The organism is Gracilimonas sp. B-17, assembly GCF_056857935.1.
Genome location: NZ_JBSXOA010000009.1, coordinates 1 through 57,671 on the forward strand (window position 1 = coordinate 1; position 57,671 = coordinate 57,671).

A 57,671-nucleotide genomic window follows, 5' to 3' on the forward strand; every position below is an offset into this window, starting at 1 on the left:
CTTCGCTACGCCACCGTACGTCTTCGCCATTACTGTCGTAATCGCTGCCGTCAATGTCGTTTTTCCGTGATCTACGTGGCCAATCGTGCCTACGTTTACGTGGGGCTTATTCCGTTGAAAGGTCTCTTTTGCCATGATTAATTAATTTATACTTAGTGTTATTAATTTCTTTATGATTGTTTCTCAATGATTTCCTGAGCCAATGTCTCCGGAACTTCAATGTAGTCGTGGAACTCCATAGAGTACACTGCACGACCCTGTGTCAATGATCTAAGATCCGTAGAATAACCGAACATTTCGGAAAGAGGCACATGAGCCTTAACTACAGATCCTTCTTTGTTAGAATCCATACTTTGCATGATTCCCCTTCTACTGTTAAGGTCACCGATCACATCACCCATATATTCTTCCGGAGTGATGATCTCAACCTTCATAACAGGCTCAAGGATTTTAGGTGCAGCTTTTCTAGCTGCATTTCTGAAGCCAAGTTTTGCACATAATTCGAAACTCAACTGGTCAGAGTCAACATCGTGATATGATCCATCTTTTAGTCTGAATCCAACATTTTCAACTGAATAATTTGCCTGAATACCACTATTTGTGGCCTCCTGGAAACCTTTCATGACTGATGGAATGAATTCTCTTGGAATATTACCACCCACGATCTCATTGATAAAGATGAATCCTTCCTCTCGGGTAATTCGGTCTTCATTACCATCGTAATTTTCAAATTCCTCGATCGGACCCATCTCAAAAGTTATATCAGCAAACTTACCACGACCACCGGTTTGCTTCTTATAAATTTCTCTGTGCTCAACTGTCTTGGAAATGGTTTCACGATAAGAAACCTGAGGAGCACCAACGTTTGCCTCAACCTTGAATTCTCTTTTCAGGCGATCAACAATGATCTCAAGGTGAAGCTCACCCATTCCGGCAATAGTGGTCTGACCTGTTTCATGGTCAGTTCTAACCTGGAATGTAGGATCTTCTTCAGCTAGTTTTTGCAGACCTGTAGAAAGTTTCTCACCATCAGCTTTTGTTTTAGGCTCAACGGCAAGTTTAATTACAGGTTCAGGAAAAGTGATCTGCTCAAGTATTACTGGGTGATCTTCTGCACAGAGAGTATCACCTGTATGAACTTCTTTAATTCCAATAATAGCAGCAATATCACCTGCTTGTATGTAATCAAGATCTTTCTTGTCATTAGCGTGCATCTCTAAAAGACGCCCAACTCGCTCTCTGTTACCTGTAGAAGCATTAAGTATATAAGAACCTTTTTCCAGCCTGCCAGAGTAAACTCTACAGAAAGTAAGCTTACCTACATATGGATCCGTCATGATCTTAAATGCAAGAGCAGAAAATGGAGCATTTACATCCGGTGCTTTCTTGACCTCTTCATCAGTTTCCGGGTCAATACCTTTAACCGGAGGAATATCAAGCGGATTAGGCATGAAATCCAATACACGATCCAATAATACCTGAACCCCTTTATTCTTTAGGGCAGTTCCCAGCATTACCGGTGTAATATCCTTGGAAATCGTTGCCTCACGAAGAGCAGAAATGATCTCTTCTTCAGAGATCTCCTCCTCCATGAGGTATTTTTCCATTAAAGAATCATCATAGTCAGCCAAAGCCTCGATCATCTTCTGACGATAGTCGGCAGCTTTACCACTCAACTCTTCAGGTATTTCTACAACATCATATTTAGCACCAAGAGATTCATCATCCCAGATGATAGCCTGCATATTGATCAGATCAACAACGCCCTGAAAATCAGCTTCAGAACCTATAGGAATCTGAATTGGAATTGGATTGGCATTCAGCTTTTCATCAAGCTCTTCTACTACGTTATAGAAATCAGCACCAACTTTATCCATTTTATTTACAAAGGCCATACATGGCACTTCATATTTGTTGGCCTGACGCCATACAGTTTCTGACTGTGGCTGAACCGCGCCGACAGAGTCAAGCACAAAGACAGCACCATCCAATACACGAAGTGAACGCTCTACCTCTACGGTAAAGTCAACGTGACCCGGTGTATCAATAATGTTAATTCGGTGATCCTTCCATATACAATGAGTAGCAGCAGACTGAATTGTAATTCCTCTCTCCTGCTCCTGCTCCATCCAGTCCATAGTTGCGGCGCCATCATGCACCTCACCCATACGGTGACTACGACCTGTGTAAAATAGAATACGCTCAGTCACGGTTGTTTTACCGGCATCAATGTGAGCCATGATACCGATATTCCGCGTGCGCCGGATCTTATCTAAAATTTTTGGATCTGTTTTTGTTGCTTCAGACATAATACTTGTTCAAATAATATTCTTTAAAATCTAAAATGAGCAAATGCTTTATTAGCGTCTGCCATTCTGTGTGTTTCATCCTTCTTACGAACCGCACCGCCTTCATTATTAGAAGCATCGATCAGCTCTCTGGAAAGTCGAATTGACATTGATTTATCGTTTCTGGAACGCGCAGCCTTGATCAACCATCTCATTCCAAGTGCCGTACCACGTTCTTGACGCACCTCAACAGGCACCTGATAAGTTGCCCCACCTACTCGTCGTGACTTAACCTCCACAACAGGAGTAGAATTCTGCAGTGCATTTCGGAATACATCGATCCCGGTTTCACCAGTTTTTTCTTCAATTACTTCAAATGCCTGATAAACAATCTTACGAGCAACATTCTTCTTGCCGTCTCGCATCAGGTTATTCACAAAGCGTGTTACCAGCTTATCCTCAAATATTGGATCCGCCTGTACATCTCTTTTGTCTGCTGTTTTTCTACGCATGCTCGATTAATCTTAAGTTCTTAATGTTACCCTTTAGGCTTTTTAGTGCCATACAAGCTTCGGCTCTGAGTTCTTCCCTCAACACCGGCTGTATCTAGCGTTCCTCTAATAATATGGTATCGAACACCGGGCAAATCTTTTACTCTACCTCCGCGGATCAACACAATACTATGTTCCTGTAAGTTATGTCCTTCTCCAGGTATGTAAGCCGAAACTTCAATACCGTTTGTTAAACGTACACGTGCTACCTTACGTAGAGCCGAGTTAGGCTTCTTAGGTGTTGTTGTGTATACGCGAGTACAAACACCACGCTTCTGCGGACAATTTTGCAGCGCAGGAGCTGTTGTCTTACTTACTTTACTTTTTCTACCTTTTCGTATGAGTTGTTGTATAGTTGGCACTGTTCAATTATTTGGTTATTGCCATCGAATCGAGAGCTTGCAAATATAGGGAACGTTCATGGAAGAATGCAAAAATTTTATATCATTTATTTCTTGTTTCTTCCTATTGCCCGATATTTTGGCGATAATGAGCGTTTATTTCACATAAATTAGGATATTAACTGTTTATCCGATATATAACTTTATATCAATTGAAATTAAGAGATCTTGACAATCTAAGCACCAAAAGGCTTGAAGTATTACATTCTGAAGGGATAAGGAATATCCTTGATCTGCTCGATTTTTTCCCCCGCAGATACCTTGACCGAAGCAATACACAGCAAATCAATTATTTAAAAGGTGCCGGCGAAGAAGTAACTGTTGCCGGCAAGGTTACTCAAATCAATATGGTTGGGTATGGAAAGAAAAAAAGACTCGAGGTGGTCATAAATGATGGTCATGGAGTATTAAAAGGGGTTTGGTTCAGGGGAGCTGGATACTTCAAACGTGTATTCAAAGAAGGAGAGACCGTAGCTTTCTTTGGGCCTGCCAAACGGTTTGGAAAAATGATCTCTATTGCTCACCCTGAGGTAGACAAGATCTCAAATGAAAGCGACCTTGAGGCATTCTCCAGGATCGTACCCATATACCCAGGCAGCAAGGGTTTGAGTAAAGCCCGAATTACAAGTAGCATGATCCAGAAATGGATGAAACAGATCATGAACAAGGTAACAGTCTCGGAATATTTACCCGAATCTCTACTATCAGAATTGAATTTCCCAGAACGGTCAGAGGCTTACCGGATGATACACTTTCCAGACTCACATAATGAACATAAAAATGCTCTAAACAGATTTAAATTTGAAGAGCTTTTTCTGTTTGAGATGAGCATGGAGAAAATTCACCATACCGTGAAGGAACGTGGCGCTGGGCATGTGTTCAAGAAATCGGGAAATTTCACAAAGCGCTATTTCAACGAACTTCTCCCTTTTGAACTAACTAACGGACAAAAAACATCTCTCTCTGAGATAAAGAAAGATGTCCGTTCAGGCAAACAGATGAACCGCCTCATACAGGGAGATGTTGGGGCCGGTAAGACCGTTGTAGCCATTGGTGCAATACTTATGGCTCTTGACAATGGTTATCAGGCTGCCTTCCTGGCTCCTACGGAAATACTGGCTGAGCAACATTACCGAACACTTTCAAATCACCTCAAAGATATGCCAATCAACATTCGGTTGCTCATTGGTTCCCAAAAAAAGGCTTTGAGAACCGATATACTGACGGATATTGAGGGTGGCAATGCACAGATAATAGTTGGCACTCATGCTATAATACAGGATCAGGTTCGGTTCCATAACCTTGGACTTGCCGTTATTGATGAACAGCATCGTTTTGGTGTTAAACAACGAGCTGACCTTCTAAACAAGGGAGAACATCCTCATATGTTGGTCATGAGTGCAACTCCTATTCCCCGCTCCCTTGCCATGACCGTTTATGCCGACCTGGATGTATCGATCATAAAGGATCTTCCAGCCGGACGTATACCAATCAAAACAGCCATTCGGTCTGAGAAAAAACGAGAACACGTTATGAATTTCGTAAGGCAGGAAGTTCAGGATGGCGGGCAAGTATATGTGGTGTACCCTTTGGTTGAGGAATCCGAGGCGCTGGACCTGAAGGATGCCACGGCCGGCTTTGAAAGGCTCAAAAAACGTTTTCCGGAATTCGGAATTGGCTTGCTCCATGGCCGTATGAAAACAGAGGAAAAAGATGCTGTCATGAAACAATTCATCAATCATGAGATCCAGATCCTGGTTTCCACTACTGTTATCGAGGTTGGTGTGGATGTACCGAATGCATCAGTAATGATCATTGAGCATGCTGAAAGATTCGGCCTTTCTCAGCTTCACCAGTTACGGGGAAGAATTGGTCGTGGCAAACGGCAGAGTTATTGCATTCTTATGCCTGACGTTAAGGTGAGTAAGTCGGGAGCTTACCGGCTCAAAACCATGGAAGAAACCAACGATGGTTTCCGGATCGCGGAAGCTGACCTGAAGCTTCGTGGCCCGGGTGACTTTCTTGGTACCAAACAAAGTGGCCTTCCCGATTTTAAATTTGCTGATATCGTAGAAGACCAGTACTTGCTGACTCAAGCCAAAGAAATGGCAAATGAATTACTGGCTCAGGATCCAAACCTTACTACTCCAGAAAACTCTGATCTACAAAAAGTCTTTGCACCATACTTTCAGAGTAAGGTCAAGTTTTATGGGCTAGGATGATTTTATTTGGATCAACCTTAAACCCCGGCCTTTTTCTTCTCTTCCCTCTTACGGTCGTTATGATCAAGGAATGTCTTGCGGATGCGCAAAGCTTTTGGAGTTACTTCTAATAGTTCATCGTTATCAATAAACTCAATACATTGTTCCAGGCTTAGCTTTCTGGCCTGACTGATCTTTACGGAATCCGCGGTTTGTGTTGCTCGGTGATTGGTTAGGTTTTTCTTCTTCACAACATTAACCACCATGTCATCGTTGCGTTTGTTTACGCCAACAACCTGGCCCATATATACCGGATCTCCCGGTTCAACAAAAAATTCTCCTCGATCCTGAATACCTTCAAGTGCATAGCCGGTAACATCACCTTGTTCTAATGCGATCAAGGCCCCACGGTTCCTTCCTGGGATCTCACCGGCATATGGCTCATAGCCATCAAACTGCTGGTGCATGATACCGGTACCTCGTGTTTCAGTAAGCATCTCGCCCCGGAAACCGATCAAACCTCGGGAAGGTACGCGAAACTCAATTCGGTTATTTTCACCTTCCTGACTCATGGATGTCATAATACCTTTTCGCTTTTGCAAATTGTCGATCACCCGGTTACTGTAATCGGTCTGAACATCCACTACAACTTCTTCAACCGGCTCGTGCGTCACTCCATCTACCTCCTTGAAAAGGACTTCCGGACGGGATACCGAGAATTCATATCCTTCACGACGCATGGTCTCGATCAAAATAGCCATCTGCAATTCGCCCCGACCTGAAACTTTATAAATATCCGGGCTTTCCGTTGGCTCTACCCGCATGGCTACATTAGTGCGAACTTCTTTATTCAGCCGATCTTTCAGCTGATTGGATGTTACATAATCACCTTCTTTTCCTGCAAATGGTGAATTGTTTACCCTGAAATACATGGCAATGGTTGGTTTATCCAGATCCACATATTCAAGTGGTGTCATATCTGCCGTATCTGTTAACGTATCCCCGACATTTACTTCTTCATAACCGGCCAACGCAATGATATCACCTGCAACAGCCGTTTCAACGGGTTCTCGCTGCAGTCCATTAAAGGTGTAAAGTTTAGTGGCACGGGCTTTTTCTCTAACCTCTCCCTTACCATTCATCAAGGCAACTTCCTGCCCTACTTTGATGGTACCTTGTTCGATACGGCCTACAGCTATACGACCTACATAGTCATTCCAGTCGATACTGCTGACCAGCATCTTGAATTTTTCATCCGTGTTCTGCTCCGGTGCTGGAACATGCTCCACTATTTTGTCGAGTAAGGGAGCCAGATTCACATCCTCATCTTCCAGATGCTCTTTCGCGATACCGTTTACGGCTACTGCATATAGTACCGGGAAATCCAGTTGTTCATCTGTTGCATCCAGCATCACAAACAAGTCAAAGATCTCATCCAATACGGCATCAGGGCGTGCATCTTTTCGGTCTATCTTATTGATCACAACGATCGGCTTGTAACCCAAACTCAGCGACTTTCTAAGAACAAATTTGGTTTGAGGCAATGGGCCCTCAGCCGCATCAACCAACAGGATCACTCCATTTACCATTTTCAAAATTCGTTCAACCTCGCCGCCAAAGTCAGCGTGACCCGGAGTATCTACTATATTGATCTTCGTATCTTTCCATTTAACGGCTGTATTCTTGGAACTGATAGTGATTCCGCGTTCTTTTTCAAGATCACCGGAATCCATTACTCTCTCTTCTACCTGTTGGTTCTCTCTGAAGGTACCGCTCTGTTTTAGAATTTGATCTACGAGCGTGGTCTTGCCATGATCTACGTGGGCAATGATGGCAATATTTCTTAAATCTTGTGACATGTAAGTGGGTAAAATCTATTATTTTAAAATGAAATTGCTGCTCGGTATATCTGTTATTAACTTGTATATAGTGAATAAGATGGCTGGTTCTGAACCAGATCCAATATTTATTCACATATTTATTTTACCGAAAAACAGCAAGCCTTAAATATACGGGTTATTTGACCAATTCCGTATTATTAAATAAATAATTGTGTCAAACCACATCCAAAACTCTTTAAAAGATGACTGTTCTTCTACTTTGGCTCACTCTCGGGCTTATTTTTTTGATAAAAGGAGCTGATCTTTTAGTTAATGGGGCTTCTGCACTAGCTAAAAAATTCAATGTTTCAGATCTGGCTATAGGGTTGACTGTTGTCGCTTTTGGCACCTCAGCACCTGAACTTGTTGTCAATATCATGGGAGCAATAGAAGGTCACCATGAGATCGTTTTTGCCAATGTTATAGGAAGTAATAATTTTAATCTACTTGTGATCCTCGGCATTACCGGCCTTATTACACCGCTTATAGTTCAGTCAAGTACGGTATGGAGGGAGATTCCCTTATCCCTGTTTGCCATCATCTTACTCTTTTTTCTCACGAATGATCTGTGGGCAGCTGATTCTTTTTTACTTAGCCGGCTGGATGGATTGATCCTACTGATCCTGTTCGGTGGCTTCCTTTTCTACGTATATAAACAATTATCTACCGATACAGCAGTGGACGCTGATACACCCACTCAGCTATCACCATTTAAGATCTGGAGTTTCATATTGATGGGTTTAGCGGGATTGGTAGTTGGAGGAAACTTTGTTGTAAATAACGCCATCGAAATAGCGAATATACTGGGTGTCAGTGAAAAGATCATTGGGCTCACAATTATTGCAGCGGGCACTTCCCTTCCCGAACTTGCTACATCTATGGTGGCCGCCTTTAAAAAGAACACCGACATTGCTGTTGGAAATATAATTGGGTCAAACATCTTCAATATATTCCTGATACTTGGTGTCAGTTCAATGGTAAAACCTATTCAATACAACCCCTCATTTAATTCAGAAATGTACCTGCTGGCAGGGGGAACCGTTTTACTTTTTATTGGAATGTTCACCGGACAAAAGAAAAAACTGGATCGGTGGGAAGCCACACTGTTGCTAGTGATCTTTTTGGGATATACCGGTTACCTGGTGGCCGGGGAGCTTTGATTGTTGAACCCACACCCAAACGCTGCGAGGTCTTGGGGACGCTCGCAGGTTTTACTTTGTTCACAATGTAACAACCTCGCAGCGTCCGAAGGTCCTGCGAGCGTTGTGGGACTTTAGAATCAATAGTTCAAAACCGGATCTCACCGATCAGCTCTATACGGCTGAAATCCGCCGGATCAAATACCGCCCTGGATTCTCTATGACTAAAATCGATCATGATCTTAGACCTGTCTTCAAAAACGTAAGCGAGCCCAACCACACTATCCAAAACGATCCACCTCTGACGATCCTTGTCAAATAATTGCTCTGTCCTCCCGGTTATAGCAATGGGTATATTTTTTAAAGGTTGTAATTCACCAAAAACACTCCATCCCTGAAATTGATAAGGTGTAATTCCCTGAAGATCTTCAAAACGAATATCGTCTGTTGACTCAAAACCCTGACCAACAAAATTAAACCGATTTGACTCAAAAGTTACAGCCGCTCCATAAATATTGAATTCCGGATTTGCAGAGGAATTACCTTTACCATATGCTCCAAAAGCAGACACCTGAAATCCGGGTAAGAACCCCGCAAATGGACGCAGACTTAATCTTCCTTCTAATAATTTATTGTTGTTTTGCTCAAGAGAGGAGTACCCGCCCCCGTTGTACACTCCTACACCAAAACTTCCATAACGGCTATCATTCGAACTTAAACTAGGTTCATTGAGGCTTTCCCCAAAACCGGTCTCAAAATAAATTCCATAATCTGCGGAGGGTAAAAAGTCATTTTGGTCGAGGTACATACTTTTTTGGGATCTGTAATCATTTATTTCCTGTTCAAAACTGATCCATGGACGTCTGGTTACCCCACCGGAAACAACCGGATCATTAAAGATCCCATAACCTGATAGATCATATTCCACAAAAGCATATTTCAGGCGCAGCTCAATATCCCCAATTCCATCACCTTCTTGATCAATTGTTACATCCTGAGTAATACGAGCGCTGAAGCGGTCAGCAAGCTGATGCCTGAAGTTAACATACCCCCTTTTGAGGGTGAACTGATTTTCGAAAGAGTCGCCTGTGATATCGTGTTCAAATGTGAAAAACATCACGCCATCAATGCGAAAGTTTTCCTGAAAACTTTGAGCCTGCACGCCTTGAAAAGAAATAGACATAGCAATGGCAATCACTAAAACTGTGAGCTTTTTCATCTTAATTGAATATGTTCGTAAGTGTGCTGATTATTATCGATGCAAAATACAGCATTCATTTGCCCTTTTCTTATTATCTCCCAAAACTTTACAATAACTTCATATCGAACTTTTTCCGGGATGAAATGTTTTAGAAATAATAGAACATAGAAATTAAAGAGAATTATGGACCTAAAACTCACCGATCAACGATTTGTAGTATGTGGAGCCTCCAGCGGCTTCGGCGAAGCTATTTCACGGCAGCTTTTACAAGAAGGAGCACATGTGGTTTTAGTGGCACGCCGAGGAAATTTGTTACAGGATAAGTTTTCCAACTTTGATGATAAAACAGAGATCATAGAAGGAAGTTTGATCTATGGCGAAACTTTGGATAAGATCGAAAAGTCGGTTCAATCAAAGGAAACGCATGGCATTGTATTTAATGCAGGAGGACCTCCCACAGGAACTCCTTTGGAAACCAAAATGAAAGATTGGGATTCTGCCTGGCAATTAGTGATGCGTTGGAAAATCGATCTGGCTTTAAGGGTAGCTCCTTTCTTAAAAGAAAAAAAGTATGGTCGAATGCTATTCATTGAAAGTCAATCTGTAAAGCAACCGCTACCCTCTTTAACACTTAGTAACAGTTTCAGGGCGGGAGTAGTTGGTTTTGCTAAAACGCTGGCGCTGGAAATAGCCGGATCAGGTGTGACAGCTAATGTACTCGCTCCGGGCTCTCACGAAACGCCGGCCATAGAACGAGTGATCCAGAAGAATAAAGCATCACTCAACATCAGTTTTGAAGAAGCAAAAGAGAAGATGGAAAAAGGCATCCCGGTTGGGCGAATGGGAACGGCTGAAGAGTTCGCTTCACTGGCAACCTGGTTACTTTCTCCTCACTCCGGTTATGTTACAGGACAAACCATTAGCCATGACGGTGGAAGTATCAAAGGGTTATTTGGTTAACCTGAATAATTGGTATTTCTTCTATCTGATAAAAGATTTAGTTCTTGAAGACTCTGACATAATCAACCAGCATAGTTGCCTCTGTCAGGTTCGGATCGATCCCATTCCTGCTACTTCCATCGCCGGTCTCTAAATCCCGGTCACTCCCCCAGTTACCTCCCATTGCAACATTCAGGATGATGAAAAAATCATCGTTAAAAGGCCAGGCTTCTGCTGTTTTTGAGCTTGGACTATAGACATAAAAGGCCTCATCATCCAGCTTAAAGGTGATGCTCTCTGGAGTCCATTCTAGTTCGTAAACATGAAATTCAGAACTAAAATCAGGGACATTTACATGATCTGAGTTTTGGGTGTTTCCGTAACTTGAAGGGGTATGCAATGAACCATGTACAACGCCCGGGTCTTTCCCAACATGCTCCATAATATCGATCTCACCGGCTGCCGGCCATCCTTCAGAAGATATATCAGAACCCAACATCCAGATGGCAGGCCAAGTACCTATGCCTTCAGGAAGCTTGGCCCTTACTCTAACAGTAACGTATTTAAATTCTTTTAATCCCTGCGTTTTAAGGCGTGCTGAAGTCCACTCACCATTTTCTTTCAGAGCACTTATTACCAGATTTCCACCTTCAATTCGTACATTTTTTGATTCGTCTGTGTAATACTGTTCTTCATTGTTACCCCAACCCCAATCTCCGTGCCCAATATCATAGGTCCAGTTACCTGAGTCTGGTGCACCGTTATCTGAAAATTCATCAGACCATATCAGATCTCCCGCTTGAAGTGTATCCGTGGGATCTGTTTCATTATAGTCAAAGCTGTCCACACTGTTTTCAGAACTACAATTTGTTAGGTTTATAAACAGGATTAAAATAAAGGCTAATAAGCTCACGTTTTTGGCACTTTTTATCATCGGTTTATTTTTTAGGTATAAAAAAAGGAAGGAAACTGTTGCCTCCTTCCTTAACTACTATTTACTAATACTATTGTGGTGCAGTGAATTCAATATCATCCAGGAAGAAAATACCCGGCTGGCTATGTCCTTCTCCACCTATCTGAATTATGATCTTGTCATAAATATCAGAATCACTCCAACCGCTGAAATCAAACTCTAATTCAACCCAGGTATCTAACTGATTTACCGGTTGAATGATAGCCGCTTGATTTTCCCACGGAGCAGGGTTCTTGGTATCATGCAGTTTCACTTCTACCTGTTGTTCCAGGATTCCTGAAGACCAAGCCTGTGCACCGGGATCAACTGTGGTATAATCGTTATATGAAGGCATGTAAACCTTAAGGCGAACAATATTTCTTTCATTCAAATTGATATTGTATTCCAGGTCGGTGTACACATTGTCAAACTGAGAAAGGTTTTTGACATACTTAGCTACTTTACCTGAAGTATTGACAGGTACAGGAGCAGGGTTATCATAGTTTTCGTTGAACTCACCAACTTCGTCAGCTGTCCAAACTATATTACCTTCTTCGTCAAAATTATCAAATAATTCTTCTGAGGTATAAGGCAGTTCCGGTTCTGGTACTACAGGATGAGTATATCCCTCTGGAATAAGAGTATGATACCAAACCAAACCATTTTTGGTGTCCTCATATCTGATTGTCATTTTATTTTCTGTTAACTCCAGCACCTGGTACCGACGTGCTCCAGCATAGAAACCGATAAAGGTTGGATCTGAAACAGTTAGAAACATATCACCATTTTCCTGCTCAACGAAACTAAAAGTTTGGTTATCAGGAGCAGTCCATGGAGCCATCAGATCAGCTCCATCTGGTGGAACGGTCGTGTTATCAAACTCATCTCCGTAAGAGGCATTCAGGAATACATCACCATTAGTTTCCATATCAAATGAAAAGCCATTTAGAATAAATGTATATCGATCATTATAAATACCTGATCCAGTTTTAGCTTCTGGTGGAGCTGCCCAATACTCCGGCCAATAACTGCTGGTTGGACCAACTCCCATATGTCCTGCCTGAGTACTGTCAATAACCCAGGTTTTACCATCAACGTTATCAACACCGCCAGTCAAGATATTAAGATTTGGGTCATCAAGCATGGTAGCATTGGTTTCCAGGATATCGATAGTACCTGTATTCATTGCCTGACCAGATGGAGTAAAAATAGTCAGTGTTACAGTGTATTCACCTTTCAGTGGATACTCACCAATTACTTCATCCCCTTCTGCTGTTTGACCATTTCCAAGATCCCAAACTGCTCTGAAGCTACCCTCTGAAGTATTGGTAAATTGAATCACATTTGGGTTTTCTGAATCAGGTGTTGATTCAAATGTCACTGTTTCAGATGTTGGTGCCGGATCAAGTGATGGATCTGACGACATCTGTGGTTCACAGGCTACCAATCCAAACAGTAGCAGTACAGGAACAATCCATTGAATTTTTGTTAGTGTTTTCATAGTGATATTGTTTCGGTTATAAATATTCTTAGTTCTTCAGATCCGGATCAATTATAGCCGTTATTCTGTTGTAGATCGCCATTTGATATATCGATCTCACTTTGTGGTATTGGGAACAAGCCCTCTTTGGTTGTATTGTAGGTGATCTCGAAATCAGGTGCGTCACCCTGGTATCCGGGTTTCACTTCTCCCTGTACAGAAATATTCTGTTCTGCTTCCTGCTGACCATATCTCTGAAGATCCCAATAGCGGTGACCTTCAAGTGCCAGCTCTATTCTACGCTCATTTTTAATGTTTTCCATAGTTGCCGGAACGGTTCCAAGTCCTACACGTAAACGTACCCGGTTAAGGTAATTTTCAGCAGTTGTTGGATTGCTATTCTTCAAGTGAAGTTCTGCACCCATTAGAAGTACATCTGAGAAACGAATGACACGATAGTTGTTACCCCAGTTGAGTTCCAACTGTCCATCCGATGGCTCATAGGACTTATGGGTCGTGTATTTTTGGGTATACTTACCTGTATGTTGATAGCCAACAGTAATTCCTGCATTCAATTCGCTTTCAAAAAGCACTGTAGCATCAAGTCTTGGATCGTTAGGATCGAAGGCATCCACTAACTCATTGGTTACAGGAGAAAAACTCCAACCCCTCTGATAGTCTTCGTTTGCAGGTTCATCCACACGCGGGCCCTGCATTTGTGGCGCCATGTTACCTTCACCACCCTGAATAAAGCCCCAGTCATACCATGGTCTTGAATCGGAATATGAGATCTCGAACACAGACTCATTACTGAATTCAAAATCTGGTTTGAAGTTATCCTCGTAGTTAGGCAACAGATCATGACCACTTTGTGTGATCACGCTGTCGATCATTGTAATAGCAAAAGCTCTGTCAACAGTTTGACTTCCTGCTGTCAGATCCTGGCCAAATACATCTGAGTAGTAAAGGTAAACCTTAGCTAACAATGCCTGTCCGGCCCACTTACTTATTCTACCCTGCTCATTTGCCGGAATTGTAACCGGAAGATGCGGAACAGCTTCCACAAGGTCCTGTGCGATCTGATTATAAACATCAGCAGGAGCTGCCTGAGGCTGGTTATACTCATCAGGATTGTCAAGTGGCTCAGTGATCAACGGTACATTTTGGAAGAAACGTACAAGATCAAAATAGAAGTAGGCTCTCAGGAATTTAGCTTCTGCGATCGTGCGATCCAGAAAAGCCTGATTGGCGTCAAGACCTTCGATCTCTGCCAAATATTTGTTAGCGCGATAAATACCGGTGTAGTATTTCTGCCATAAGCCGTGTACCTCACCATTGGTGGTTCTGATGTTATGTTTATCGATCTCAATGATATTCGGAGCGTCATTACGACTGGCGCCACCGGCGTACACGTCGTCTGAAGCAATATCACTCAGCATCTCAGGCACATGGAATCCAACAACGGTGTTCCATTGTAGAACATCATATATGGCCACTAATGCCTCTTGTGCATCTTGTTCTGTTTGGTAGAAGTTAGATTCTACTCGTTGGTCGAGAGGTTGTTCATCTAAGAAGCTATCACAGCTGCTAATAAAAACAGTGGAAGCAACAATCAAGAACGCTGTTAAAGTCTTTAAGTATTTCATGATCATGAATGTTTATGGGTAGAACTATCTGTTAAAATGTTAGGTTGACGCCAAGTCGGAAACTGCGCGCTTGTGGATAAACACCACGGTCGACACCGACACTTAATGGAGACGCTGAGCCTATTTCAGGATCAAATCCACTGTATCCGGTCAGGGTGAATAGGTTTTCAGCTGACACATAAATGCGTGCGTTGCTCAGGCTTAATCTATTCAGAATATTTTGTGATAGATTGTATCCAACCTGTACGTTTTTAACTCTCAGATAAGAACCGTCTTCAACGTAGAGATCAGAGATCTTAGACCAGTTACCATTGGCATCATTCCAGGTAAACCTAGGCAACTCGTTAGAAGTACCAGGGCCTGTCCATCTTTCAAGGTAGGATGCCGGCATGTTAGACATGGTCAGGTCATGACGACGGGTTGCATTGAAGATGTCATTTCCAAGGGTACCCTGTAAGAATAATGACAGGTCAAATTGCTTGTAGTTTGCGCCAAAGTTGGCCCCGAAAGTCATGTCAGGAGTCGGGTTTCCGATCTGTGTACGGTCACCATCATCGATCTGCCCATTACCATTCAGGTCTCTGAATATCACATCGCCAGGTTCGGCCAAAGGCTGAATAAGCTGGCCTTGCTCATTAACATAATTATCCACTTCCTGTTGGGTTTGGAAAATTCCATCTGTCTCATATCCCCAGAAATATCCAATTGGGAAGCCTTCTTCAGCACGGGTCACAATTCCGTAAGTTGCGAATCCGGTTCCTACGATCACACCCTCTGCATTACCGATATGAGTAACTTCATTACTGTTGAATGCAAAGTTCAAGCCTACATTATAATTGAACTCATTGGTATAGTCTCTGTAATCGATACTGAACTCAAATCCTTCGTTCTCAACAGTACCACCGTTTACAACAGGGGCATTGTTTCCAACATGTCCAGGGATTGGTGCTCTTACCAGCAATCCTTTGGTATCTTTTTGATAGTAATCAGCAGCCAGGATCAGTTTATCCTGCCAGAATCCTACATCAACACCAAAGTTAAGTTGCTCTGATGTTTCCCATTTCAGATTTGGGTTCGGAACACTGGATGGAATGGCACCGGTAGTAAAGGTTTCATTTGAACCAAATGTGTAACCATAACCGGTTGCAATTGTTGAAGTATAAGCGAAGTTACCAATGTTCTGGTTACCATTCTGACCCCAGGAAACACGAAGTTTCAGAAGGTTAATATCGTCCAGGTCTTCCATAAAGGATTCATTACTCATCACCCAACCTAGAGATACTGATGGGAATACAGCATATCGGTTATTTGAACCGAATTTTGATGATCCATCAACCCTTACAATACCTGTAAGTAAGTAGGTCTCATCAAAGTTGTAACTTGCACGCCCAAAATAGGAAAGAAGTTTTTCATTATAAGCTCCACCTGAGGCGCGCATCGATTCTTCATTGGAAGCAACGTTCAACCATGCATTGGAGGGATCAGACATCAAAAGATTAGACTTAGATCCGAACAGATCCTCGAAATGAACTTTCTGAGCTGAGATACCACCCAATAAAGTAATGTTATGATTGCTGAATGTATTCTCATAACTCACAGTATTCTCTGAATTCCATGTAAACCATCGGGTTTCAGACTTGCTGACTAGCGATTCACCATTTGTTTGAGCAGAATTCAAATAGAAAGTTGGGTTATAATTATCACTTTTAACAAAGGCAGCATCTATACCAAAGCTACTTCTTACAACAAGATTTGGCATGACTTCATACTCGGCGTACAGATTATTAACAAGCTTATCTACTTGTGTTTCACCGTGGGTAACGGCTAATCTTGCCAGTGGGTTGACGATCTCCTGAGTTACATAATTTGAGATCCCATAATACAGGCCATCTTCATTTTGAACGGCATTGCTTGGGTAACTTTGAAGGTCAGCTTCATCGGTTTCGAATATTGGAGTCAAAGGATCCATATTCAAGGCATTACTTAATGGAGATCCCCACTCACTGTTACTGAGAACAGCGTTTCGGTTGATTCGGCTGTAATTCAAACTATTACCAAACCGGAATACATCGCTTACCTGATTATCTAATTTCAAGTTAAAGGTATTGCGGTCGAACTGAGATTTTTCACCTCCGATGATTCCTTCCTGTGAGAAATAGGAAATACCGGTTGAATACTGAGTCTTATTATTACCACCGGAAATTGTGATCTGGTGATTTGTCATCGGTGCGTTGTCATTAAATACCGCATCCTGCCAGTCTGTTCCACCTGTAACCTGAGGATCGATAGGGAATGGCATGCTAACACCGGCATAGGACGCCCCTTCATTCATCATAACCATATATTGGCGAGCATCCAGCATGTTGATCTTTTTCCAGGCATTCTGAATACCAGCATAACCCTCATAGGTTACGTTGGTCACATCAGGACGGCCAGATTTCGTAGTGATCAATACCACACCATTTGCGGCACGCGCTCCATAGATAGCTGCCGAAGCTGCATCTTTAAGCACCTGCATGGATTCAATTGATCCCGGGTTCAGATAATCAATTCCTCCAACAGGCATTCCATCTACAACAAATAGAGGGTCTGCACTTCCTGTGGTACCGGCTCCACGGATACGGATAGTTGGTGCCTCACCGGGCTGACCTGATTGATTAGCTACAAAAACCCCTGCAGTTCGTCCCTGAAGAGCTTGTTCAACACGTAGAACCGGAGTGTCATCAATACTCTCTGAACTGATCGAGGATACTGATCCTGTGATCTGACTTCTTCGTTTGGTTCCATAACCAACTACGATAAGCTCATCAGATTGTAATACTGATGGGACAAGAGCCACATCAATGTAATTTCTTCCATCTACAGGGATCTCTCTGGTATTAAACCCAAGAAATGAAAAGATCAGTGTATCCTGTGGTTCAGCTGTCAGAGTAAATGATCCATTCAGGTCTGTAGCTGTACCTCTTGAAGTTCCTTTGATAAGAATATTTACTCCGGGTAGTGTTTCCCCATTTTCAACATCAGTAACACGTCCTCTAACCGTATCAGCTACAGCTTGTGAAAACGCTTCCTTTTTAGATATAACATAAACCTGCTCACCAAGATGCTTGGAGCTTAATCTATAAGGAGTAAGAAGTGTTTCAAGTTTTTCAGTTAAGCTTCCCCTAAGTTCTACCTTCGGGTGACTTTTACCTTCAATCAGATCTGTTTTGTAGAAAAACACTACGTTGTAAGCGCTTTCCAAACTTTTCAAAGTTTTTTTCAGAGAAACCTGTTCTGAAGGATCTATTTCATGAATTCCACTGTTATTATAGGCGAATTGTCCTTCTTGTTCTGCCCAGGACGTACCCATACAGCAAAATGCAAATAATAAAACTAGCAGGGTGAATCTTTTAGCTTTCATAATGTTACTGTTTGATGTTATATCTTCTATTATTGTGACTTTCTTTTCAGAGAATCACTTTGTTTTTTTTTTGATAAAGACCGTTTGTTCTTGCTTTGTGATATCTACGTCTAACACCTGTGCAAGACCTGTCAAAAGAAAATCTATGTTTAAGTTTTCCAACCTTCCGGTTAAACGCTGCCGCAGAAGATCATTATCCTCCACCTCAACACTGACATCATAGGTAAATTCTATTCTGTCAATGAGCTCATGAAGTGGGGTATTGTCGAGGACCAATGTGTCACTTGCCCATGATGTATATGCCAGAGCATTCACATTATTAACCTTGATCTCATCCATTAAACTTGAAAACTCTGCCAATTCACCGGGCTTCATAATGTAATTCAGTCCTTCCCGGTCATCGCTCTCAGGCACATCAACTCTAACCTGTCCCTCACTAAGAACAACACGGCTTCTTGATTTTGTTGTGTTTACTGAGAAAACAGTTCCCAACACTGACACATCACCATCCGGTGTATGTACTATAAATGCTCGTTTTGAGTCTGGATTATTTGTGATATTGAATAAAGCTTCACCTTCCAACCAAACTTCCATAGTATCGGAGTTAATGGATTTATCAGGGAGGCGCAGTTGTGAATTGGCATTGATCACAATTTTTGAACCGTCAGAATACTGAACCGATGTTTTTTGTCCCGTTTCCGTATTCAATGTTCGATAGGTTACCGAAGAGACCCGACCGTTATCTGTTCCGTCGTTCTGTAATATGGTATGTCGGGTAAAAAAACCAATCACCAATAAAATACTTGCCGCAACAGCAATTGCAGACCAAACGGCTGTTCTTGAACGTTTTCGAACCTCTTTGTAGGACCGATATCGATTTTGAGAGTCGACTCTCCACATCAAGCGTTCTAATTCTGCCTCAGTGTTTGGTATAGGAAGCGGCTGGGAACCTTCTTCTAAAAGTTTCTTTCCCTTTTTGAAAAGACCAGCTTGAACTTCATTTTGTTCAGACCAGGCACTCCATCTTGCAAACTCCTCTGATGACGCTTCTCCTTTAAGAAAGCGAACAAAAGATTCATCAAGTAGTAATTCTGAGAGCTTATCAGACATATAAAAATTTCTTAGTTAATTGGGTTACTCTCGGTTTGTGCCCTTATAGAGAAGCGCCGATTGGAAACCTACTCTATTTTTGTTAAGAAATTTTTAAGATAAGCAAATGTACTTTTAAAGTATTGTGCTGCAGTTAGTTACAACCCAGTAAAACTCATTCATCCAAAAAAGAACGAAGCATTTTCACAGATTCAGATAAAAAATTATAGATACTTTGTGCGCGGATCTCCAGGATCTTGGATATCTCATCAGTTGATAATCCCTCAAAATACTTCAAATAAATAATCTCACGCTGTCTGGGTGTTAGTTTTTCAATTGCCTTTTTAAGTTTCTTACTCTCTTTTTCCTGTAGATTCAGGATCTCATCCCATTTGGTGTAATTCAACAGAGGGTCAAACTCCTCATCAAAATACTTCTTATCAATTTCTTCTCTCCGTAATGCTGCTTTTTTCCTGTTCAGGAGTTCACGTCTAAGAGAAACGAACAAATAAGCTCTCACTGACCCCGGTTTGCTAAGGTTTTTGCGATATTTCCAAAGCTGGTAAAAGACTTCCTGAATAGCATCACGTACTTTTTCTGAGTTAGGTATGATCCTGTATCCGTACTTATATAACGATTCAAATGTAGAAGTAAACAAGACAGCCAAGGCATTTTTGTCCCCTGAACACAACTCCTGCCAAAGTTGCTCTAAACTATTTTCACCCTGCGATATATTAATTTTAGCCATTTAAATGAGGCAATGAAGGCTTATTCAATCTGAAATCTATAAAAGATGCTGATTCAGTGTGTTCTTTTGATGAATTACTTTTAAAACCAATCCCTAGATGTTACCAAAATATTAAGAGCTACCAAAAATATAGAATCTAATTTGTTTTGGGCTTTTTTCACATCTTGAAAGTCCGAATTTCTTAGCTTAGCTTCTCAGCGTTCCGGTGTTCTGAGATTATCAAAAAAATTAAAATATCAGAACTACATATATCTATGCAATCACACTTTCATCTACTGAACCTATCTTCAGACCATCTTAATAAGATCCTAAAAATAATTACTATAATAGCATTATCTGTTATCCTAAACCTTAATAAATCAGTGTCTGCTCAACCTTATATGGACCCTGCCCTTTCTATAGATGAACGTGTTGAAGATCTGATCGGACGCATGAGTCTGGAAGAAAAAATTGGGCAAATGACCCAACTTGATATCACCATGGTAAATAACAGGGGTGACCAAAGCGATGTCAGCCTTGATGCTGATAAAGCAAGAATCTTGCTGCAAAAGCATCATATTGGTTCGTTTCTTAATGGGGAAGCAGTACCTGCTCAACAATGGATCGATTACATTTCGAACTTACAACGAATTGCAGTTGAAGAAACAAGATTAGGTATTCCCATTATCTATGGAATTGACCATATGCATGGAGCAAGCTACCTGGCGGGGAGCACCATATTTCCTCACAACATCAATATTGGAGCAACTTTCAATACTGAAAATGCACTTCAGAATGGCCGGATCACAGCATTGGAAGCAGGGCCTTTAGGGCATGTATGGAACTTCGCACCGGTTCTTGACCTTGGCAAGAATCCCTATTGGCCACGTGTCTATGAGACTTATGGAGAAGATCCTTATCTCGCTTCCAGGTTAGGGGCAGCCTATGTTAATGGTTTACAGGCAAAGCATGATAAGTTCCCCTATAAGGTAGCCGCCACAGGAAAACATTTCCTTGGATATTCTGTACCCAGATCCGGGTGGGACCGTACACCTGTCGACCTCTCCATGCAAACCATTCATGAATTTCACCGCCCCTCTTTCCAGGCTGCTATTGATGCAGGTATGAAGACCATGATGCTGAATAGCGGTGAGGTAAATGGCATACCGGTTCATGCCTCTAAAGAGTTACTAACCGGTCTGCTTCGGGAAAAAATGGGCTTTGATGGCGTGATCGTTACAGATTGGGCTGATATTGGGAAATTATATGACTACCACCATACAGCCAGAAGCTACGAAGAGGCAACCTTTCAGGCGATCGATGCCGGTGTTGACATGAGTATGACACCCAGATCCCTCAAATTCAATGAGAGCCTGATGAACCTTGTAAAGAAAGGAAAGATCTCAGAAAACCGGCTGGATGATTCAGTTAGGCGTATTTTAAGACTAAAATTTGAAATGGGATTGTTTGAACACCCTTATCCTTCAGGTAAAGGGATTGAAAATATTGGAAGCCCCTCGCATAAATCAATCGCACTTCAGGCTGCCCGAGAGTCATTGGTTCTTTTACGAAATCAAAAACAGACACTACCACTATCGAAAGAGATCCAAAATCTGCTTGTGGTAGGTCCTTCTGCTAACAGTAAAAGAAATCTTTCAGGTGGTTGGACCCTTGCATGGCAAGGTGGAGCAGAAGACCAATACCCCGAAGACGTGAAAACCATTACAGAAGCTCTTCAGATGCAATTCCCATCTGCAAAAGTAACCGAATTGAATTCTATTGGGGAACCTGACACAAAACGACGATCTGAGTTTGAATCTGCTGCAAGTGAGGCTGATGCCATCATTATAGCAGCCGGAGAAGAACCCTATACCGAATTTGTTGGGAACATAACTGACTTGAGTTTAGCTGACGATCAACTTGAACTGATCAATGCGGTTAACAAAACCGGTAAACCATCTGTACTTGTTTTGATCGAAGGCAGGCCACGGGTAATTTCCGATATAGTAGATGATACCGATGCAATTATTTGGGCAGGCCTTCCAGGTTTTGAGGGAGCTGAAGCTATTGCTGATATGATCAGCGGTAGAATTAACCCAAGTGGCAAGCTCCCTTTCTCTTACCCTCAGTATGTAGGTTATTTTGTACCCTATAATCACAAACCGAGTGCATCGTATCACTTTGATTCTGAAGTTGCCAACAACATAGAACAGGATGATGAAACCATAGCAGAATGGGAATTTGGGCATGGTTTAAGCTACACCAGTTTCAGTTATGATGATTTCAACATCGATAAAACTTCGATCGATGAAAATGGCTTAATTGAAGCTGAAGTTACCATAACCAACACCGGAAACCGTATTGGAACGGAGGTAGTTCTATGGTTCATATCAGATGAGGTTGGAAAGATATCCCGACCTGTTAAAGAATTAGTTCAGTTTGAAAGGGTTAAATTGAAACCCGGTGAATCTAAAAGAGTGAGCCTGAATATCGAACCTAAAAAAGATCTGAGCTATCCTGATTTTGAAGGGAACCCTGTACTTGAAGAGGGGTATTTTAAGGTCCGTGTAGGTGAAGATTTCAAACGATTCTACCTTGAATTGACAGAACCAAAGTGATCTGAATTAGCTGGTATCATTTTAAAAAAAAAGAGGGAGCCTCAAACTCCCTCTTTCTTATCTTAGCCTTCTTAATCAATCCAGAAATGTAACTTTTCCACTATCCAGGTCATAAAAAGCGCCGGCGATCACAACATCACCATTGCGCTCCAATTCAGCGATGATCGGACTATTTTTACGCATTTCAGATATGGTATTTCTTACATTATTGTTAACCACTTCTGTTACGTAGTCATTATTTGATGTAGACTGCTCACCATCATAATTATTGGTCATTTCAATAGCCGGTTCGATCTTATCCAGCATGGCTGTAATATTACCCATTTCAACACCATCAATAGCAGCTTTTACTGCACCGCATGCCTCATGGCCCATTACTATAACCACCTTTGATCCTGCTACCGCAGTAGCAAACTCAGCACTGCCAAGAATATCCTCATTTGAGAAATTCCCGGCTACGCGCGCTACAAATATATCGCCCACGCCTTTATCGAATACATTTTCGACCGGAACACGGCTGTCAACGCACGACAGAATTATTGCTTCAGGAAATTGACCACTTGCAGTTGCTTTAACCTGAGACTGGAAGTCTTTTGGTGTCAGGTTATTATTGACATATCGCTCATTTCCATCTTTTAAACCCTGAATTATTTGCTCAGGTGTTAATTCATTCTGACCCTCTGCTGTTATCACATCAGAGGATAATTGCATACTATAGTTTTCGGTTTCATCTTCTTTTTGGGTACATGCTGTAATTATGAATGAACCCAATACCAATACAACTAACAGATTTAAACTTTTCATTTTATACATGATCTAAGGTTTAGTAATTAAATTTGAATAGCTATTACAAAGTTTTATGCCCATTCCTTTGCTTTGGGTGAGTTATCCATATAATTCTGAAGACACCATTTCTACAAAGGTGTTACTCACGGAAATAATTAGCTATTAGATACGGGTGGGCTTAGACCATGTCTGGGGGTGGGGTGGCAACATGAGGAGTAAACCGGTCCTCATAGATCATGTAAGATCCTTTATTATTTTGATCAGGTGACACATAAAATTCTTTAAAGTCATCATGCTCGATCTCATCTTCACTTCCCTGCTCCTCAATAACATCCGGAAGGGGAACCTGAGTTGTTGAGGCAACGGTTTCAACCGGTGAAGGTGGTAACAGCCAGTCATACTCATGCAATAGCGTAAACGATCCGAAAAGAATGGTTGCGCTTAAAACAAAAAAGGTATGCAAGTTCCTGGCTTTCATAAATCAAATATATTGAGTTGCCTTAAACTTTGCCTGACAATTCTCCGTTCCTTTTATTAAATAAATAAATTTTTACAGGTAACTGATTATGCAGGAACGACTTTCACTGCCCAATGCGTTTGGTCTTCCAACATTAATTCTTAACTAACCCTGATGATCCTACGTTCTTCGATCCTTCTGTTTATAGTTAACTGCATTTCGTTAGGCTTAGCTGCCCAGTCTACCGGTACCCTATCCGGTACTGTTACAGATGCCAAAACCGGAGAACCTTTGATCGGTGCCACTGTTTTGCTGGAGGGTACCGAACTCGGGGATGCAACAGATGCTAATGGGCGTTATACCATCACCAACATCCCTGCCAAGACCTACAATGTAAAAGCCTCTTTTGTTGGCTTTATCTCTCAAACAAGATTCAATATCGTCATCAGATCCGAAGGAAATATTGATATCAATTTTCAGTTACAGGAAGATGTCAAAGAACTGGATGAAGTGACGGTTACTCCTAATCCTTTTTTAAAGGAAGAAGTTACCCCGCTTTCCATACAAAAATTCAATCAGGAAGAGATCACCGCCTACCCCGGGGGAAATAATGATATCGCTAAGGTTGTGCAATCACTTCCCGGAGTCTCAGGATCCGTGGGTGGGTTCCGTAACGATGTGATCATACGCGGTGGTGCTCCCAATGAAAATGTCTATTTCCTGGATGGAATCCCCATCCCTAATATCAATCACTTTTCGACTCAGGGCAGTGCTGGCGGTCCGGTAGGCTTATTGAATGTTTCATTTTTTGAAGGAGTCTCATTAACCGCCAGTTCGTTTAGTGCTGAGTACGAAAATGTACTTTCAGGAATTCTTCAATTCGATCAGCGTAACGGCGATAGCAGAGAGTTTAACGGAAATCTGAGAGTTGGATCCAGTGAAGCAGCCCTAACGGTGGAAGGCCCAATTTTCAAAGGTGATGAGGCGAATTCAAATACAACCTATATTGCTTCCATTCGTCGATCTTACCTGCAATTATTGTTTCAAGCCATTGGCCTCCCGTTCCTGCCGGATTACTGGGATTATCAATATAAAGTGAATCACCGGATCAATAACAACAATCAGATCTATTTGACGGGTGTTGGTTCGTTAGATGATCTGTCAATAAATGATCTGGACGATTTTGATCCCGAACAGGAAGCCATTCAGAATCAGATCCCGGTTATAAGGCAAAATAGCAACACCATCGGGGTGGGTTGGAGAAGGCAGTTTTCAGACAACAGCGGGTTTATGGAGACTGTGTTAAGCAATAATACTTTGGGTAATGAATTTTTCAGGTACGAGGATAATGTCAACAAAACCGGACTGTATTTAAAAAATGATTCAAGAGAAACAGAAACTCATCTTAGATACCAGGCTACGACATTCCTCAACAATTGGACGCTTTCCGGCGGATTAAACCTGATAAATGTCAATTACTCTAATTCAACAGAAGACCTGATCAATAGCCGGTCATTTTTCACCGATCTCAATTTCTTTAGATACGGAATATTTGCTCAGTCGTCCGCAAACTTTAACAATAATCGTGTCGGTATTTCTTTAGGTGTCAGGGCGGATGGCAACAGTTTCACAAACAGTGGGAATCAATTATATCGTACCCTCAGCCCCAGAGCTTCATTTTCCTATAAGATCACAGAAAATGAAAAATGGACTTTGAATGCTTCTGTTGGGCGATACTTTAAGATACTTCCCTACACTACCCTTGGTTTTCAGGATAACAATGGTGCTTTTCCGAATAGATCATCAGATTACATACAAAGCGATCATGCTGTAACAGGTATAGAATACCTTCTAAACGACCGTGCAAGAATTTCGGCAGAAGCTTTCTTCAAATACTATAATGATTACCCGGTCTCAACTACCGACAGTGTTTCACTTGCCAATAAAGGAGGTGATTTCGAAGTCTTTGGCAGTGAACCGGTCATCAGCACAGGTAAAGGAAGAACCTATGGCGTTGAGTTACTCTATCAACAAAAATTTACCGGAAAGTTATATGGAGTGGCTGCCTTTACTTTCTACAAGAGTGAGTTCACAAATCTCTTCAGTAACGACTATAAACCTGCCGTTTGGGATAATGGAACTCTGATTTCATTACTGGGTGGATATAAATTTGGCAATAATTGGGAAATTAGTAGCCGATACAGATATTTAGGGAAAGCTCCTTATGCACCTGTAGATCAACAGCTGACCCTGCAGAATTACCCGGCTGTTTTTAGAGATTATAAACAACTTGGCAGTAATCGGCTTGATCCACTGAGCCAGCTTGATGTTCGTATTGATAAGAAATTTAACTTTCAGAACCTGAGCCTTGATGTCTACCTCGAGGTACAGAATGTGCTTGTACAAGCAAGCCCTTCCGAGCCACGTTATGGGTTGGACAGAGATGAAAACGGAAATATCATTACCCCACGAAGCCTGGTATTGGTCAATACAACCAATGATGCAGAAGTGCTGCCGTCCATTGGTTTGGTCCTGAATTTCTAAAGAGTCAGTTTATCACGGTAAAATATGCTACTGCCTTTGGTTTGAAATTACGAAGCCGCAATTCATATTCTGTTTCTATAAGTTCAATATCTGGAGTCACATATCCGGTCGAATCTTCCAGTATTTTTGAATAAGATACATAGGCCTCATAAGGTTGAAGATTCTCAACATCCGCATACTGTTCGATCGGTACATCGAAGGTTATCGTAAGAGATGCAGGATTATATGTTACATTCTGCCCTCTTGGCAAACCTCGTGTTTTGATGTATACGGCTGTTTCCCCCTCAGTGAATTCTGAAACATCAGCAACATAATTGATCTCCGTATCAGACAACTCTATTACACCTGTATCTTCCCGTAATGTGATAACTCTTGAAATATCATTTCGGACATCCTTTAGTCTGAGTGTATCTCTTACAACCCACTCACTCATATCTTCTATACGTGAGGCTGCACCGGTAACCGTAATACTATCCGGACTGATAACAGGTTCACCTATCTTTCCATATCTGTTTTGAAAATCAATATCCGTATTCAAAACCACAGGAATCTTTTTTGAGATCTTACTTTCCATTTCGATCTGGATCATCAGCGGCTGAACCTTAGATATGTCTATATCCTGAAGATAACTCAATCGCTGGCGGACCTGATCAAACAGGTTTACTTCTTCATTTTCTATGTTTATCACCACCGTTGGCGGGTCATTATATAGTGACAATAGCTGCCACCCATCTCCTGAAACACCTGCCTGAACAAACTCCGGCAGTTCCTCAAGCAGTGCCATATCCTCCGGAACGTTACCGGGTTCTATCGGCAGATTCACGTTGATGCTGTAACTACTGCTTAAATTTACAATAAACCATAATGCTACAGCTGTTATGTACGCCCCGACAAATACAATGACCTTTTCACGACGCAAAAAAGTCACCTCATCTTCATCAGAACCGGGTTTGGTTCCGAAATTGAAAAGATCTTTTATTTGATTTATAAGTGGGTGGTTAAAAAAATCTGGCATTCAGGAATATAGATGCAGGTTTAAGTTTAATCAACTAACTGCGAACAATGATGTCGGATATGATATCTCCTTTTACCTTAGCATTCAATTTTTTGGCAATGCTAAAGCGGTTCGAATGAATCTCATGTCTCCAGGCCGGGTGTTTGACCTTCATGGCCAGTTTATTCCCTTCAAAATGCAGGTCTTCCACTTCCGATGCCAATCGTGGCCCAACAACTTCCCCGAAGGCAGACAATATCATCCCCTGCTTCAGTTTTCTCTTCTGAGGAAACTTTTCCAGAAAATCTTCCAGTACAGAACTCAATGATTTGGGCGTATCAAATCTCATGCTTCCACCTCTTCAACATTTCCATCATCCACTTTATAAAACCGATTGTTTTCACCATCAAAGATAACATAATCCTTAAATGGAACCGGGTTTGCTGAAGTTATGAATATTTGACCTTTATGTTGTTGAAGTGCCGTCAATAATATTTCTGTTTTATTGAGGTCCAGATCACCGAAAACATCATCAAGCATAAGAATAGGCAGATCATCCAATTCATCTGAATAAAAATGTAGTTGAGCTAACTTCAATGAAAGTGCAAAAAGCCGGTGTTGTCCCTGAGATCCATACCTTCTCAGTTCAAATTCATCCAGATAAAAAACGACCTCATCCCTGTGTGGCCCCACAGTGGTGATCTCACGTTCTATCTCTTTTTCCTGAACTTTATCAAGTTCCATGTAGTAAGCTTCTTCTATTACCTTTGGGTCGGTATCGGGTGTACAAAATGTCTGGTATTCCAGGTTTGTTGTAAGGTCCATGCCTGAGATCATCGCGTAATCCTTTGCCAGATAATCCTTCAGTTTTTCAAGCACCTCATATCGTTTAGCAACAATTCTGGACCCTGATTCAACAAGCTGAACATTCCAGGGCTCCAGGTAAGATTCTAATACAGATTTAGGCCCCCTGTATTCCTGTAGCAGTGTATTACGCTGCTTTCTTATTCTGCGATATTCAATAAGATCTCTTAAATATGCCGGAGAGATTTGGCTAATAAAAGAATCAATATAACTCCTCCTTTCAGCAGGGCCTTCCAAAGTTAGTTTTTTATCATCCGGAGTAAGTGTAACCACCGGTACCATGCCGATCAGATCGGATAGCTTCTCCAAAGGGGAATCATTCACAAATATCTTTTTCCCATCTCCCCTGGAATACGAGCAGGATACATCAAACTCAGAACGGATCTGCCCCTCAAAATGACCTTTGATCATAAAATAACTTTCATCTTTATTGACCACATACATATCTGTATTGGATACAAAACTTCGCGACATACACAGATAATGAATAGCATCGATCAGACTGGTTTTCCCCGAACCGTTTGGACCGGTTATCACATTGAGATGAGGAGCCCAATCGATCTTGGTCTCAACATGATTTCTGAAATTTAAAAGCTCTGTGTGGGTATTTCGCATACACTATATGGTACGCATTCTATCTGTTTTTAACAGGTCGTAAAATAAAAAAAGAGCCGACCATCTATCCAAATGTCGGCTCCTTAGAAAGCTACTATGTTTTATGTAAGAGCAACTATAACTCAATTCCTTACAGATTATTATGAATTCTAATAAAACTTTTTATTCTCTTAACATTAGCAGTGCTGTTAATCGAAATTCCGCATGCTCCCCGTTTGCTTACTTTGTTGAATTCAGTTGGACATCAAATTAAAAAGGCCACTGCGATCGCAGTGGCCTTCAGGTCGTTTTGAATTATTCGGGATCACAGACCAAAAGTATCTCTACCAAGGAAGAGTGCCATATCTCCGAGTTGCTCTTCAATTCTGAGTAACTGATTGTACTTGGCAATACGATCTGTCCTGCTCATGGAACCTGTTTTGATCTGTCCGGCATTTGTTGCAACAGCAAGATCAGCAATGGTCACGTCTTCAGTTTCACCTGAACGGTGAGAGATCACCGCTGTATAACCATTCTTATGTGCCATTTCAATAGCATCCAGGGTTTCAGTGATCGTACCGATCTGATTTACTTTAATAAGAATGGAGTTAGCGATACCTCTTTCGATACCGGTTGCGAGCCGCTCTGTGTTGGTAACAAAGAGATCATCACCTACCAGCTGTACTTTATCGCCAACAGCATCGGTCAGTTTTTCCCAGGCGTCCCAGTCATTTTCAGCCAGGCCGTCTTCAATGGAAATGATAGGATATTTCTCCACCCAGTCGCTCCAGTATTCCACCATTGCATCCGTGTCTTTCTTCGAGCCATCACTCCATTTGAATTCATACAATCCGGTTTCAGTGTTATAAAATTCAGAAGCAGCCGGATCAAGAGCGATCAGTACATCTTCTTCAGGGGTATAACCTGCTTTTTCAACAGCTGTAAGGATCACTTCGATCGCTTCTTCATTTGACTTCAGGTTTGGAGCGAAACCACCTTCATCACCTACTGCTGTACTATAACCTTTGTCACTCAATACTTTTTTGAGGTTGTGAAAGATCTCTGCCCCCATTTGAAGTGCCTGACTGAAATTCTCAGCACCGGCGGGCATGATCATAAATTCCTGCATGTCCACACTGTTATCCGCGTGCGAGCCACCGTTAATGATATTCATCATGGGAAGAGGCATAACCTTGGCATTCACTCCGCCAATATATCTCCAAAGTGGCATATCCAATTCCTTTGCTGCAGCTTTGGCAATAGCCATAGACACACCCAATATTGCATTCGCACCTAGCTTGGCTTTATTTGGTGTACCATCCAGATCAAGCAATAGGTCATCCAGATAAACCTGATTGAAGGTCGATAAACCAAGTAATTCCTCTGCGATAACGGTATTAACGTTTTCAACTGCTTTCAAAACGCTCTTGCCCATAAAGTAATCTTTGTCACCGTCCCGTAGCTCCACTGCTTCGTGCTCTCCGGTAGATGCCCCTGAAGGCACAGCTGCACGGCCCACGGTTCCCGTTTCAAGGGTCACATCAACTTCAACGGTTGGATTACCCCGCGAGTCTATCACCTGTCTTGCATGAATGTCTTCTATAAAACTCATTATTAATTCTCCGATTTGTTAAGTGAGATTCTTACTTCTTAAAGGTACTGTTATTTAACATGTACTTAAAGCCATTTCAGCTCAATAATCGTAACTTAAAGTGAAGATGATATAAACAACTTATAAACTATTCATACATGAGACATCCCTGGATTATTTTATTCGATATTGATGGCACCCTGCTAACCGTTGACCGCGGGTTTAACCGGGCTATGCTGAGAGAACTCCTCGATGAACATCGTATCGACTATCCGGATTTGGAAAATGATGCATTTTCAGGACGAACCGATCATGATATATTCACCTCATTTTTGGTCAACCATGACTATGATGAATCATTGTATCAGACTTTCAAGGCAGCCTACCTGAAAGCACTTGAAAATAGATTAAGTGAAGAACTTGTAAAAAGGCATGATCATGTAGATGATGCCATATCTTATTTCAAAAACGATAATTTTGTAAGTGGGCTACTGACCGGCAATTATCCCAAAGCCGCACAATTGAAGTTAGATGCGGGTAAGATCGATTATGATTTTACCATTGGAGCTTTTGGCGAGAAAGATAAAGACCGCAACAGACTCCCTATGATCGCAATTGAGCAAGTCAGAACACAAATGGGAATTGAGCCTGATCCCTCCCGATTTATCATCATTGGGGATACACCACGAGACATAGAATGTGCAAAATATGCCGGAATGAAATGCGTATCCGTAACAACAGGCAAATATGGGCGAGATGAGCTTGTGCGTCACAACCCTGAAATGATCATCGATGATCTTTCACAGCCAGAAGTTTGGTTCAGAGAACTGACATCAAATAGATAGTTACCACATCCAGCCAAAAATGAAACTGATCTGAGCAGACCCAAAATATTTTCTTGGATCATTAGCTTGCTCTAAAGGAGCAAAATCACCATTGGGACCTACTGCAACTACCGGTGCAAACTCACAGGCATTCACAGGGGCCTGGTTGATTCGTGTGAGGTCAGCTTTGCAAGGCTGTAAAACCTGAATGCCATCGGGGAAATAATTCATAGTGTAGCCGAATTGAACAGTTGATAGATTAGAGAAATTATCCCCAAAATCTATACCGACCGTAAATTCTCCTCCCATGCCCCAATGGGTCTCAGAATCATTCCAACCGGAAAAAATATCATTCGTTCGCTCAGTAAATCCATAAATACGGGCATCGTTCTCTCTGAATCCGTTTTCACTTACATCATTGAAATAGCTGTAGGAAAATGCAAAAGTCGGGCCTGCGCTTATAGAACTAAACAATCTAAAATTATCGGCTATCTTCTCAGGGAAAAAACGTTGCTTCACACCAATGTATAACGGCACTGATATGACCCGCTGATATTTTTCAGGGGTGGTTCTATAGCCTAAAAAATCAGTAAATGTTTGTTCCGTTGGATCTTTAAGGCCAGCGATCTTAAGTGAGACCAAGGCTTCTGTATAAGGCTTAAGGCCAAAACGAAACTGACCACCGGCACCAAAACCAAAATCAGTTAAAGCAAGATTGAAACCAAACCCGGTTCTGTACCCTTCGTCATACAAATTTTTTGGATCTTCAATTTTACGAACTTCAGGTTCACCAAACTGTGCAAAGGCATTATTTGTTAGAAAAGCAGCAGCAAATACTAAGATTATGATAATTTTTTTCATCGAAAAAAGTTGGGTTTAAGATAGTTTAGAGCCCGTTAAGTGATGCAATAACGAAATTTTCTTCATTTTCTTATTGCGTTAATACAATATCATGTTATTTTCACCACAAATTTTTAGTAATAAACACATTCATAAAATAATTAATTCAAGCTACAAAGCATGAATTCACATACAACATATTTCGTATTTGGACCAACTGCAACGCTACGCAGAATGTCATCCAAATTGTTTAAGGAACATCCACCAAAATTTCTATATGAGTATTCTCCTGAGGGAACCTCTGAGACCATTTATGTAGCGGTTTATGAAGAATACGAAAAGCAGATAAATTCAAGCGTTACGCTTACCTGTATCTTAGAAAGCAAGGGTAAACACAATAAGATCGTACTTAAGAAGACCGGAGGACGCATGGGTTTTAGAGGGAGTTCACTTTCAGAAGAACAAACTGTTGAAACCAATGTCATCGATTTTATTCTTGACTTCTCAAAACGCCATGGGTTAACCCTTCAAGAAGAACAGCCCCCGGCTGAGACAGAAGAAGAATAATTTATGGCTAATATACCCTCCGTTTGGACGGTTCTTAGCATGCTTGAATGGGCCACTGAGTTCTTCGAAAAGAAGGACATCAAATCGCCACGGTTTAGTATCGAATGGTTACTGGCTGAGGTATTGGGTGTTAAACGGCTAGACTTGTATTTAATGTACGACCGGCCACTGTCTTCGGAAGAATTAGATATATTACGGCCACTTGTCAAAAGAAGATCACTGCATGAACCCTTACAATATATCACCGGTGAAACTGATTTTCTGAATGTGAAAATCAAAGTTGAACCCGGAGTTCTTATTCCCAGGCAGGAAACCGAACAGCTCGTAGATCTTATACTTAGAGAAAACAAAGATAGAGACAACCTGAATGTTTTGGATATAGGCACCGGATCAGGTTGTATTCCGGTTTCCATAAAAAAAGAAAAACCTGACTGGAATATTTTTGGAACCGATATTTCTGAAAAAGCTTTAGAGATCGCCAGGTCTAATGCGATCTATAATGATGTGGAAGTCAACTATTTCAGGGACGATCTATTTGATCCAAGTCAAATTCAAGCCGGTTATTTTGATCTCATTATATCTAACCCTCCCTACATTGAACCGGAAGAAAAAAACACACTCGATAAAGAGGTTGTTGAGTTCGAACCTGAGCTCGCTCTGTTCTGTGAGTCAACTGAAAAGATGTATCGTGCACTTGAAACTATTTGCCTCTCATCTTTGAGGGAAAATGGTACGATTTATTTTGAACTGCACCATCAGTTAGGTGCTGAGGTATCAAAGCTTTTCGATCCTTCAGTATGGACCTCCTCGCTACTGAAAGATCTGGATGAAAAAAAGAGATTTTTTAGAGCAAAAAAGGCTTGATTTTTTCAGCAAAAATTTATCGAACACCTTTATTGAATAAATGTGGAAAACTTGTGGAAAAGTAATTCAAAATACTTTTCCCTGTTTTTCAAAAAGGTTAATTCAGTGTTACGGCAATGTTATGGGGTGTCAAGAGGTTTTTGGGAATTATTTAAGGTTCTATGTTTTTTATTGCACGCCAACGACTTACGCTATTTATAACATTGTGGATAACTTTTACGAAATGCTTAAATACGAGTTTGACAAGTGCCCAATAAATTACCATTTTCAAAACCGAACGAAGTCAGATGATTATCTTTACTTGTGGATAACTGGCTAGGAAAGGATCAAACTTATTTAAGCTAATACCGTTAGGGGGATTTGGACAATTGCACGAGTTATCGGTTGAGAAGGCATGGGATGACTGCCTCGATATTATAAAGGACAACATAAGCTATCAGAAGTATAAATCCTGGTTTGAACCGATCAAACCGGTGACACTAAAAGACAGCACGCTCACCATACAGGTACCCAGTCAATTTTGGTATGAATGGCTGGAAGAGCATTACTACAATATGCTGCGATCTACACTTGCCAAAGTGTTGGGACCTGAAGGAAAACTGGAGTACTCCATTGTCATGGAAAAGTCTGATCAGTTTGAGAATAACCGGTCGGTCAGAATGCCTCAACGCCCAATGGGGCCGGTTCAACCGCAAGAATCAAACGGATATCCGGATTACCAGCCAGATAGGATCGAAAATCCTTTTGTGATCCCCGGAATTAAGAAGACCAAGATCGACTCGAATCTTAATAACAATTATGTTTTTGAGCGATTCATTGAAGGTGACTGTAACCGACTTGCCCGTTCTGCCGCCATGGCAATTGCTGATAACCCTGGAAGTAACTCATTCAACCCATTTTTTGTCTACGGCCCAACAGGTCTAGGTAAGACCCACCTGGTTCAGAGTATCGGCAATAAGATCAAGGAAAAGTTTGGGGATGAGAAATCAGTCCTTTATATCTCGTCTGAGGCTTTCACGAACGAATTTGTACATGCTATCCGGAATAACCGGGCCAGTGAGTTTTCCATGTTCTACCGAAACATTGACGTGTTGATGGTAGATGATATCCAGTTCTTCAGTGGAAAGGAAAAGACACAGGAAGAATTCTTTCACATATTTAATGCCTTACATCAGGACGGAAAGCAGATCATCCTCAGTAGTGACAGGGCACCTAAAGATGTACCGGATATCGAAGAACGCCTTATCTCCCGATTTGGATGGGGACTGAGTGCAGACCTTAAAATGCCTGAATACGAAACCCGTTATGCCATTCTTGAACGCAAGGCGAATGATAACGGTATAGAAATTGACCCTCAGATCATTGAGTTCATCGCCCATAATTTCAAGTCTAACGTCAGAGACCTTGAAGGAGCTATCATTAAGTTGTTAGCACATGCATCTCTGCAGAATATTGACGATATCGACCTGGCGATGGCCAAGCGCGTGCTGAAGGATATGGTCAAAGATTCCAACACACAGATCTCCATTGAGTCGATTCAGAATTACGTGTGTGACTATTTTGGTATCGACACCAATAAAGTACGTGAGAAAACACGCAAACAGGAGATCGTCGAAGCGCGACAGATCGCCATGTACCTTTCAAAGAAATTCACCAAGTCGAGTTTAAAGACCATAGGGCTTCATTTTGGCGGGCGCGATCATTCTACGGTCATTCATGCTATTTCTACTGTTGAAGAACGCATTTCAACCAGCCCGAAACATAAGCGCATGGTTGAAGAACTACATCAGCGCATTGAAGTAGCCAGCCTTTGATCATGATGGATACCCTCTCCGTATGTGGCATGAAATTTCTTGGGTACCATGGTGTTCAGGATTTCGAAAAAGAAGAGGGTAATGATTTTGTAGTGGATGTTATTTTCCAATGCGATCTTTCCAGAGCTGGTACTTCAGATGATCTTAAAGAGACTTTAAATTATACCGAAGTTCAGCAAGTTACTGCTGAGATCATGGAAGGTGGATCTGTTGACCTGATCGAAACCTTATGTTACAGGATCGGTAGTAAACTCTTCGAAAAGTACGCCGATACATGTGAAAAGATCGAGGTTCATGTACGTAAACTAAAGCCTCCAATAAAAGCTACCCTAGATCATACCGAAGTGAGGATGTCGTGGCCCAGGTAATTATTGCACTGGGCTCTAACCTGAATGATCCTCACAAACAGCTGTGCAAAGCTTTAAAATTCCTGGGAAACCTCAGTGATGATAAGGTCATGAAGTCGGCCATTTACCGGTCTGAACCGGTCGGCCCTTCTGAAAATGATTTTCTGAATGCAGTGGTTGCCATTGAAACTGAGCTGAAACCTGACAAATTATTTGAGAGACTTAAGGAACAGGAAAAAAAGCAGGGCCGCCCCTCCCGTTATCCCAAATGGACTGCCCGAACGCTAGACCTTGATATAATTGCCTTTGATGACTTGGTCATTGAAACAGATACCCTTATCATTCCACATCAAGAATATAAGAGCCGTTTGTTTGTTCTTTTACCTTTAAAGGATGTTAAACCGGATTGGCGGGATCCCGTGTCTGCTCAACATGTGGATGAACTGATCAAACAAGCACCAAAGCTCGACATAGTTAAAACAACCCTGAATTGGTAGCTGATGCCCAACTCATATGATTTTATTGCGATCGAAGGTGTAATTGGAGCCGGAAAGACTTCCCTTGCCTCTCTGCTGGCAGAGCGCAGAAATGCCCGATTGGTACTGGAGGAGTTCGAAGACAATCCGTTTCTGCCAAAGTTCTATGAAGACCGTGAACGATATGCCTTTCAGACCCAGCTGGCTTTTTTAGCGAGCCGGTTCAAGCAGCAACAAAATATGATGAGTCAGGATCTGTTCCATCAGTTCACGATCTCTGACTATATTTTTGATAAAGACCGCATTTTTGCCCGTCTTAACCTGGATCAGGATGAAATGGCTTTGTATGATAACATATTCAGTATCATGACTGGTATCGCGGCTCAGCCGGACCTTATCATTTACATCCAATCTTCAGTGGAACGACTGATGGAAAACATAGAGAGTCGAGGCAGAGATTACGAACGGCACATTACACCCGAATACCTAAAAGAGCTAAATGATGCCTATAATCATTTCTTTCACCATTATAACCGGGCCCCGCTGATCGTATTGAATGCTTCGGAGATCGATTTTGTAAATAACAGTGAGCATCTGGACTATATTGAACAACAGATATTCGATAAACCCATTACCACTAATACCCATATCCACATTTCACCCTAAGTGATATGCTAAAGTTTTTATTTTTTGTCATAATATTCTTCTTCCTGATAAGATATATCAACAGATTGTTCTTACCTTCCAATAAGAGAAACAAGACTTTTGATCCGTTTAGCGGACGTTCAAACAGAAGAAAACAAAGCTTCGATGAGATAGAAGAAGCTGAATACGAAGATCTTTCTAATAAAGAAAATTAAACACACTCCATGAATTTCGAAGAGAAACTGAATAAAGGTTTTGAATTACTAAGAGAAAAAGACATCGATTACGCTCTGGATGTTGCAAGAGAGCTACAAAAAGAACATCCGGATTCGCATGAGGCTTTCTATCTTGAGGCCCTGGTGATGCAACAGCTGAATCAATTTGATAAAAGCATTGAAGCGATCGAAAAAGCGATCGAGATCGATGATGATAATGCTCCCTACTACAACCTCCGCGGAAATGTCAGAATGCAGCTGGAAAAACTGGAGGGAGCTGAAGAAGACTTCGACAAAGCCATAGAAATGTCAGATACGTCAGCTGCCCACCGAAACAAGGTAATGCTGATGTTGATGACCGATCGCGGTCAGGAAGCTATTCCCTACCTGATCGAGCGCATCAAAAAAGACCCTCAGGATGCCGAAAACTGGATCCTTATGGGCGACATGATCAACAAAGGCGGCCAACCTGACAAAGCCCGTACCTATTACGAGCAAGCCCTCAAGATCGATCCTGACAACGAATATGCAAAACGGCAACTCGAAGAGAACGAAATTTGATGTAGAACTAACGGCCAAGGTGAATCGTCTTATGATTGCATAATAGTAATTCGCCTAAGCCTGATGTGTAACTCTGAACGAATGTACACTCAGCAAAACCCATTCAAGTTTTGGATGGGTTTTTTTGTAACATTTTGTATTTAACCCTCTCTATAAATAAGTTTATTAACAAATATCTATAGAATGAGGAAATCATATTTAAGTTTATTTATTATTGCGACATTTATTATTTATTTCGGTTGTAACTCAGTAGATACAAATAATGAATATGTTCAAATAACAAGCGATGTCGATGATATAGAATTTGTTAGAGCTTCAGTTAAAAGTTTCAAAGAGAAAGCTATCAATAACAGTTATTTTTGTTCAATCAGTACCTTAGCAAAAAAAAGATTTTGAACACGACTATGTTTATGATTCTTTCGTTATCAATATTCCAAAAGAATTGATAGAGAATTCCGATGTTAAAATTTTTGAAAGAATTATCACCTCCCAAAAAGTTTCAGAGCTTGATAGAACAAGTGAATATAGAGGAAGAGATAATGTTATTAGAGTTGCTCAATGTAAAATACCTGATAACAAACATGTTTTTGAATATGTTCAAGAATGGCTTTCCAAGTATGGAGCAAATAGTTGGTTAGCCGACTGGGTGACAAACAATAAGAAAAAAGCTTCTGGTGATTGGGAATGGGAATGTACCGAATATGGATCTTACGTGATTCTTATTAAAGATGAACATGGGGAATGGATTTATGCAACCACGTATGGTTGTGTTGATGGACACTGGAAATATGTTGAAACAGCTGATGACACTGGAGGAGGGGGCACTGGTGGTGGAGATGATCCATCACCACCCTGCTTAGATCCAACAATGCCGTGTCATGATGGAGGAGGATCCGTATCTGGTGAAATTTGCAAACCATATCAGTACAGAGATCAACTAGGAGAATGTCAAGATTTATATCAAAATCAACCCTGTCTTGGTGACGTAATTAAAAGCCCTACTGTAACTAAATCTAATGGATGGAATAAAAAAGGGGGACTTCACGGACATACAAGAAATTCAGGAAATACTTTTCATGATGGAATAGATATTAATGCACCAATTAATAGTGACCTTTTTTCAATGAATTGTGGAGTTGTAACTGACATAAGAGATGACTTCGATCCTGGAGAATTTGTTGAAGAATCTTATGGAAACTACATTGAAGTAAAATCAATTATTGACGGTACAGCTGTTTTCATCAGATATAACCATTTAAATTCTGTCTCAGTAGAAATTGGCGACCCAATCTATGCAGGTGAGAAAATTGGGAAAAATGGTAATACGGGTAATGCACAATCCAAGAACAACATTATTGTATTACCCCATGTTCATATAAAGACTCAGGTTGAGTTATCTGATGGTACACTTGCTAGTGCGAACCCAAATCAATATATGGCAACAAAATTTAATTCAAATGGAACAGTTAATACTTCAGAAAGTAATTGCAACTAAATAATATAACATGAGACACTTGTTAATACTATCCTTTTTATTCTGCTTTAGCACAATAGTCTTTGGACAGACCGGGCCTGTTTACGACAACATACCCGACCGAGACGTGATAACCATTGAACAAACAAATGGCTCAGGCCAGATCAAATATGGATTTACAACCAACCAGGTAATTGTAGAGTTCGGTAATCCTGATGACATCTCAACAGTTTATTGGGAGATGAGTGATGTTACTGCTACATATTATCAATATAATGATGGGATAAGGATAGCTTTTGTTGATGGTAAGGTTGATAGGTTTAAGCTTACATCTTCAAATTATCTTATTCGTATTGATTCTAACGTATTAAAAGTTGGGAATCATAAAAATACTCTCCAAGCTTTTCCCCTTTCTTATTCTAATTTTACGCTAACCGGGGGTACCGCTATAACCTTAGACCATGGAGACCATGACTACCTGTCTATCTCCACTTCCAATAATACGATACAAGAAATACACCACTTAACCTTTTAAGAATACTTATTTGTATCAAAAGCAAAACCCATTCAAGTTTTCTCTCGCTCCTGACGCTCTGCGTCGGAGCGGACAGAACTCTGAAGAGCTTCATGTTTTTTAGGGAAACCATTGAAATTTGAAGGGTAAAAGTGCTATCTTTGTCGCCCTTCAAGGATTACCAATGCTCACGTGGCGGAACTGGTAGACGCGTGCGCTTGAGGGGCGTATGGCCTAACGGCCGTGGAGGTTCGATTCCTCTCGTGAGCACCAAATAATTAAGCCCGTTTCTTTTGTAAGAAACGGGCTTTTTTTGTTTGATTAATCTTCTGATCCTTTTCATTTATTAATGACCCAGCCCCGTAGAGATACGATGTAACGTGTCTCTACGGGGCTGGGGAATACATCATCTCTCTTTCTTGACATTATCAATCAAAACAGGTAAATACTATTTAATTAGTAATCTGCTTAACTTATTGATTATGCTTCCCAAATTTATCTCTCCTCTTTTGGTTTTAATGATTATTTCCATCGGGTGTACTGAAAAAGAAACGACTGAACAAACAGAACCGGAACTTGTTAAAATTGATACGCTGTATACCTTCACTGATTTTGATACCCATAATATTGCACAGCCCACTTCTGTCAAAATATTACGCAATGGAATGTTAGCCGTGGCTGACTACGGACAGCAAACGATTAGCTTACTAAATAGCAAAGGTGATTTAATTACTGCCTTTGGCCGAGAAGGCCGCGGGCCCGGAGAGTTTTTGAATATTCGTCACCTTTATGATCTGAACTATGGACTAGCTGTATTTGACAGCCATCAAAACAGACTTACTTATTTTGATTATGAAGGAGAGCTTTTATCCACCCACGATCTTCCTTCACAAGCTTTAAATAAAGACTTTTCGCTCATAAATGACTCTCTTTATGTTGTGAACTTCGAAGGCCTTAACGGATACTTATTCCAACTTCGGAATATAAACAGTAACAAAGCTTCCGGGTTTGGGAAACCCAATGTAACTTGGGAGGAAAGAGGAGATCTTTCCGATAGTTATAATCAACTGATATCCGGTAAAGTCCCCAACATGCAAAAGAACAGAGCAAAACTGATCTCTGATGGAACACACCTTTACGTATTCTTTGAAGCGTTAAGCGAAGTACAGAAGTATGATCTGGAAGGAAATCTGATTTGGCATCATACAATTGATCTTCCTCATATAGAAAAGATTTTTCAAGGAACTGTAAAAAACGCAAAACAATATGGTTCTTCAAGTTATGTACCGGTATTAGATTATGCCGCGAAATTTCAGAGTTATGAGAATGGAATTTTTATTTTAACTATAAGGGCAAAACCTGAGAATGTAAAACAACTTTTAGTGAAGGTGAATGAAACCGGTAATATTCAAACTATTTATCATTTTCCGGAAACACACGAAATGTGTTTTGATTTTGATATTCATCCCCAAACTAACACCATGTATTTAACAAGCTGTCTTTCTGGGAATGTTAAACGAACGCAATTGCCCTTATAATTTAGATCATAAAAACCACATCAAGTTTTAAGCCCGTTTCTTATGTAAGAGGCGGGCTTTTTTGTTTCCTATTTATTCCCCTTCTTGAAATTCTCAATTTGTATAGAGTAATTACCAACTAATTAGTAATTAACTAAATTCGTATGAGAACTAAATACCTCCTTTTTTCTCTTGTTATTGCCGCCATAATTGGATGCTCACATAATAACGGAGGTACTACCGAGCAAACATCCAAAATCAATGCAGTCACCATTGATACCCTATATGCCTTTACTGATTTTGAAACCCATAATATTGCTCGACCTACAGGGATAACAGTTCTTAAAAACGGTTCTTTGGCTATTGTTGATTTTGACCAAAAGCAGATCAGTTTGGTTAGTAAATCAGGGGATCTGATCACAACATTTGGGCGTGAAGGTAGAGGTCCGGGTGAGTTTATTCGTATTGATAACCTATTTGTCACAGAAGATGTGATACATGTGATCGATACCAATCAAAATATGATCTCTAAATTTGATACCGAAGGTAATTTTATTAACGGTCATGCATATAAGTCAGCTGCAATACTTAAAGAAGTCTCCGCTATTGACAGAACCAAGTATATTATCGCTACCGGGGGTGTTGACAGTACTCTTCTTTCTGTTACTGATTTCAACACTGATTCTACCTTTTACTTTGGAACTCCAAAAGGTGAAAGCATAGAAGTTGTGGATTTTCAGGAAAGTCTCAACCAACTCAAGAATGGTGAGATCCCAGGCCTTTACAAGAACATGGTCACCTTAAGGACAGATAATGATCATATTTACGCTTTCCTGAATGCTTACAGTATCCTTCAAAAATATGATCAGAATGGCAAACTGGTTTGGGAGCAAAAAATTGAACTGCCATATAACGAAGACATTTTCAGATCAACGGTAGAAAAAGCTAAAAACTCACCGGGTGGGCTTCCCGCTTACACTTATATAAATGATCTTGAGGTCATTGATAAAGAGATCGTCATTCTTTCAAACAGAAAAAACTCAGAAGTCCCTCAGCAACTAATCAAAGTAAACAGTGCAGCTGAAATAACAGACATTTATACACTTCCTGCTCATGTTGGTTACCTTGCAGCATTTGATGTAGATAACGAAAGCAACACAGTTTATTTTGCTTCATCCGAGGATGGAATGGTATATAAATGCCCTATATCGCTATAAAAGTCATAAAACTCAGTAACTGCTTTTCATTCCCGAAATAACCCTGCCATATCCCACTTTTCGATAACATCCTTGATCAGGTTGCCCACACGGGTATTAACTCTATCAAAATATTCCTCAGCCTGAGCCTGATCGAAAGTCGGATGCCCTTGCCCCGGCTCATATAATCCTATGGATGAAGGAAACGGGTAAGCCGACCAGGAAGTACCGCTCGGATACGGGGTTGTCATTTCTTCTCCGGAGTACCACTCAGGATGAATGTGTTCGGGAGTTATGGCTTGCATATAGGCTGATTCGTTATTACCTGCATGACCTCCATTTTCACCAAATACAGCAAATGTATCTTCAGAAGCCAGGCTCCACCAATTGATGACCATGATCCGAACCTGCAGTTTATTGGACAATTCAGCGGCCAGACCCTGAAGCACGGCAGTTTGGCCTCCCCCATGTCCATTCAGAATGATAATATTCTTGAATTCATTTTTGTGTAATCCTTCCAGGATCTCTCCCACAAAAGCACGATACACGTTTTCACTCATCGCAAAAGCACCGGGATAAGCGGCCAGTGTCCCCGTCATCCCATAATTCAGGGTCGGTGCGACCATCGCATTTAACTCATCTGCCAATTCCCTTGCCATAGCTTCCGGGGCCAGGTTGTCGGATCCGTTTGGGATCACCCCATGTGGCTCCAGGGTTCCTGTAGGCAGTAACACGGTTTCTATCTTTTCAGGAACGAACTCTTCAAACTCCAGCCAGTTTATAAGATTCATTTCACGGGTCGTTGGTGAATCCTGTGCCTGATTATTCCCGGAAAAGATCGGAATGATCATTAACAACAATATGGCTTTTTTCATGATATACATTGTTTTTTATAATGGGGTTTGAATTTATATAGATACGGAAATTTAAGCGACTATTACATATCCAATTCCCATCGCCGAATATTATCTAAGATATACTCGGCAATAGATTCGTATTCCCTATAATTTCTGATCACCCTGTCATGATAATTCGCTTGCCAGCAAAAATCTGGGTTTATTTTTCTTGCCTGAATTGTTACTGAAGATTTGTAATCCCTTATAATAGAAGCCAAATTTTTTCTTTGAGGGCCAAATCGTTTCTGTGAATCGGTTTCAAGATCAACCCCGGTAGAGACGCGATGCATCGTGTCTCTACCGGGGTTGAATTGTATTTCTTTGGAATTATATTCGTTATTACCAATAACAATGATCCCATGTAAATGATCTGGCATGATCACAAATTCACCTAAGGTGATATTCATGTCTTTGCGCACCTCAGGTGTTCTCATCCATTCGGTTTTGGCAATTGATCCTATCTTGGTCAAGATCATTACTCCACCTTCAATCTTACCGAAAAAATGTTGTCTGTGTTTTGTACAAATGGTAATGAAATAGGCTCCGGGATTTTTATAATCCCAATATTCCCATCGATTGGATTCTATCCTGTATTTATCCCGAAATTTTGCCATTTATAACCCGATTCTCTTGCTTTTATCTCAAGATTATAATCTCCCCCTACCAATATTTCAAATCATAATTATTTCCCTGCCCGTAGAGGCGCGGTGCATCGCGCCTCTACGGGCAGGGTGTGGGTAAAATTTAAATTATTCCGTCAGGCTCTCAATCCCTGACTGCAAACCATACCGCCACCCCGCCACCTTTGGCAAGGTCTAATTCAAGAATGGATTCTGAGGTAACCTCCCGGGTGGTTCTTTCCAGTGGATATGGATTCGTCTCCCAATCTGCCTCTTCCCCATCAGCCCAGATGTGAGCTTCGTAGGTAATGCCGGGATCCAGAAATTCGAGACTCAGCTCAACCTGACGGGCTTCCTCATCGGTGATTCCACCCAGAAACCAATCGCTGGAATTTCGGTCTTTACGAACCACAATGGCATGATCACCGATCTCAGCTTCAGGTACAATTGTGGTTTCCCAATCAGTAGGAACAGCCTTAACCCACTCAAGTGCTGTTGGATTGGCTTCAAGATTATTTGGGAGATCTGACACCATCTGTAACGGACTGTAGATCACCACATACAGAGCCAACTCATGCGCCAGGGTGTGACTCACCCGATTGTTATCCGGGTTTTCCGGTTTGTCAGTCAGAAGCAGGTCAAATACTCCCGGAGTGTAATCAAATGGACTTACCAGACCGCGTGTGAACGGTACAATGGTTGTGTAATCAACCGGGTTTCCGCCGTCTACAGACCAGGCATTGTATTCTTGTCCGCGGGCGCCTTCCCGGGTCATCATATTCGGCCAGGTTCTCCGGATGCCGGTATCCTTGATCGGCTCATGCACATTCAGCATGATCTTATGCTCGGCCGCAAGCTTCAAAATATCCCGGTAATGACGCACCATGAATTGTCCGTGGTGCCATTCTCCGTCTTCCACAAAATCACCTACATAACCGGTTTTTACGGCCTCCACTCCCACTTCATTGTATAGGTCAAAGGCATCCTCAACCTGCGCTTCGTAATTGGAGATCCCCGTCGAGGTTTCATGGTGACCAATGAGTTTTACACCTAACGAATCGGCGTGTCTTGTCACCTTTTGAATATCAATATCCGGGTAGGTTTCAGTGAAACTGAAGATGTCTGAATTGGCTGCCCAGTCACCATCCCAGCCGGTATTCCATCCCTCCACCAATACACCGTAGAAACCGTGTTTAGCCGTAAAATCCATGAGTTCTTTCGTGTATTCGGTCGTTGCACCGTGATCCGGCCCGGATCCCCAGGTTTTGGTATTCAAGTGCATATCCCACCAGATCCCGGTGTATTTGCCGGTTTTGATCCACGAGGTATCCTTGATTTTACTTGGTTCATTCAGGTTCAGCACCATGTAGTTGGTCATTAGGTCACCGGCGGACTCACCAAAGGCAATGGTTCTCCAGGGTGATCTGTAAGGAGCCGAGCCGCGCACCTTGTCTCCATTTTTCCAGGGCACCAAATCAGCTTCTAACGAATTGTTTCCATTATTGGCTAGGGTTATACTTGCAAAATCTGTCAGAGCGGCTTCATGTATGGAGAGATGCAAGCCATCATCTGTTTTCATGGTAAATGGGGTATGAACCGTATCGATCTCAGACACCCGGGTTTCGTTAAATAAATGCTCATAGCGGTTCAGCTGATAGGCGCCGATCCACCAACTTGTGTGATCGGCGGCCAGGTTGAATTCAGTCACTTCATCTGTGATCACAAAATCCTGCAGTCCATCCTGCTCCGGCCACTCGTAGCGGAAACCCAAACCGTCATCAAACAAACGAAACGTGAGGTTCATCTTTTCACCGCTTCCTTTTTTAGTGAAAAACAGGTTTACCTCCCGATGATGATCCCGGATCTCCTTTTGCTCGCCCCAGGGTTGGGTCCATGTTTGGTCAGTGAGTGATGAACCAGATGCATCAATTATCAACCCATTCGTCATATCAATTTCTTTAAATATAACCCCTAACTTAGAAGGCAGAATTACCTCTTCGCCATTATAAGTCAATGAGTAATTCAGTGATCCTGAGTCTAGTTTAAAATTTAGTTCAAGTGATCCATTTGGTGAAGCAAAAGATCTCTCAAAATCGGCTGTGCCCAACCGGTTATTTGTAGTACAAGAAATGAGAAGTAGTGATAAAATCACCAAGATAATTGAATTAAATTTCATAATAATAACCTGAACTTTTTAGCGTGAAATACAAAAGACTCTTATCAGTTTACCAGAAACGAAAGTAAAGGGATTTTTTGTTGAAATACATGCAAGATTACACCGTTACATCAACCACTTGCAAAACACAGCTTATAGATTATGAATCGAATATTATTAATTACAGGACTTATTATAGGTCTTGGCACAAACCTTTTATTTGCCCAAACCATGGATAAAGATTTAGAGAAAGCCACCTTTGGCGCCGGATGTTTCTGGTGCGTTGAAGCTATTTATGAAATTGTTGAAGGCGTTGAACACGTGGAAGCCGGTTACTCGGGCGGACATGTAGAAAATCCAAGTTACCGGGAAGTAACCACAGGACGAACGGGTCATGCGGAAGTCGCCCGTATTCACTTCGATCCGGAGGTCATTTCATATGAAGAATTGCTTGAAGTGCTCTGGCATACCCACAACCCTACCACTCTGAACCGTCAGGGTAACGATGTGGGACCTCAGTATCGCTCCGTGATCTTTTATCACAACGAAGAGCAAAAAGAGATCGCCGAGAAATCACTCAAAAAAACCGATGAGTCAGACCTTTGGGAAGACCCCATCGTCACAGAGATCCAGCCACTTGAAAATTACTTTGTAGCCGAAAACTATCACCAGAATTATTTTGAGAATAACCCCAATGCCGGTTACTGCTCTATTGTGATCGCTCCTAAAGTAGCAAAATTCAAGAAGGAGTTTGATTACCTGTTGAAGGAGAATCCGAAGTTTTAAGTTTGAATAATACCTAATGCAAAGCTCTGTGATTAGAAATCACAGAGCTTTTTTTAATTTCAGCAGTCCTGTGTACATTTGTACATTCTATTTTATTATTTCACTGTACATAACACTCTATGAAGAAACTATTTACTAATCTTGTATTTGTACTCCTACTAACGGGTTCTGTGGCTTGTGCTCAGGAAGCCGACACCACCATGACCTTCGAGGATTATCAGCCTGAATCCACATTGGTTGTTCCCGGTGAAGAAGTCACTTCCGCCAAGTATCCGTTCATCGATGTTCACAGTCACCTTTGGAGAATGGGGTCCATGGATCTTAAACAGACCGCACGAGAAATGGACAGTCTGAACATGAAAGTGCTGGTAAACCTGAGTGGCCGGTCCGGAGACACACTCAAAGAGATGGTGGATGCAGCCAGAGAGCAGGCTCCCGGTCGTTTTGTGGTCTTTGCCAATATTGATTTCGACGGGATAGATGAACCCGGCTGGAGCGAGCGAGCCGTGGCACAACTTCAGGAAGATTATGACAACGGGGCCCGGGGCGTTAAGATCTTCAAGAATCTTGGATTGACCGTTTTAGACTCAGAGGGTAACCGTGTACATACCGACGATCCCCGCATCGATCCGGTGTGGGCCAAAGCCGGAGAACTGGGCATTCCGGTTCTCATTCACACCGGTGAGCCGGCCGTTTTCTGGGCTCCCATCGATCACAAGAATGAACGCTGGCTGGAAATGAAGAACTTCCCAGATCGGCATCGCGGAGATTCTTCCCGATATCCCAGTTGGGAAGTGGTGATGCAGGAGCAGTGGAACGTATTCCGCAAACATCCTGAAACCACCTTCATCAACGCACATTTTGGATGGATGGCCAATGACCTGGCTCGACTCGGTAAACACCTGGATGAATTTCCGAATGTATACACCGAAACGGCTGCCATTATTGCTGAGCTTGGTCGCCAGCCCCGTTTTGCCAAAGAATTCTTTATCAAATATCAGGATCGCCTGCTGTTCGGAAAAGACACCTATCGCCCCCATGAATATCACACCTATTTCAGGGTCCTTGAAAGTGACGATGAATATTTCGATTATTTTCGCCGACGACACGCTTTCTGGCAAATGTATGGATTGGATCTGCCCGATGAAGTGTTAAAGAAACTGTATTACAAAAATGCCCTGAAAATAATACCGGGCATTGATGATTCACTATTCAACACAACCAACTAATAATCCATTAAATCTAGGTACAATGAAAAAACTACTAAAATTATCGATAATTCCTGTTTTAGCTGCTATGCTGATGACAGGAACCGCTTTTGCTCAGGAACGTGGAAATGACAGCAACAGAGCCAGCCCAAATGCTGCCGTTAGCCAAACCATAGGTACAACAGAAGTATCTGTAACATATGGCCGTCCGGCTTTAAAAGACCGTGGCTATTTTGGTGACAATACACCTTTGGCTCCAATTGGCAGTGTTTGGAGAACCGGTGCCAATGAATCTACAGCCATCACATTTTCTGATGACGTGATGTTTGGCGGCGAAGAAGTAGAAGCCGGTACCTATTCTCTGTATACGATTCCCGGCATGGACGAGTGGGCTGTCATTCTGAACAAGAAACTCTCGTGGGGAACACAGTATGATGAGTCAGAAGATGTGGTACGTGTGACCGCTGATGTAGCTGAAGGTTCAGATCTTGAGTGGTTTGAGATCTACTTTAATGAATTGTCTGACACCAAGGCACATTTAAATTTGCACTGGGGAACCGTAAGAGTCGCGATCCCAATTACAACTGAGTAGATCAATACAAACTTTTTCAAAACAAAAAACCCCGCATATTGAGTATATGCGGGATTTTTTATTGGATAACACTTCCAAAAATAAAAATGGGCAAGCGACCTATATCACGCCGCTACGACCTAATTACCGCTGCTGCATTCCTGCCCTGACGGAGTTCAAAGGGAGCTGGCTGTATAGGACTTGCCCAAGGCTTTAAAGATAAGGGTTATTCCCCTCCACTATCAAGAATTATTTACCCTTTGTTTAGCTTTTCGGATCATGATCAACCTGTCATATATACAATAACAAATATTTCGAATCCTGTTCGCTGTGGTTTAAATTATTCTTATCATTGCAGCCCGAATCAAAGCCATTTATCATGCCCGAATTTTCTGTATTTGTACTGCCTGTCATCATATTTTTTTCACGGATAGCCGACGTTTCTCTTGGTACGCTCAGAATAACCATGGTTTCACGCGGTTATAAGTGGGAATCAGCTGTATTGGGCTTTTTCGAGGTTTTGATCTGGGTGATCGTGGTGGCTCAGTTGCTGACTAACCTGGATCACTGGGTGAATTACATAGCTTATGCCGCCGGTTTTTCGGCCGGAACCTTTATGGGGCTTTTTATTGAAGACAAGATGAAGATCGGAACCGTACTGGTTCGAATCATCACCCTGCAAAAATCCCATGATATCATTGAAGCTCTCAAAGAGGCAGGGGTTGCAGTAACCAGTGTGGATGCCAAGTGTGGGTTTAATGATGTCAAAATTATCTTCACGGTGCTGAAAAGGAAAAAACTAAATAAAGTTTTCGATATTGTGAAGGATATTGATCCGGAAGCATTTTTCTCTACTGAAGAGGTGAAGTACTCCAATAAGCATCACGACCACTTACCACTTGCAGATAACCTGAGTCCGTTAGACCGACTGCTGCGAATTCGAAAAGGAGTCTGAATTTCACTCACCCTGTAAGGTGATCACCAGTTTGCGTGAGCCTCCTCTATTGCGATGTTCACACAAGTATATTCCTTGCCAGGTACCCATATTAAAGCGACCATCAGTTATCGGTACAGTGAGAGATGAACCCATCAATGAGCTTTTTATGTGAGAGGTCATATCATCGGTTCCCTCCAGAGTATGCTCGTATAGAGACGTGTCTTCAGGTACTACTCTGTTGAAATGAGATTCAAAGTCGCGACGCACTGAGGGATCGGCATTTTCATTGATGGTGAGTCCGGCACTGGTATGCTTGATGAATATGTGAGCCAAGCCGGTATCGATCTTCTTGATCTCCGGAATTTCCCTTAGGACCTCTTCAGTAATTATATGATAACCTCTTGATTTCGGTTCAAGCTGAATTTCTTTTTGGATCCACATTTTCTTCGTTATTCGTTGGTTTGTTATTGGTTACACAACTAACAGTATCAAACCATTAGGCTTTATTCAGGTTCCAACTTTTCCTCAAAGGGTGAGATAACGTCACCCACTTTATTTGTACCCTCAAAATATTCCAGGATCTGAAGCAACACTTCATCTACCAGAATATCCGGACAGGAGGCACCTGAAGTCAAAGCAATTTTAATGGGGGTTTCTTTCATAGCAAGCCAGTCCCTGGTTTGCTTCATCTCTTTATCCCACTGATCGAAATGATTAATAGCATCCGGACTCAATTCTCCCTTATCCCTTACATGATAGGTTGGAAAATGATGCTCCAGGATCTCAACCAGATGCATGGTATTGGATGAATTATACCCGCCTACCACAATAGACAGATCTGCATCGATTTCAGCCAAAGCCAGTGTGGCCGATTGATTCTCGTTGGTGGCATAGCACAGGGTATCTGAGGTGTCTGCAAAGTGATCGAGTATATTGGCTTCACCAAATCGCTTGATGGCCGCTTCCCGTAAGATCTCCATTACTTCCTGGGTCTCAGTGGACAGCATCGTGGTCTGATTGATCACTCCAAACCGCTCCATGTCTACCATTGGATCGAAACCTTCCGTTGCCTTATGACCGAAATATTTTTCAAAGTCTGAAACCGGCCTGTCTTCCGTCATGATGTCGGCCAGTATTTGTGCTTCGTCAGGATCCAGAACAACTACTACTGCAGAATGATCAGCACTATGTGAGAAGGTAGCCCGTGTTTCTTCGTGCCGGTGCTTTCCATGAACCACCAAACTGTAATCCTTTTTACCCAATTGCTTTCCCCTCTTCCATACCTTTTCAACAAAAGGACAGGTGGTATTGTACTGATACGGATCGATCCCGACTTCTTTAAGCTGATCTTGTATCTCGAGGGTGGTTCCAAAAGCCGGTACGATCACAATATCCTCTGAACTCAGAGCAGAGAACGGAATACGTTCTGTACCATTGGTATCAAAAAGAAATTTAACTCCTTTCTTTTGCAGATCCTCATTCACAGTTGGGTTATGGATCATCTCACTCAACAGATAGATATTCTTATCCGGATGCTCTGCCACGGTACGATATGCGATATCGATGGCGTTCTCAACTCCATAACAAAACCCAAAAAAGCGCGGAATAAAAAACTGTACAGGACCAAAATCCAGAAGAGTTGGTTCCAGATCTTTTTTCATGGGATCGATGATCTTGGTCGCCTCCTTTACCTTGCGGATGATAGGCGACTGATACATCTCCGGTATGTCAAACTTCTTTCGTGCCAATCCTTGTAATTTCCGAATTTGAATTTTTCAATTGATCCTCCTTTTACGAATCAACGAATAACAAACTACCCACTGATCAACTTCTCGATCTCGTTTCTTTCTTTCGGTACATCCGTCAGGTTTTCATAACCATCTTCGGTAACCACGATATTATCCTCAATTCTGATACCACCAAACTCATACATTTGAGTTACTTTGTCAGCATTCAGAAATTGTGATTGAGTATCATCCTTCAAAGCAGGGATCAAAAGTGCCGGAATAAAATATGCTCCCGGTTCAATGGTTACGACCATACCGGGCTGCAGATCACGTCTGGCTCGTAAGAATTTGATACCGGGTCGGTCAATACGTTCAACACCTTTTGGATATCCACCTACATCATGCGTGTCTAAACCAAGGAAGTGCCCGAGTCCATGAGGGAAGAACAAGGCAAATAGATCATTTTCCATCATATCATCAACCGATCCCTTCACGATACCGGCATCTTTCAATCCTTCCATGATGGTACGTGCCGCATGCAAATGCAGGTCTTCCATTTTCACGCCCATTTTGATCTGCTCAATAGAAGTGTTGAGGGCGTTCAACACAGCATCATAGACTCCGGCCTGTAAACTTGTAAACTTTCCGTTAGCCGGATAAGTACGTGTTATATCAGAAGCATATCCCTGATACTCATGCCCGGCATCCAGTAAAAACAGATCCCCATCTTTAACCTGGCTATTGTTTTCAACATAATGCAGTATAGCACTATTCTTTCCACCTGCAAAGATACCGTTATAGGCATCTTGTTGTAAGCCATTATCATACTGGATCTTAGTAAATAAAGCCTTGAGCTCATACTCATACATTCCCGGCTTGATGGCTTTCATAACCTGGGTATGAGCCAGATTATTCACAGCAGCCGATTTACGCATGTACTCGATCTCCTCGTCCGTTTTGATAACCCGGCAATATGTTAATGCATCCTGCAGTGTTTCTATATCTGCCTCAAACCCACGATCCAGGTCTTCTATCAACTCAGCATCCAGATCATTCAGGCAATAGACCTTCTCCGGCCTGATCTTATTCATCACTGTAAGGATCTCATTGGTATAATGAAGATGATCCGGGTTATACTGTTCTTGCCATGCTTCTTGAGATTTAACATACCCATGCCACACCGCATACTGAGCATCTCTTTTAGGCACGAAAAGATGGTATTCCTCTGTTTTGAGATCCAGGATCAGTGCGCAATCCGGTTCATTAACCCCTGTCAGGTACCAAAAATTTGATTCCTGACGAAACGGATACTCATAATCGGTCTCATTTCTGTATAAGACCTCTGCACCTTGAATGAATACGGCTCCATTCTGTCCGTCATCGAATAATGAAAATAATTTCTCGCGGTGTTTTTGATGCATCATGGGATTGTTTTCTGATTAAATTCGGTGGTTAATTTTGCCTTATAAGAATAATGAAATAGCCGACTAATATCGACTGCAGGCTTAAGAATAGCTGTTCAGTAATTTACCAAGATCGACGACCCGATCTTTTAAAAGGATTTCCTTTTTCAGATCAATGACCTCGTTCAGGTCGATCCTTTTCTCACCTTTTCCTGAATGAACCACGCCTTCAGTAAATTTCATCATTCCAACTTCCGCTGTGGCAAAAGCAACATTCAATCCCTTTACATTCAGAATCACATTGAACCTGGTGCTTCCTTCAAAATTTGCAGCAATACTGATGCCTAGCTTTGTTTGTTGGTCGATCCCGAAGATCCTATAGAAATGATTCAGCGAATATGTGTCAGGAAAGCCGTCAAAGTCCAGATATTTAATGGGCTGAACAGGATCCCCGAATAAATGTTCATTGAAATTCTTCAGTACTTCTTTTGTGTCCTGGTCTGTTCTCTTACCAATGAACCCTCTCAACTCCCAGTATTCAGCATCCCTGGATCTAAGTTCTTTTTGTTCATACTTATCCGGTAACCATGCCAATGATTTTATACCCTGTGAACCATTTTTGAACCAATGATCCACCAATCCATTACTTATCAACAAATAACGGGCGTTAACTTTCTCATTATACCGAGCGATCTGAATAGAAGCATTCTCTGTGAGTTTTACACTCGGTGCTTTGCATTCGATCAGTAGTTCAGGTTTAAAATCCTTGTTGTAGTATATAAGGTCTGTTCTGGATTGGGTTTTATCTGCCTGTAGTTTTACGGGGCTTTCAAACGAAATGCGAGTAGGCGAAAAACTCAGGTCGCCGATCAGGTACTCTACTAAAGCTAGACGAACCCTTTCTTCGGGAAGGTCGGCAAAGCTTTTTTTCTGAATGGGATTCCAAAGGCGCTTATGGCCATTTTTAAATCGATATTCAGGATATTTTCCTAGAGCTTTACTGAGCAATGGCTATTGGTATTTTATGGTGAATGTGGAATAAGTAGATAAGGAATTAAGGTTTTAATTGAACCCATTTACTTATCTATTTATTCCCTACTACTATCAGGCAGCAGCCTCTTCGTTTTCCTTATCACCGTGCAGTTTTCTTTTGATCAGAACCTGCTGAATAATAGACAACACATTGAAGATCAGATAATACAAACTCAATCCGGCTGCAAAATTATTAAAGATAAACAAGAGCATGACCGGGAATACATATTGAAGCATCTTCATCTGACCGGCCATGGGGCTGGTTCCGCCACCACCGCCACTCATACCACCGGTAAGTTTACTTTGCACCATCATGGCAGCTGTCATTAGCAATACAAAACCGGCGATCTGCTCACCCAGAAATGGAATGCTGAACGGAAGGCTCAAGATATAATCCGGTGCCGAAAGGTCAGCCGCCCAAAGGAACTCCTCCTGACGGATTAGAATGGAATTCTGGAAATACCTCCAAAGCGTGATCAGGATCGGGAATTGAAGGAGGTTAGGCAAGCAACCACCAAGCGGATTCACTTTATTCTTGCGATACAGATCCATCGTAGCCTTCTGCTGCTTCTGTGGATTATCTTTGTATTTCTCCTGTATTTCTTTCATCTGAGGCTGAAGCTCACTCATGGCTGCCATACTCTTATAACTCTTGTAGGTCAGCGGAGATAATACCAATTTAACTAGCGAGGCAAAGACAATGATGATCACCCCAAAATTAGAAATAAAGCCATTTAGAAATTCAAAAAATGGAATTACCAACCAGCGCACAAATGGATCAGAAAACCATCTCAGCCAGCTCCATCCCACATCAACCATGTCGTAGGCATGCTCATCAACTTTTACGATCTCACGGTACTTCATTGGGCCTACATACAAACGGTAGGATGCAGCACCCTGTTCATCAAGGTCAGAACGAATAGATGACGTATATCGATGTTCAGTGTTTTGGTTATCAGCCTCACCGGTGACCTCAGCCGTCATCACAGCCGCATCAGTTGGCGTAAGTGGCTTGATGAGCTGTGTAAAGAATTTCGTTTTAGTAGCTACCCAGTCAATATTACCGTTAATGGTCGACTCTTCTCTTCCAGGCTCGTCGAGCTTGAATTGTTCAAGTTCTCCTCCGGCGTAGGTATAAGCTGAAGTTGCTAAAGCGTCCTGTGTATGATCCTTTTCAGTAAATTTCAGGGGTGATGTCCAGCCGAAGTCAATAGTTTGACCAATAACATAATCTGAGAGCCCTATGAATTGAACATCAACATCCACTTCATAGTTATTACCATTCAATAGATAGGTAAGCACCAGTTTGCGCCCCTCGCCAAGATCCATTTCATAGCGGATCTCCCTTTGTTCGCCTTGTCTAATTTCAATAGAGCTACCGGGTGTAACCTGCTCAAAAAGTAGGTTCTGGGTCTCAACGTTATAATTCTCAGTAGACAGGAATCCAATGTTATATGCCGATTGTGTAGTATCGGCAATCAATTGCACCGGCCTTCCATCCCAGGTGTCATATTCTTTAAGGATAAACGAATTAGGCCCGGCCCCTCTGTTTGTGAAAGTGGTTGAATATAGCGGAGTGTTTACTTTGATCTCAGTTTCTTCGGTAACAGGACTGGTAGAAAATAATCCCTGAACCTGCGCAGGTTCATCAACATCCTCACTTATTGCAGGCTCTGCTTTTGTCTGAGCGTCCTGATCCCGGGCAACATCGGTTCCACTGAGGCTATCCTGCATGGTTTGCTCTACCTGTGCAAGGCTATCCTGAGTGGCTTGTTCTCTTCTTTGCTGAGCTAATTCTTCTTCCGATGGCATGGTAAAATAGAACCATCCCAACATGAGCAAAAATATTAAAACAAATCCGGTTGCTGTATTCTTATCCAAAGGTATAGGGTTTAAAAAGTTGAATGAGTTGATAAGATCTGTTCACGTAGTTTTTCCATTCCGGAAACTACATCTCTTTGAACAGTCTCAAAGGTAAGGTCAGCGCGACGTGCCAGAAAAGCGAACTTAAGTTTTATGTCAGCTAACTGAGGCAATTCTGTTATGATATGTTGATTGAGTCGGTATGCTTCTCTCATAAAACGTTTTGCTCTGTTTCGTTTTACTGCATTACCGATCTTTTTTGGGGCTATAAATCCGACATAGTAATGGTTGTCGGTGCCACGTGTGACAGAATAACGAATACTCACCGCCGGGTTGGAGATGAATGAGGAACTGTTAAAAAGTTCCTCAAAATTTCGCCTGCCACTTAGAATTTGAGATTTAGGCAGAGTAAATCTGTGATCAGGAGAATATGTGGCCTTACTTGGCTCCTTTTCTCTCATCACTTACTGTCAGCTTGTGACGTCCTTTCTTGCGTCTGCTCGCAATGGTTTTACGCCCATTCTTACTGGACATACGTTCGCGGAAACCATGCTTGTTCTTGCGCTTCTTATTACTTGGTTGATACGTGCGTTTCATGAATCAGGATATTTTATGCGTTCAATTTCTTATCCGAAAAAGGCTATAAATATAAACAGAATCTCAGAAAAAACAGAACTATTATTTACACTAAAACCCTATTCTTTGATTCGCCTTTCTTACTACTCTCTATCTTTATATTTATACAATACTTACAAACGACTAAGTTTCACTGAAAGGTATGGAAAGAGAGGCGTCTGATCTACACGCTGAAGCGTATTGATATCAAAATTATACACATTGTTCCTATCGTATGTGTTTATAACACCTGCTTCAGTTTGTATCCCCCATACTTCACTGACATTAAATGCTCTTCCAACTGAAAAATCCAATCGATGATAATATGGGAGTCGCTCCCCGAATGGCCGACTGAATAGGGTCCGTGCAGTTCCCGGGTCTTCTTCAGGATCCTGAATAGGAACTCTGACTGCAAAATCATAACCAAAGATCTGTGTATATGGCTTCCCGCTGCCAAGTTCCCATCGCACATTCGCCTCGAATCCAAAGAACTCATACCCCAGCACCGCATTCAATTTATGGCGCTGATCATGGGCCGGCGAAAACTCGAAAACCGGTTCTGCGATCCATGCCCCGAGGTCCCCTGAAGTAGCTTCATAGTTAATTTTAGACCAGCCATATCCTACTGAACTGAAGAATTTTCCTCTTTGCACCTGAAAACGCCCATCGAATCCATATGCCAAGCCTTTTGCATTAGCCGTTTCGATACGGATTCTTGCTTCCGGGGTCCATTTTGAAACTGGAATATTTTCATAGGATCTGGCATACCCTTCAACACTTAATTTCACTGAGTTACCCAACCGCTGTTCATAACTCATGATCCCATGATAGGAGTAAGGGATCTTATCTGCCAGTTTAATAGGTTGCAGAACGGTAAATACTGCCCCTATATCCCTTTGATCACTGATACCGGCAAACATTTGCACATACTTTCCGGCTGCAATACTCAGCTCTTGCCGGTCGGTCCCATCTGGCTTCCAGGCCATTCTAAGGCGGGGCTCCAATCCTCCGGCATGATCCACTGAAACCTGTGTAGCCAATCCCGGTTGGACTTCAAACTTTTCGCTGACTTCCCAATTTCCGGATACGTATAAATTCATGATCGGGATGATCCTGTTGACTGATCGGATATCGGCAAATTTTTCACTCAGCAATACATCATAAAACCTGAAATTCACTCCGAACCCATAATTGATCGATACATCTCCGATCTGCTCTCTTAATCCTGCATTCAAATAGATCTGATTCAAACTTGAATAGCGTTCCTGTTCAAAGTCTGACCGCTCAGAATTTTTGTAGCCTGAATACCCGGCCGATAATTCAATAGGATATTTTAGACCTGTATCGTAAGCCAGACATTTTGTCCCAAAAACAGTATTGCTCCACTCACTGCGGATCTGTCGTGTTGGGATGATCTCCCCACTGTCTTTTGTATATAAACCCGTCACATTACAGCTCATGTTATCAAATTGTAATGTATATCGGGCAATAAAGTCGCCGAAATTAAGCGGTATTTCTTCATCTATCAGTGTTGGTGCTATTCCCTCAATGGTTGACTTCCTACCCATCACTAAAAATGATTGCCGGTCCCTCACGATCGGGCCTTCAGCATGAAAACTCACCATATAAGGACTAATAGCTCCACTTCCGGCGTACTGC

General features: G+C 41.8%; 51 protein-coding genes, 1 tRNA gene and 1 other RNA gene (1 of these 53 running past the window's edge). 22 read left to right on the forward strand and 31 right to left on the reverse strand.

The window, feature by feature from the left end; translation table 11 throughout:
- From AC13FX_RS01720 to rpsL, 4 genes are all read right to left on the reverse strand, one after another.
- The coding region (locus tag AC13FX_RS01720; protein ID WP_350201445.1) for a GTP-binding protein at positions 1 to 135 on the reverse strand (135 nt) is incomplete at its 3' end.
- Between the two features lie 35 nt (positions 136 to 170).
- The gene (gene fusA / locus AC13FX_RS01725; protein ID WP_482878677.1) at positions 171 to 2,309 is read right to left on the reverse strand and encodes an elongation factor G; all 2,139 of its coding nucleotides are present in this window, start codon (positions 2,307 to 2,309) and stop codon (positions 171 to 173) included.
- A gap of 23 nt (positions 2,310 to 2,332) precedes the next feature.
- On the reverse strand, positions 2,333 to 2,800 hold the full coding sequence (rpsG, locus tag AC13FX_RS01730; protein WP_395080369.1) for a 30S ribosomal protein S7: 468 nt from the start codon (positions 2,798 to 2,800) through the stop codon (positions 2,333 to 2,335).
- A gap of 26 nt (positions 2,801 to 2,826) precedes the next feature.
- Positions 2,827 to 3,201 carry a 30S ribosomal protein S12 gene (rpsL, locus tag AC13FX_RS01735; protein WP_020404630.1) on the reverse strand — a complete coding sequence of 125 codons (375 nt, stop codon included), beginning with the start codon at positions 3,199 to 3,201 and terminating at the stop codon, positions 2,827 to 2,829.
- A gap of 191 nt (positions 3,202 to 3,392) precedes the next feature.
- Here rpsL and recG point away from each other — a divergent pair, with 191 nt between their 5' ends.
- Positions 3,393 to 5,462, forward strand: a complete 2,070-nt coding sequence (gene recG / locus AC13FX_RS01740) for an ATP-dependent DNA helicase RecG (RefSeq protein WP_482878678.1) — start codon at positions 3,393 to 3,395, stop codon at positions 5,460 to 5,462.
- 17 nt (positions 5,463 to 5,479) lie between these two features.
- On the opposite strand, the gene typA is transcribed toward recG, so the two are convergent.
- Entirely contained in the window at positions 5,480 to 7,300 is a 1,821-nt protein-coding gene (typA, locus tag AC13FX_RS01745; RefSeq protein WP_482878679.1) for a translational GTPase TypA, read from the reverse strand.
- 224 nt (positions 7,301 to 7,524) lie between these two features.
- On the opposite strand from typA, the gene AC13FX_RS01750 reads away from it, so the two are divergent.
- Positions 7,525 to 8,481 (forward strand): calcium/sodium antiporter, encoded by a 957-nt coding sequence (locus AC13FX_RS01750; RefSeq protein WP_482878680.1) that lies wholly within the window; start codon positions 7,525 to 7,527, stop codon positions 8,479 to 8,481.
- Positions 8,482 to 8,608: 127 nt separating this feature from the next.
- Here AC13FX_RS01750 and AC13FX_RS01755 read toward each other — a convergent pair whose 3' ends face one another.
- On the reverse strand, positions 8,609 to 9,679 hold the full coding sequence (locus AC13FX_RS01755; RefSeq protein ID WP_482878681.1) for a hypothetical protein: 1,071 nt from the start codon (positions 9,677 to 9,679) through the stop codon (positions 8,609 to 8,611).
- A gap of 165 nt (positions 9,680 to 9,844) precedes the next feature.
- Between AC13FX_RS01755 and AC13FX_RS01760 the strand changes: the two genes are divergently transcribed.
- Positions 9,845 to 10,621 carry an SDR family oxidoreductase gene (locus AC13FX_RS01760; protein ID WP_482878682.1) on the forward strand — a complete coding sequence of 259 codons (777 nt, stop codon included), beginning with the start codon at positions 9,845 to 9,847 and terminating at the stop codon, positions 10,619 to 10,621.
- Positions 10,622 to 10,658: 37 nt separating this feature from the next.
- On the opposite strand, the gene AC13FX_RS01765 is transcribed toward AC13FX_RS01760, so the two are convergent.
- The 6 genes from AC13FX_RS01765 to AC13FX_RS01790 all read right to left on the reverse strand — a co-directional run bounded on the left by AC13FX_RS01765 (position 10,659) and on the right by AC13FX_RS01790 (position 19,918).
- Complete coding sequence (locus tag AC13FX_RS01765; RefSeq protein WP_482878683.1) at positions 10,659 to 11,447, reverse strand: glycoside hydrolase family 16 protein; 789 nt, start codon at positions 11,445 to 11,447, stop codon at positions 10,659 to 10,661.
- Positions 11,448 to 11,604: 157 nt separating this feature from the next.
- A complete protein-coding gene (locus tag AC13FX_RS01770) occupies positions 11,605 to 13,053 on the reverse strand; it encodes a PKD domain-containing protein (protein WP_482878684.1) in 1,449 nt (482 codons plus the stop codon).
- A gap of 47 nt (positions 13,054 to 13,100) precedes the next feature.
- On the reverse strand, positions 13,101 to 14,678 hold the full coding sequence (locus tag AC13FX_RS01775; protein WP_482878685.1) for a RagB/SusD family nutrient uptake outer membrane protein: 1,578 nt from the start codon (positions 14,676 to 14,678) through the stop codon (positions 13,101 to 13,103).
- 31 nt (positions 14,679 to 14,709) lie between these two features.
- A complete protein-coding gene (locus AC13FX_RS01780; RefSeq protein ID WP_482878686.1) occupies positions 14,710 to 18,081 on the reverse strand; it encodes a SusC/RagA family TonB-linked outer membrane protein in 3,372 nt (1,123 codons plus the stop codon).
- Positions 18,082 to 18,135: 54 nt separating this feature from the next.
- On the reverse strand, positions 18,136 to 19,191 hold the full coding sequence (locus AC13FX_RS01785) for a FecR family protein (protein ID WP_482878687.1): 1,056 nt from the start codon (positions 19,189 to 19,191) through the stop codon (positions 18,136 to 18,138).
- Between the two features lie 154 nt (positions 19,192 to 19,345).
- Positions 19,346 to 19,918 carry an RNA polymerase sigma factor gene (locus AC13FX_RS01790; RefSeq protein ID WP_482878689.1) on the reverse strand — a complete coding sequence of 191 codons (573 nt, stop codon included), beginning with the start codon at positions 19,916 to 19,918 and terminating at the stop codon, positions 19,346 to 19,348.
- A gap of 362 nt (positions 19,919 to 20,280) precedes the next feature.
- Here AC13FX_RS01790 and AC13FX_RS01795 point away from each other — a divergent pair, with 362 nt between their 5' ends.
- Positions 20,281 to 22,515 carry a glycoside hydrolase family 3 N-terminal domain-containing protein gene (locus tag AC13FX_RS01795; RefSeq protein ID WP_482878691.1) on the forward strand — a complete coding sequence of 745 codons (2,235 nt, stop codon included), beginning with the start codon at positions 20,281 to 20,283 and terminating at the stop codon, positions 22,513 to 22,515.
- A gap of 75 nt (positions 22,516 to 22,590) precedes the next feature.
- Here AC13FX_RS01795 and AC13FX_RS01800 read toward each other — a convergent pair whose 3' ends face one another.
- Complete coding sequence (locus tag AC13FX_RS01800; RefSeq protein ID WP_482878693.1) at positions 22,591 to 23,319, reverse strand: carbonic anhydrase family protein; 729 nt, start codon at positions 23,317 to 23,319, stop codon at positions 22,591 to 22,593.
- A 160-nt stretch (positions 23,320 to 23,479) separates the two neighbouring features.
- The gene (locus AC13FX_RS01805; RefSeq protein WP_482878695.1) at positions 23,480 to 23,779 is read right to left on the reverse strand and encodes a hypothetical protein; all 300 of its coding nucleotides are present in this window, start codon (positions 23,777 to 23,779) and stop codon (positions 23,480 to 23,482) included.
- Positions 23,780 to 23,932: 153 nt separating this feature from the next.
- Here AC13FX_RS01805 and AC13FX_RS01810 point away from each other — a divergent pair, with 153 nt between their 5' ends.
- Positions 23,933 to 26,302, forward strand: a complete 2,370-nt coding sequence (locus AC13FX_RS01810) for a TonB-dependent receptor (protein ID WP_482878696.1) — start codon at positions 23,933 to 23,935, stop codon at positions 26,300 to 26,302.
- Positions 26,303 to 26,306: 4 nt separating this feature from the next.
- On the opposite strand, the gene AC13FX_RS01815 is transcribed toward AC13FX_RS01810, so the two are convergent.
- The 4 genes from AC13FX_RS01815 to eno form a co-directional block, all read right to left on the reverse strand.
- Positions 26,307 to 27,317 carry a CdaR family protein gene (locus AC13FX_RS01815; protein WP_482878698.1) on the reverse strand — a complete coding sequence of 337 codons (1,011 nt, stop codon included), beginning with the start codon at positions 27,315 to 27,317 and terminating at the stop codon, positions 26,307 to 26,309.
- A gap of 34 nt (positions 27,318 to 27,351) precedes the next feature.
- Positions 27,352 to 27,645 carry a DciA family protein gene (locus AC13FX_RS01820; RefSeq protein WP_482878700.1) on the reverse strand — a complete coding sequence of 98 codons (294 nt, stop codon included), beginning with the start codon at positions 27,643 to 27,645 and terminating at the stop codon, positions 27,352 to 27,354.
- Positions 27,642 to 28,775, reverse strand: coding sequence for a DNA replication/repair protein RecF (gene recF, locus AC13FX_RS01825; RefSeq protein ID WP_482878701.1), 1,134 nt, complete (start codon positions 28,773 to 28,775; stop codon positions 27,642 to 27,644). The genes AC13FX_RS01820 and recF overlap by 4 nt, the downstream gene beginning before the upstream one ends.
- Positions 28,776 to 29,079: 304 nt before the next feature.
- On the reverse strand, positions 29,080 to 30,366 hold the full coding sequence (gene eno / locus AC13FX_RS01830) for a phosphopyruvate hydratase (protein ID WP_482878703.1): 1,287 nt from the start codon (positions 30,364 to 30,366) through the stop codon (positions 29,080 to 29,082).
- A 137-nt stretch (positions 30,367 to 30,503) separates the two neighbouring features.
- Between eno and AC13FX_RS01835 the strand changes: the two genes are divergently transcribed.
- Positions 30,504 to 31,190, forward strand: coding sequence for an HAD family hydrolase (locus AC13FX_RS01835; RefSeq protein ID WP_482878705.1), 687 nt, complete (start codon positions 30,504 to 30,506; stop codon positions 31,188 to 31,190).
- Here the strand turns inward: AC13FX_RS01835 and AC13FX_RS01840 are convergent, their stop codons facing one another.
- Entirely contained in the window at positions 31,191 to 32,030 is an 840-nt protein-coding gene (locus AC13FX_RS01840) for a hypothetical protein (protein WP_482878706.1), read from the reverse strand.
- A gap of 159 nt (positions 32,031 to 32,189) precedes the next feature.
- Between AC13FX_RS01840 and AC13FX_RS01845 the strand changes: the two genes are divergently transcribed.
- From AC13FX_RS01845 to AC13FX_RS01900, 12 genes are all read left to right on the forward strand, one after another.
- Positions 32,190 to 32,576, forward strand: coding sequence for a hypothetical protein (locus AC13FX_RS01845; protein WP_103664386.1), 387 nt, complete (start codon positions 32,190 to 32,192; stop codon positions 32,574 to 32,576).
- Positions 32,577 to 32,579: 3 nt separating this feature from the next.
- Positions 32,580 to 33,440 (forward strand): peptide chain release factor N(5)-glutamine methyltransferase, encoded by an 861-nt coding sequence (gene prmC, locus AC13FX_RS01850; protein WP_482878707.1) that lies wholly within the window; start codon positions 32,580 to 32,582, stop codon positions 33,438 to 33,440.
- Between the two features lie 368 nt (positions 33,441 to 33,808).
- Positions 33,809 to 35,254, forward strand: a complete 1,446-nt coding sequence (gene dnaA, locus AC13FX_RS01855; RefSeq protein WP_482878709.1) for a chromosomal replication initiator protein DnaA — start codon at positions 33,809 to 33,811, stop codon at positions 35,252 to 35,254.
- Between the two features lie 2 nt (positions 35,255 to 35,256).
- Entirely contained in the window at positions 35,257 to 35,622 is a 366-nt protein-coding gene (gene folB / locus AC13FX_RS01860) for a dihydroneopterin aldolase (RefSeq protein WP_482878710.1), read from the forward strand.
- A complete protein-coding gene (folK, locus tag AC13FX_RS01865; protein ID WP_482878712.1) occupies positions 35,610 to 36,098 on the forward strand; it encodes a 2-amino-4-hydroxy-6-hydroxymethyldihydropteridine diphosphokinase in 489 nt (162 codons plus the stop codon). The genes folB and folK overlap by 13 nt, the downstream gene beginning before the upstream one ends.
- Before the next feature lie 3 nt (positions 36,099 to 36,101).
- Positions 36,102 to 36,743, forward strand: coding sequence for a deoxynucleoside kinase (locus AC13FX_RS01870; RefSeq protein ID WP_482878714.1), 642 nt, complete (start codon positions 36,102 to 36,104; stop codon positions 36,741 to 36,743).
- A gap of 203 nt (positions 36,744 to 36,946) precedes the next feature.
- Positions 36,947 to 37,498, forward strand: coding sequence for a tetratricopeptide repeat protein (locus AC13FX_RS01875; protein ID WP_482878716.1), 552 nt, complete (start codon positions 36,947 to 36,949; stop codon positions 37,496 to 37,498).
- A gap of 442 nt (positions 37,499 to 37,940) precedes the next feature.
- Positions 37,941 to 38,993, forward strand: a complete 1,053-nt coding sequence (locus tag AC13FX_RS01880) for a M23 family metallopeptidase (RefSeq protein WP_482878718.1) — start codon at positions 37,941 to 37,943, stop codon at positions 38,991 to 38,993.
- A gap of 10 nt (positions 38,994 to 39,003) precedes the next feature.
- Positions 39,004 to 39,507, forward strand: coding sequence for a hypothetical protein (locus AC13FX_RS01885; protein WP_482878720.1), 504 nt, complete (start codon positions 39,004 to 39,006; stop codon positions 39,505 to 39,507).
- Between the two features lie 165 nt (positions 39,508 to 39,672).
- A tRNA-Leu gene (locus tag AC13FX_RS01890) sits at positions 39,673 to 39,759 on the forward strand.
- Between the two features lie 146 nt (positions 39,760 to 39,905).
- Positions 39,906 to 41,024 carry a 6-bladed beta-propeller gene (locus tag AC13FX_RS01895; RefSeq protein WP_482878722.1) on the forward strand — a complete coding sequence of 373 codons (1,119 nt, stop codon included), beginning with the start codon at positions 39,906 to 39,908 and terminating at the stop codon, positions 41,022 to 41,024.
- A 143-nt stretch (positions 41,025 to 41,167) separates the two neighbouring features.
- Positions 41,168 to 42,220 (forward strand): 6-bladed beta-propeller, encoded by a 1,053-nt coding sequence (locus AC13FX_RS01900; protein WP_482878724.1) that lies wholly within the window; start codon positions 41,168 to 41,170, stop codon positions 42,218 to 42,220.
- Between the two features lie 26 nt (positions 42,221 to 42,246).
- On the opposite strand, the gene AC13FX_RS01905 is transcribed toward AC13FX_RS01900, so the two are convergent.
- From AC13FX_RS01905 to AC13FX_RS01915, 3 genes are all read right to left on the reverse strand, one after another.
- Entirely contained in the window at positions 42,247 to 43,074 is an 828-nt protein-coding gene (locus AC13FX_RS01905; protein WP_482878726.1) for a creatininase family protein, read from the reverse strand.
- 62 nt (positions 43,075 to 43,136) lie between these two features.
- Entirely contained in the window at positions 43,137 to 43,709 is a 573-nt protein-coding gene (locus tag AC13FX_RS01910) for a transposase (protein WP_482878728.1), read from the reverse strand.
- Positions 43,710 to 43,860: 151 nt separating this feature from the next.
- Positions 43,861 to 45,891 (reverse strand): glycoside hydrolase family 97 protein, encoded by a 2,031-nt coding sequence (locus tag AC13FX_RS01915; RefSeq protein WP_482878729.1) that lies wholly within the window; start codon positions 45,889 to 45,891, stop codon positions 43,861 to 43,863.
- Positions 45,892 to 46,101: 210 nt separating this feature from the next.
- Between AC13FX_RS01915 and msrA the strand changes: the two genes are divergently transcribed.
- From msrA to AC13FX_RS01930, 3 genes are all read left to right on the forward strand, one after another.
- On the forward strand, positions 46,102 to 46,656 hold the full coding sequence (gene msrA / locus AC13FX_RS01920; RefSeq protein ID WP_482878730.1) for a peptide-methionine (S)-S-oxide reductase MsrA: 555 nt from the start codon (positions 46,102 to 46,104) through the stop codon (positions 46,654 to 46,656).
- A 119-nt stretch (positions 46,657 to 46,775) separates the two neighbouring features.
- Entirely contained in the window at positions 46,776 to 47,885 is a 1,110-nt protein-coding gene (locus AC13FX_RS01925; RefSeq protein WP_482878731.1) for an amidohydrolase family protein, read from the forward strand.
- A gap of 22 nt (positions 47,886 to 47,907) precedes the next feature.
- The gene (locus tag AC13FX_RS01930) at positions 47,908 to 48,456 is read left to right on the forward strand and encodes a DUF2911 domain-containing protein (protein WP_482878733.1); all 549 of its coding nucleotides are present in this window, start codon (positions 47,908 to 47,910) and stop codon (positions 48,454 to 48,456) included.
- 85 nt (positions 48,457 to 48,541) lie between these two features.
- Here AC13FX_RS01930 and ffs read toward each other — a convergent pair.
- An RNA gene (ffs, locus tag AC13FX_RS01935) (signal recognition particle sRNA small type) lies at positions 48,542 to 48,642 on the reverse strand.
- Between the two features lie 172 nt (positions 48,643 to 48,814).
- Between ffs and AC13FX_RS01940 the strand changes: the two genes are divergently transcribed.
- Positions 48,815 to 49,390: a DUF2179 domain-containing protein gene (locus AC13FX_RS01940; protein WP_482878734.1), complete on the forward strand. Its 576-nt coding sequence runs from the start codon at positions 48,815 to 48,817 to the stop codon at positions 49,388 to 49,390.
- Positions 49,391 to 49,393: 3 nt separating this feature from the next.
- Here the strand turns inward: AC13FX_RS01940 and AC13FX_RS01945 are convergent, their stop codons facing one another.
- The 8 genes from AC13FX_RS01945 to AC13FX_RS01980 all read right to left on the reverse strand — a co-directional run.
- Complete coding sequence (locus AC13FX_RS01945) at positions 49,394 to 49,813, reverse strand: secondary thiamine-phosphate synthase enzyme YjbQ (protein ID WP_482878735.1); 420 nt, start codon at positions 49,811 to 49,813, stop codon at positions 49,394 to 49,396.
- 62 nt (positions 49,814 to 49,875) lie between these two features.
- On the reverse strand, positions 49,876 to 51,120 hold the full coding sequence (locus tag AC13FX_RS01950; RefSeq protein WP_482878736.1) for a 4-hydroxy-3-methylbut-2-enyl diphosphate reductase: 1,245 nt from the start codon (positions 51,118 to 51,120) through the stop codon (positions 49,876 to 49,878).
- Positions 51,121 to 51,185: 65 nt separating this feature from the next.
- Complete coding sequence (locus AC13FX_RS01955; RefSeq protein WP_482878737.1) at positions 51,186 to 52,523, reverse strand: aminopeptidase P family protein; 1,338 nt, start codon at positions 52,521 to 52,523, stop codon at positions 51,186 to 51,188.
- Positions 52,524 to 52,604: 81 nt separating this feature from the next.
- On the reverse strand, positions 52,605 to 53,510 hold the full coding sequence (locus tag AC13FX_RS01960) for a type I restriction enzyme HsdR N-terminal domain-containing protein (RefSeq protein WP_482878738.1): 906 nt from the start codon (positions 53,508 to 53,510) through the stop codon (positions 52,605 to 52,607).
- A 96-nt stretch (positions 53,511 to 53,606) separates the two neighbouring features.
- The gene (gene yidC / locus AC13FX_RS01965; RefSeq protein ID WP_482878739.1) at positions 53,607 to 55,415 is read right to left on the reverse strand and encodes a membrane protein insertase YidC; all 1,809 of its coding nucleotides are present in this window, start codon (positions 55,413 to 55,415) and stop codon (positions 53,607 to 53,609) included.
- An 11-nt stretch (positions 55,416 to 55,426) separates the two neighbouring features.
- Positions 55,427 to 55,858, reverse strand: a complete 432-nt coding sequence (locus AC13FX_RS01970) for a ribonuclease P protein component (RefSeq protein WP_482878740.1) — start codon at positions 55,856 to 55,858, stop codon at positions 55,427 to 55,429.
- Entirely contained in the window at positions 55,836 to 55,994 is a 159-nt protein-coding gene (rpmH, locus tag AC13FX_RS01975; protein WP_103664365.1) for a 50S ribosomal protein L34, read from the reverse strand. The genes AC13FX_RS01970 and rpmH overlap by 23 nt, the downstream gene beginning before the upstream one ends.
- A gap of 152 nt (positions 55,995 to 56,146) precedes the next feature.
- Positions 56,147 to 57,671: the 3' portion of a TonB-dependent receptor gene (locus AC13FX_RS01980; protein ID WP_482878741.1), read on the reverse strand. 779 nt of this gene lie beyond the right edge of the window; 1,525 of the gene's 2,304 nt are visible here — the last part of the coding sequence; the start codon falls outside the window, past its right edge — the gene reads right to left on this strand; its stop codon occupies positions 56,147 to 56,149.

Coding starts and splice junctions, on each gene's coding strand:
- fusA (WP_482878677.1), bottom strand. CDS start 2,309: ATGTCTGAAGCAACAAAAACAGATCCAAAAATTTTAGATAAGATCCGG.
- rpsG (WP_395080369.1), bottom strand. CDS start 2,800: ATGCGTAGAAAAACAGCAGACAAAAGAGATGTACAGGCGGATCCAATA.
- typA (WP_482878679.1), bottom strand. CDS start 7,300: ATGTCACAAGATTTAAGAAATATTGCCATCATTGCCCACGTAGATCAT.
- AC13FX_RS01750 (WP_482878680.1), top strand. CDS start 7,525: ATGACTGTTCTTCTACTTTGGCTCACTCTCGGGCTTATTTTTTTGATA.
- AC13FX_RS01755 (WP_482878681.1), bottom strand. CDS start 9,679: ATGAAAAAGCTCACAGTTTTAGTGATTGCCATTGCTATGTCTATTTCT.
- AC13FX_RS01760 (WP_482878682.1), top strand. CDS start 9,845: ATGGACCTAAAACTCACCGATCAACGATTTGTAGTATGTGGAGCCTCC.
- AC13FX_RS01770 (WP_482878684.1), bottom strand. CDS start 13,053: ATGAAAACACTAACAAAAATTCAATGGATTGTTCCTGTACTGCTACTG.
- AC13FX_RS01775 (WP_482878685.1), bottom strand. CDS start 14,678: ATGAAATACTTAAAGACTTTAACAGCGTTCTTGATTGTTGCTTCCACT.
- AC13FX_RS01780 (WP_482878686.1), bottom strand. CDS start 18,081: ATGAAAGCTAAAAGATTCACCCTGCTAGTTTTATTATTTGCATTTTGC.
- AC13FX_RS01785 (WP_482878687.1), bottom strand. CDS start 19,191: ATGTCTGATAAGCTCTCAGAATTACTACTTGATGAATCTTTTGTTCGC.
- AC13FX_RS01790 (WP_482878689.1), bottom strand. CDS start 19,918: ATGGCTAAAATTAATATATCGCAGGGTGAAAATAGTTTAGAGCAACTT.
- AC13FX_RS01800 (WP_482878693.1), bottom strand. CDS start 23,319: ATGAAAAGTTTAAATCTGTTAGTTGTATTGGTATTGGGTTCATTCATA.
- AC13FX_RS01805 (WP_482878695.1), bottom strand. CDS start 23,779: ATGAAAGCCAGGAACTTGCATACCTTTTTTGTTTTAAGCGCAACCATT.
- AC13FX_RS01810 (WP_482878696.1), top strand. CDS start 23,933: ATGATCCTACGTTCTTCGATCCTTCTGTTTATAGTTAACTGCATTTCG.
- AC13FX_RS01815 (WP_482878698.1), bottom strand. CDS start 27,317: ATGCCAGATTTTTTTAACCACCCACTTATAAATCAAATAAAAGATCTT.
- AC13FX_RS01820 (WP_482878700.1), bottom strand. CDS start 27,645: ATGAGATTTGATACGCCCAAATCATTGAGTTCTGTACTGGAAGATTTT.
- recF (WP_482878701.1), bottom strand. CDS start 28,775: ATGCGAAATACCCACACAGAGCTTTTAAATTTCAGAAATCATGTTGAG.
- eno (WP_482878703.1), bottom strand. CDS start 30,366: ATGAGTTTTATAGAAGACATTCATGCAAGACAGGTGATAGACTCGCGG.
- AC13FX_RS01835 (WP_482878705.1), top strand. CDS start 30,504: ATGAGACATCCCTGGATTATTTTATTCGATATTGATGGCACCCTGCTA.
- AC13FX_RS01840 (WP_482878706.1), bottom strand. CDS start 32,030: ATGAAAAAAATTATCATAATCTTAGTATTTGCTGCTGCTTTTCTAACA.
- AC13FX_RS01845 (WP_103664386.1), top strand. CDS start 32,190: ATGAATTCACATACAACATATTTCGTATTTGGACCAACTGCAACGCTA.
- prmC (WP_482878707.1), top strand. CDS start 32,580: ATGGCTAATATACCCTCCGTTTGGACGGTTCTTAGCATGCTTGAATGG.
- folB (WP_482878710.1), top strand. CDS start 35,257: ATGATGGATACCCTCTCCGTATGTGGCATGAAATTTCTTGGGTACCAT.
- AC13FX_RS01870 (WP_482878714.1), top strand. CDS start 36,102: ATGCCCAACTCATATGATTTTATTGCGATCGAAGGTGTAATTGGAGCC.
- AC13FX_RS01875 (WP_482878716.1), top strand. CDS start 36,947: ATGAATTTCGAAGAGAAACTGAATAAAGGTTTTGAATTACTAAGAGAA.
- AC13FX_RS01885 (WP_482878720.1), top strand. CDS start 39,004: ATGAGACACTTGTTAATACTATCCTTTTTATTCTGCTTTAGCACAATA.
- AC13FX_RS01900 (WP_482878724.1), top strand. CDS start 41,168: ATGAGAACTAAATACCTCCTTTTTTCTCTTGTTATTGCCGCCATAATT.
- AC13FX_RS01905 (WP_482878726.1), bottom strand. CDS start 43,074: ATGAAAAAAGCCATATTGTTGTTAATGATCATTCCGATCTTTTCCGGG.
- AC13FX_RS01910 (WP_482878728.1), bottom strand. CDS start 43,709: ATGGCAAAATTTCGGGATAAATACAGGATAGAATCCAATCGATGGGAA.
- AC13FX_RS01915 (WP_482878729.1), bottom strand. CDS start 45,891: ATGAAATTTAATTCAATTATCTTGGTGATTTTATCACTACTTCTCATT.
- msrA (WP_482878730.1), top strand. CDS start 46,102: ATGGATAAAGATTTAGAGAAAGCCACCTTTGGCGCCGGATGTTTCTGG.
- AC13FX_RS01925 (WP_482878731.1), top strand. CDS start 46,776: ATGAAGAAACTATTTACTAATCTTGTATTTGTACTCCTACTAACGGGT.
- AC13FX_RS01930 (WP_482878733.1), top strand. CDS start 47,908: ATGAAAAAACTACTAAAATTATCGATAATTCCTGTTTTAGCTGCTATG.
- AC13FX_RS01940 (WP_482878734.1), top strand. CDS start 48,815: ATGCCCGAATTTTCTGTATTTGTACTGCCTGTCATCATATTTTTTTCA.
- AC13FX_RS01945 (WP_482878735.1), bottom strand. CDS start 49,813: ATGTGGATCCAAAAAGAAATTCAGCTTGAACCGAAATCAAGAGGTTAT.
- AC13FX_RS01955 (WP_482878737.1), bottom strand. CDS start 52,523: ATGATGCATCAAAAACACCGCGAGAAATTATTTTCATTATTCGATGAC.
- AC13FX_RS01970 (WP_482878740.1), bottom strand. CDS start 55,858: ATGAGAGAAAAGGAGCCAAGTAAGGCCACATATTCTCCTGATCACAGA.
- rpmH (WP_103664365.1), bottom strand. CDS start 55,994: ATGAAACGCACGTATCAACCAAGTAATAAGAAGCGCAAGAACAAGCAT.